At 70.3% G+C, this 55,727-nt stretch carries 52 protein-coding genes and 4 pseudogenes (1 of these 56 running past the window's edge); 32 read left to right on the top strand and 24 right to left on the bottom strand.

Annotated features, from left to right (window positions below; translation table 11 throughout):
- From ACNFOC_RS05180 to ACNFOC_RS05135, 10 genes and pseudogenes are all read left to right on the top strand, one after another.
- Nucleotides 1-786 (top strand): annotated as a pseudogene (locus ACNFOC_RS05180) (SMP-30/gluconolactonase/LRE family protein); it begins 209 nt to the left of the window's first position.
- Between the two features lie 164 nt (nt 787-950).
- The gene (gene crcB, locus ACNFOC_RS05175; RefSeq protein ID WP_416957022.1) at nt 951-1,412 is read left to right on the top strand and encodes a fluoride efflux transporter CrcB; all 462 of its coding nucleotides are present in this window, start codon (nt 951-953) and stop codon (nt 1,410-1,412) included.
- On the top strand, nt 1,409-1,789 hold the full coding sequence (locus ACNFOC_RS05170; RefSeq protein WP_416957020.1) for a putative PII-like signaling protein: 381 nt from the start codon (nt 1,409-1,411) through the stop codon (nt 1,787-1,789). Before crcB (ACNFOC_RS05175) ends, ACNFOC_RS05170 begins: the two co-directional genes overlap by 4 nt.
- A complete protein-coding gene (gene crcB, locus ACNFOC_RS05165; protein ID WP_416957018.1) occupies nt 1,786-2,160 on the top strand; it encodes a fluoride efflux transporter CrcB in 375 nt (124 codons plus the stop codon). The genes ACNFOC_RS05170 and crcB (ACNFOC_RS05165) overlap by 4 nt, the downstream gene beginning before the upstream one ends.
- An 88-nt stretch (nt 2,161-2,248) precedes the next feature.
- Entirely contained in the window at nt 2,249-3,085 is an 837-nt protein-coding gene (locus ACNFOC_RS05160; RefSeq protein WP_416957017.1) for an undecaprenyl-diphosphate phosphatase, read from the top strand.
- A 182-nt stretch (nt 3,086-3,267) separates the two neighbouring features.
- Complete coding sequence (locus ACNFOC_RS05155) at nt 3,268-3,945, top strand: FadR/GntR family transcriptional regulator (RefSeq protein ID WP_416957015.1); 678 nt, start codon at nt 3,268-3,270, stop codon at nt 3,943-3,945.
- Entirely contained in the window at nt 3,942-5,405 is a 1,464-nt protein-coding gene (locus ACNFOC_RS05150; RefSeq protein WP_416957013.1) for an amino acid permease, read from the top strand. Before ACNFOC_RS05155 ends, ACNFOC_RS05150 begins: the two co-directional genes overlap by 4 nt.
- Nucleotides 5,406-5,436: 31 nt before the next feature.
- On the top strand, nt 5,437-6,456 hold the full coding sequence (locus ACNFOC_RS05145; RefSeq protein WP_416957011.1) for an asparaginase: 1,020 nt from the start codon (nt 5,437-5,439) through the stop codon (nt 6,454-6,456).
- Between the two features lie 93 nt (nt 6,457-6,549).
- Entirely contained in the window at nt 6,550-7,959 is a 1,410-nt protein-coding gene (gene aspA / locus ACNFOC_RS05140) for an aspartate ammonia-lyase (protein WP_416957009.1), read from the top strand.
- 36 nt (nt 7,960-7,995) lie between these two features.
- Entirely contained in the window at nt 7,996-8,928 is a 933-nt protein-coding gene (locus tag ACNFOC_RS05135) for a glutaminase (protein WP_416957007.1), read from the top strand.
- 6 nt (nt 8,929-8,934) lie between these two features.
- Here ACNFOC_RS05135 and ACNFOC_RS05130 read toward each other — a convergent pair whose 3' ends face one another.
- Nucleotides 8,935-9,702 carry an alpha/beta fold hydrolase gene (locus ACNFOC_RS05130; RefSeq protein WP_416957005.1) on the bottom strand — a complete coding sequence of 256 codons (768 nt, stop codon included), beginning with the start codon at nt 9,700-9,702 and terminating at the stop codon, nt 8,935-8,937.
- A gap of 164 nt (nt 9,703-9,866) precedes the next feature.
- Between ACNFOC_RS05130 and mptB the strand changes: the two genes are divergently transcribed.
- Together mptB and ACNFOC_RS05120 are read left to right on the top strand one after the other, a co-directional pair.
- Nucleotides 9,867-11,261 carry a polyprenol phosphomannose-dependent alpha 1,6 mannosyltransferase MptB gene (gene mptB, locus ACNFOC_RS05125; RefSeq protein ID WP_416957003.1) on the top strand — a complete coding sequence of 465 codons (1,395 nt, stop codon included), beginning with the start codon at nt 9,867-9,869 and terminating at the stop codon, nt 11,259-11,261.
- Nucleotides 11,258-12,634 (top strand): glycosyltransferase 87 family protein, encoded by a 1,377-nt coding sequence (locus ACNFOC_RS05120; RefSeq protein ID WP_416957001.1) that lies wholly within the window; start codon nt 11,258-11,260, stop codon nt 12,632-12,634. The genes mptB and ACNFOC_RS05120 overlap by 4 nt, the downstream gene beginning before the upstream one ends.
- Nucleotides 12,635-12,645: 11 nt before the next feature.
- On the opposite strand, the pseudogene ACNFOC_RS05115 reads toward ACNFOC_RS05120, so the two are convergent.
- The 3 genes and pseudogenes from ACNFOC_RS05115 to ACNFOC_RS05105 all read right to left on the bottom strand — a co-directional run.
- Nucleotides 12,646-13,440 (bottom strand): annotated as a pseudogene (locus ACNFOC_RS05115) (D-alanyl-D-alanine carboxypeptidase family protein); the annotation flags it as partial.
- 179 nt (nt 13,441-13,619) lie between these two features.
- Nucleotides 13,620-14,759 carry a transcription termination factor Rho gene (rho, locus tag ACNFOC_RS05110; RefSeq protein WP_416956999.1) on the bottom strand — a complete coding sequence of 380 codons (1,140 nt, stop codon included), beginning with the start codon at nt 14,757-14,759 and terminating at the stop codon, nt 13,620-13,622.
- A 294-nt stretch (nt 14,760-15,053) separates the two neighbouring features.
- Entirely contained in the window at nt 15,054-15,881 is an 828-nt protein-coding gene (locus ACNFOC_RS05105) for a class I SAM-dependent methyltransferase (protein WP_416956997.1), read from the bottom strand.
- A 169-nt stretch (nt 15,882-16,050) separates the two neighbouring features.
- On the opposite strand from ACNFOC_RS05105, the gene ACNFOC_RS05100 reads away from it, so the two are divergent.
- The 6 genes from ACNFOC_RS05100 (at nt 16,051) to ACNFOC_RS05075 (ending at nt 21,249) form a co-directional block, all read left to right on the top strand.
- Nucleotides 16,051-16,821 (top strand): SDR family NAD(P)-dependent oxidoreductase, encoded by a 771-nt coding sequence (locus ACNFOC_RS05100; protein ID WP_416956995.1) that lies wholly within the window; start codon nt 16,051-16,053, stop codon nt 16,819-16,821.
- Nucleotides 16,822-16,827: 6 nt separating this feature from the next.
- Complete coding sequence (locus tag ACNFOC_RS05095; RefSeq protein ID WP_416956993.1) at nt 16,828-17,241, top strand: VOC family protein; 414 nt, start codon at nt 16,828-16,830, stop codon at nt 17,239-17,241.
- 11 nt (nt 17,242-17,252) lie between these two features.
- On the top strand, nt 17,253-18,785 hold the full coding sequence (locus ACNFOC_RS05090) for an MFS transporter (RefSeq protein ID WP_416956991.1): 1,533 nt from the start codon (nt 17,253-17,255) through the stop codon (nt 18,783-18,785).
- Nucleotides 18,786-18,935: 150 nt separating this feature from the next.
- Nucleotides 18,936-19,658, top strand: a complete 723-nt coding sequence (locus ACNFOC_RS05085; protein WP_416956989.1) for a YciI family protein — start codon at nt 18,936-18,938, stop codon at nt 19,656-19,658.
- Between the two features lie 98 nt (nt 19,659-19,756).
- Nucleotides 19,757-19,996, top strand: a complete 240-nt coding sequence (locus tag ACNFOC_RS05080) for a YciI family protein (RefSeq protein ID WP_416956987.1) — start codon at nt 19,757-19,759, stop codon at nt 19,994-19,996.
- Nucleotides 19,993-21,249 (top strand): RNA polymerase sigma factor, encoded by a 1,257-nt coding sequence (locus tag ACNFOC_RS05075; protein WP_416956985.1) that lies wholly within the window; start codon nt 19,993-19,995, stop codon nt 21,247-21,249. Before ACNFOC_RS05080 ends, ACNFOC_RS05075 begins: the two co-directional genes overlap by 4 nt.
- A 179-nt stretch (nt 21,250-21,428) precedes the next feature.
- On the opposite strand, the gene ACNFOC_RS05070 is transcribed toward ACNFOC_RS05075, so the two are convergent.
- Complete coding sequence (locus ACNFOC_RS05070) at nt 21,429-22,271, bottom strand: helix-turn-helix transcriptional regulator (protein WP_416957034.1); 843 nt, start codon at nt 22,269-22,271, stop codon at nt 21,429-21,431.
- A gap of 154 nt (nt 22,272-22,425) precedes the next feature.
- On the opposite strand from ACNFOC_RS05070, the gene ACNFOC_RS05065 reads away from it, so the two are divergent.
- Nucleotides 22,426-23,385 carry an NADP-dependent oxidoreductase gene (locus ACNFOC_RS05065; protein WP_416956983.1) on the top strand — a complete coding sequence of 320 codons (960 nt, stop codon included), beginning with the start codon at nt 22,426-22,428 and terminating at the stop codon, nt 23,383-23,385.
- A 10-nt stretch (nt 23,386-23,395) separates the two neighbouring features.
- On the opposite strand, the gene ACNFOC_RS05060 is transcribed toward ACNFOC_RS05065, so the two are convergent.
- Nucleotides 23,396-23,878: a MarR family winged helix-turn-helix transcriptional regulator gene (locus tag ACNFOC_RS05060; RefSeq protein WP_416956981.1), complete on the bottom strand. Its 483-nt coding sequence runs from the start codon at nt 23,876-23,878 to the stop codon at nt 23,396-23,398.
- A 175-nt stretch (nt 23,879-24,053) separates the two neighbouring features.
- Here ACNFOC_RS05060 and ACNFOC_RS05055 point away from each other — a divergent pair, with 175 nt between their 5' ends.
- Nucleotides 24,054-25,019: a zinc-binding dehydrogenase gene (locus ACNFOC_RS05055; protein WP_416956980.1), complete on the top strand. Its 966-nt coding sequence runs from the start codon at nt 24,054-24,056 to the stop codon at nt 25,017-25,019.
- Nucleotides 25,020-25,074: 55 nt separating this feature from the next.
- Complete coding sequence (locus ACNFOC_RS05050; RefSeq protein ID WP_416956978.1) at nt 25,075-26,874, top strand: FAD-dependent oxidoreductase; 1,800 nt, start codon at nt 25,075-25,077, stop codon at nt 26,872-26,874.
- Between the two features lie 49 nt (nt 26,875-26,923).
- Here ACNFOC_RS05050 and ACNFOC_RS05045 read toward each other — a convergent pair whose 3' ends face one another.
- The 8 genes from ACNFOC_RS05045 to ACNFOC_RS05010 all read right to left on the bottom strand — a co-directional run bounded on the left by ACNFOC_RS05045 (nt 26,924) and on the right by ACNFOC_RS05010 (nt 34,710).
- A complete protein-coding gene (locus ACNFOC_RS05045; protein WP_416956976.1) occupies nt 26,924-27,694 on the bottom strand; it encodes an SDR family NAD(P)-dependent oxidoreductase in 771 nt (256 codons plus the stop codon).
- A gap of 37 nt (nt 27,695-27,731) precedes the next feature.
- Nucleotides 27,732-28,724 (bottom strand): LysR family transcriptional regulator, encoded by a 993-nt coding sequence (locus ACNFOC_RS05040; protein WP_416956974.1) that lies wholly within the window; start codon nt 28,722-28,724, stop codon nt 27,732-27,734.
- 168 nt (nt 28,725-28,892) lie between these two features.
- Complete coding sequence (locus tag ACNFOC_RS05035; protein WP_416956972.1) at nt 28,893-29,849, bottom strand: fumarylacetoacetate hydrolase family protein; 957 nt, start codon at nt 29,847-29,849, stop codon at nt 28,893-28,895.
- 3 nt (nt 29,850-29,852) lie between these two features.
- Entirely contained in the window at nt 29,853-31,259 is a 1,407-nt protein-coding gene (locus tag ACNFOC_RS05030) for an FAD-binding oxidoreductase (protein ID WP_416956970.1), read from the bottom strand.
- Nucleotides 31,260-31,267: 8 nt separating this feature from the next.
- Nucleotides 31,268-32,245 (bottom strand): cyclase family protein, encoded by a 978-nt coding sequence (locus ACNFOC_RS05025; RefSeq protein WP_416956968.1) that lies wholly within the window; start codon nt 32,243-32,245, stop codon nt 31,268-31,270.
- Nucleotides 32,242-33,249 (bottom strand): amidohydrolase family protein, encoded by a 1,008-nt coding sequence (locus ACNFOC_RS05020; protein ID WP_416956966.1) that lies wholly within the window; start codon nt 33,247-33,249, stop codon nt 32,242-32,244. Before ACNFOC_RS05020 ends, ACNFOC_RS05025 begins: the two co-directional genes overlap by 4 nt.
- On the bottom strand, nt 33,246-34,370 hold the full coding sequence (locus tag ACNFOC_RS05015; RefSeq protein ID WP_416956964.1) for an FAD-dependent monooxygenase: 1,125 nt from the start codon (nt 34,368-34,370) through the stop codon (nt 33,246-33,248). Before ACNFOC_RS05015 ends, ACNFOC_RS05020 begins: the two co-directional genes overlap by 4 nt.
- Nucleotides 34,371-34,404: 34 nt before the next feature.
- Nucleotides 34,405-34,710 (bottom strand): antibiotic biosynthesis monooxygenase family protein, encoded by a 306-nt coding sequence (locus ACNFOC_RS05010; RefSeq protein WP_416956962.1) that lies wholly within the window; start codon nt 34,708-34,710, stop codon nt 34,405-34,407.
- A gap of 308 nt (nt 34,711-35,018) precedes the next feature.
- On the opposite strand from ACNFOC_RS05010, the gene ACNFOC_RS05005 reads away from it, so the two are divergent.
- The 5 genes from ACNFOC_RS05005 (at nt 35,019) to ACNFOC_RS04985 (ending at nt 41,246) form a co-directional block, all read left to right on the top strand.
- Nucleotides 35,019-35,993: a fumarylacetoacetate hydrolase family protein gene (locus ACNFOC_RS05005; protein ID WP_416956961.1), complete on the top strand. Its 975-nt coding sequence runs from the start codon at nt 35,019-35,021 to the stop codon at nt 35,991-35,993.
- Nucleotides 35,990-36,925, top strand: coding sequence for a VOC family protein (locus tag ACNFOC_RS05000; protein WP_416956959.1), 936 nt, complete (start codon nt 35,990-35,992; stop codon nt 36,923-36,925). Before ACNFOC_RS05005 ends, ACNFOC_RS05000 begins: the two co-directional genes overlap by 4 nt.
- 18 nt (nt 36,926-36,943) lie before the next feature.
- Nucleotides 36,944-38,263, top strand: coding sequence for a histidinol dehydrogenase (gene hisD, locus ACNFOC_RS04995; RefSeq protein WP_416956957.1), 1,320 nt, complete (start codon nt 36,944-36,946; stop codon nt 38,261-38,263).
- Nucleotides 38,260-39,030 (top strand): SDR family NAD(P)-dependent oxidoreductase, encoded by a 771-nt coding sequence (locus tag ACNFOC_RS04990; RefSeq protein WP_416956955.1) that lies wholly within the window; start codon nt 38,260-38,262, stop codon nt 39,028-39,030. Before hisD ends, ACNFOC_RS04990 begins: the two co-directional genes overlap by 4 nt.
- Nucleotides 39,031-39,326: 296 nt before the next feature.
- Nucleotides 39,327-41,246 (top strand): hypothetical protein, encoded by a 1,920-nt coding sequence (locus ACNFOC_RS04985; RefSeq protein WP_416956953.1) that lies wholly within the window; start codon nt 39,327-39,329, stop codon nt 41,244-41,246.
- A gap of 42 nt (nt 41,247-41,288) precedes the next feature.
- On the opposite strand, the gene ACNFOC_RS04980 is transcribed toward ACNFOC_RS04985, so the two are convergent.
- On the bottom strand, nt 41,289-41,687 hold the full coding sequence (locus ACNFOC_RS04980; protein WP_416956951.1) for a nuclear transport factor 2 family protein: 399 nt from the start codon (nt 41,685-41,687) through the stop codon (nt 41,289-41,291).
- 70 nt (nt 41,688-41,757) lie between these two features.
- Between ACNFOC_RS04980 and ACNFOC_RS04975 the strand changes: the two genes are divergently transcribed.
- Both ACNFOC_RS04975 and ACNFOC_RS04970 read left to right on the top strand, forming a co-directional pair.
- On the top strand, nt 41,758-42,321 hold the full coding sequence (locus tag ACNFOC_RS04975; protein WP_416956949.1) for a PadR family transcriptional regulator: 564 nt from the start codon (nt 41,758-41,760) through the stop codon (nt 42,319-42,321).
- A 5-nt stretch (nt 42,322-42,326) separates the two neighbouring features.
- Complete coding sequence (locus tag ACNFOC_RS04970; protein ID WP_416956947.1) at nt 42,327-43,052, top strand: class I SAM-dependent methyltransferase; 726 nt, start codon at nt 42,327-42,329, stop codon at nt 43,050-43,052.
- Between the two features lie 12 nt (nt 43,053-43,064).
- Here the strand turns inward: ACNFOC_RS04970 and ACNFOC_RS04965 are convergent, their stop codons facing one another.
- A complete protein-coding gene (locus ACNFOC_RS04965) occupies nt 43,065-43,877 on the bottom strand; it encodes an alpha/beta fold hydrolase (RefSeq protein WP_416956945.1) in 813 nt (270 codons plus the stop codon).
- A gap of 76 nt (nt 43,878-43,953) precedes the next feature.
- On the bottom strand, nt 43,954-44,787 hold the full coding sequence (locus tag ACNFOC_RS04960; RefSeq protein WP_416956943.1) for an alpha/beta hydrolase: 834 nt from the start codon (nt 44,785-44,787) through the stop codon (nt 43,954-43,956).
- Nucleotides 44,788-44,930: 143 nt separating this feature from the next.
- Between ACNFOC_RS04960 and cynS the strand changes: the two genes are divergently transcribed.
- Nucleotides 44,931-45,377, top strand: a complete 447-nt coding sequence (gene cynS, locus ACNFOC_RS04955; RefSeq protein WP_416956942.1) for a cyanase — start codon at nt 44,931-44,933, stop codon at nt 45,375-45,377.
- 39 nt (nt 45,378-45,416) lie between these two features.
- On the opposite strand, the gene ACNFOC_RS04950 is transcribed toward cynS, so the two are convergent.
- Together ACNFOC_RS04950 and ACNFOC_RS04945 are read right to left on the bottom strand one after the other, a co-directional pair.
- Nucleotides 45,417-46,562 carry an RNA polymerase sigma factor gene (locus ACNFOC_RS04950; RefSeq protein ID WP_416956940.1) on the bottom strand — a complete coding sequence of 382 codons (1,146 nt, stop codon included), beginning with the start codon at nt 46,560-46,562 and terminating at the stop codon, nt 45,417-45,419.
- Nucleotides 46,559-46,978, bottom strand: a complete 420-nt coding sequence (locus ACNFOC_RS04945; RefSeq protein ID WP_416956938.1) for a YciI family protein — start codon at nt 46,976-46,978, stop codon at nt 46,559-46,561. Before ACNFOC_RS04945 ends, ACNFOC_RS04950 begins: the two co-directional genes overlap by 4 nt.
- Nucleotides 46,979-47,238: 260 nt before the next feature.
- On the opposite strand from ACNFOC_RS04945, the gene ACNFOC_RS04940 reads away from it, so the two are divergent.
- Together ACNFOC_RS04940 and helR are read left to right on the top strand one after the other, a co-directional pair.
- Nucleotides 47,239-48,474 carry a glycosyltransferase gene (locus ACNFOC_RS04940; protein ID WP_416956937.1) on the top strand — a complete coding sequence of 412 codons (1,236 nt, stop codon included), beginning with the start codon at nt 47,239-47,241 and terminating at the stop codon, nt 48,472-48,474.
- 95 nt (nt 48,475-48,569) lie between these two features.
- Nucleotides 48,570-50,771 carry an RNA polymerase recycling motor ATPase HelR gene (helR, locus tag ACNFOC_RS04935; RefSeq protein WP_416956935.1) on the top strand — a complete coding sequence of 734 codons (2,202 nt, stop codon included), beginning with the start codon at nt 48,570-48,572 and terminating at the stop codon, nt 50,769-50,771.
- A 60-nt stretch (nt 50,772-50,831) separates the two neighbouring features.
- On the opposite strand, the gene ACNFOC_RS04930 is transcribed toward helR, so the two are convergent.
- The 4 genes from ACNFOC_RS04930 to ACNFOC_RS04915 form a co-directional block, all read right to left on the bottom strand.
- Complete coding sequence (locus ACNFOC_RS04930) at nt 50,832-51,578, bottom strand: GntR family transcriptional regulator (protein ID WP_416956933.1); 747 nt, start codon at nt 51,576-51,578, stop codon at nt 50,832-50,834.
- Nucleotides 51,579-51,732: 154 nt separating this feature from the next.
- Nucleotides 51,733-52,899 carry a serine hydrolase domain-containing protein gene (locus tag ACNFOC_RS04925; protein WP_416956931.1) on the bottom strand — a complete coding sequence of 389 codons (1,167 nt, stop codon included), beginning with the start codon at nt 52,897-52,899 and terminating at the stop codon, nt 51,733-51,735.
- Nucleotides 52,900-52,997: 98 nt separating this feature from the next.
- Nucleotides 52,998-53,408, bottom strand: a complete 411-nt coding sequence (locus tag ACNFOC_RS04920) for a nuclear transport factor 2 family protein (RefSeq protein WP_416956928.1) — start codon at nt 53,406-53,408, stop codon at nt 52,998-53,000.
- A gap of 40 nt (nt 53,409-53,448) precedes the next feature.
- The gene (locus ACNFOC_RS04915; protein WP_416956926.1) at nt 53,449-54,417 is read right to left on the bottom strand and encodes an acetylxylan esterase; all 969 of its coding nucleotides are present in this window, start codon (nt 54,415-54,417) and stop codon (nt 53,449-53,451) included.
- 31 nt (nt 54,418-54,448) lie between these two features.
- Between ACNFOC_RS04915 and ACNFOC_RS04910 the strand changes: the two are divergent.
- Nucleotides 54,449-55,540: pseudogene (locus ACNFOC_RS04910) on the top strand (amidohydrolase family protein); the annotation flags it as partial.
- Here ACNFOC_RS04910 and ACNFOC_RS04905 read toward each other — a convergent pair.
- Nucleotides 55,498-55,727, bottom strand: a pseudogene (locus tag ACNFOC_RS04905) (hypothetical protein); the annotation flags it as partial. The pseudogenes ACNFOC_RS04910 and ACNFOC_RS04905 overlap by 43 nt on opposite strands.

Here is a 55,727-nt window from a genome sequence, read left to right as displayed (position 1 = left end):
CCCGGACGACGGCCTGTTGGTGTGCGACGCGGAACGCGGACTGCTGCGGATCGACCTCGGGGACGGCTCTGTGCGCGTCCTCGCCGACTCGGTGGCGGGGGAGCCGCTGCGGTTCTGCAGCAACGTGGCCGCCCTGCCCGACGGCAGCGTGTACTTCACCGTCTCCAGCCGCCGCTATCCGCTCCACTGGGGGTCCCCCCACGCCGTTTTAGGCAGTGGGGGAGGATCGGCGACATCGTCGAACACACCGGCACAGGACGGCTGTTGCGCCTCGCACCCGACAGCGACACCCCCGAAGTCCTCCTGGACGGGCTGCAGTTCGCCAACGGCCTTGCCCCGAGCGCCGATGAGTCCTTCCTGGTGATCGCCGAGACCGGTGCCCGCCGCCTCACCCGCTACTGGCTCACCGGTCAGCGGGCGGGCCGCGGCGAACCCTTCGTCGAGGATCTCCCCGGGATGCCCGACAACATCTGGCGCGCGGGCCCCGAAGGACCGCTCTGGGTGGCCCTGGCCGGACCCCGCGTGCCCCCGCTCGACCTCGTCCACCGCGCCCCGGACGCCGTACGGCACACCGCCGCGCGGATCGCCGTACGCGCGCCCTACCGCCCCACGGGCACGATCGGGGCCCTCGCGGTCGACGACGAAGGGCATGTCGTCCACCACCTCATGGCGCGCGGCTCGTCCTTCCGCATGGTCACCGGCGTCTGCGAGGCGGCCGGTCACCTCGTGCTGGGCAGCCTGCGCGAACGCGGTGTCGCGCTGTGCGAGCCGCCCGCCCCGAAGTGACCCCGGCACGCCCCCGGCGTTACCCTGAGTCCCGGCCGCGATCACCTCTCGCGGCGCGGCGGTGGGGCCCGCCGTACCCGAACCGCGGCAGAGGTGCCGCCAACGGTCCCTACTTGTAGAGGCGTGCGCCCACAGGGCCCCCGACGAGTAGGAGTCGTAAGGCCATGACAGCCCCCGAAGCCGAGAGCCTGCGTGCCCGGACCGAGGCCCCGCGCCCGTCCGTCTGGCGCGGTCAGGGACCCGTCGTCGCGGTGGTCGCGCTCGGCGGCGCGGTCGGGGCCGTGGCCCGGTACGCGGCCTCGCTCCGGTGGCCCGCGCAGAGCGGCGGGTTTCCCTGGACGACCTTCGGGATCAACGTCGTCGGGTGTGCCGTGATCGGTGTGTTCATGGTGGTCATCACAGATGTGTGGGCCGCGCACCGGCTGGTGCGGCCGTTCTTCGGCACCGGTGTCCTCGGCGGCTTCACGACCTTCTCGACGTACGCCGTCGACATCCAGAAGCTGATCGACTCGGGCCATCCCCGCACCGCGCTGGCCTACCTCGCCGCGACCCTTGCCGCGGCCCTCGCGGCGGTGTGGCTCGCGGTGACGGCGGCCCGGCGGGTCCTGAAGTGGAGGCAGCGATGACCAGGCTGACCGGCAGTGCCCTGCGCGTGACCGTCTTCATCGGCGAGAACGACACCTGGCACCACAAGCCCGTCTACGCGGAGATCGTGCACCGCGCACACAAGGCCGGCCTTGCCGGTGCCAGCGTCTTCCGGGGCATCGAGGGCTTCGGCGCCTCCTCCCTGATCCACACCTCACGGCTGCTGTCCCTGAGCGAGGACCTGCCGGTGGCGATCGTGATCGTGGACACCGAGGAGCGTGTACGGGCGTTCCTGCCGCAGCTCGACGAACTCGTCACCGAGGGGCTCGTGATCCTCGACGACTGCGAAGTCATCCGGTATGTGGGCCGCGCGGACGAATCCGGCGAAACGGACGCGAAGGGTAAGAGGTCGTTGTGAACTGGGTGTTGGTGGTGGCGGGAGCCATGGTCGGTGCGCCGCTCCGGTATCTCACCGACCGCGCGGTGCAGACCAGGCACGACTCCGTCTTCCCCTGGGGCGCCTTCGCGGTGAACGTCACCGGCTGTCTGATTCTCGGTGTGCTGACCGGTGCGGTGTCCGCCGGTGCCGCCGGTTCGCATCTCCAACTCCTCGTCGGGACAGGGCTTTGCGGGGCCCTGACGACGTACTCGACCTTCTCGTACGAGACACTGCGGCTGACCGAGACAGGGGCGGGGCTCTACGCTGCCGCCAACGTCGTCGGCAGCGTGACCGCGGGCCTCGGTGCGGCATTTGTCGGGGTGTCGATCGCGCAGGCCCTGTGGGCGTAAGAGGTCGGGCGGCTTCCGTGCCCGAGCAGGACCGCTCCCAGCGCTATTGTCTACAGCACTGTCGACCAACTCCCAAGAACTGGATCTCATGAGCGTCATCAGCGTCGGTCAGGCCGCCGTCCTCGGAGTCGTCGAGGGGGTGACCGAGTTCCTGCCGGTCTCCTCCACGGGTCATCTGAAGATCGTCGAGGGGCTGATGAACATCCCCGTGGACGACGATTCCGTCGTCGCGTTCTCGGCCGTCATCCAGGTCGGCGCCATCGCCGCCGTGCTCCTGTACTTCTTCAAGGACATCGTGCGGATCGTCACCGCGTGGGGCCGTGGCCTGCGCAACCGCGAGGAGCGCTATCACCACGACTACAAGTTCGCCTGGTGGGTGATCTACGCGACGATCCCGATCGTGATCGTGGGCCTGGCCGCGAAGCCGCTCATCGACGGGCCGCTCGGTTCGCTGTGGGTGGTGGCCGCCTCGCTGATCGTCGGCAGTGGTGTGATGTGGGCGGCGGACCAGATGGGCCGGCACAAGCGCGGTGAGGACGACACCACGTTCAAGGACGCGATGCTGGTGGGCAGTTCGCAGATCCTGGCGCTGCTCTTCCCCGGTTTCTCGCGCTCCGGCGCCACCATGTCCACCGGTCTCATCCTCGACCTGGACCGCGTCGCCGCGACCCGGCTCTCCTTCTTCCTCGGCATCCCCGCGCTGACCGGCGCGGGTATCTACGAGCTGAAGGACGCCCTGGGGGCGGGTGTGGGGGTCGCCCCGCTGGCCGTGGGCACGATCGTGTCGTTCGTGGTGGCCTACGCCTCCATCGCCTGGCTGCTGAAGTTCGTCGCCAAGCACTCCTTCAACGCGTTCGTGATCTACCGGATCATCATCGGCCTGTTGCTGTTCGGGCTGCTCGGCACGGGTGTGCTCAACAGCTGACGGCCGCCGACATCGCGCGGACGATCATCGCAGCGGGCGTGAAGCCGGATTTTCAGGCTTCACGCCCGCTGTATTTTTCTTTTCCGATCGCTTGACAGCACTGTCCCGTCACCCGCAGGATCACGTCCGTGAACCTGTCAGACAGCCAGACAGGTGGAGTCGGGCCGCGGCGCGTCAGCGCCATGGAAGCGGTGCTTGTCCACCTCCGCGGCGCCATCGAGCGCGGCGACTACTCCATCGGCGACAAGCTCCCCTCCGAGGCGGAGCTGTGCCGCACCCTGGAGATCAGCAGGCCCGTGCTCCGCGAGGCCCTTCGCGCCCTCCAGACCATGGGGCTGACCGTCTCCAAGACCGGCAAGGGCACCTTCGTGGTGGCCAACGCCGTCGAGGACCCCACCTTCGGCGACTACGCGGCCAGCGACCTCCTGGAAGTGCGCCGTCACGTCGAGATCCCGGTCGCCGGGTACGCGGCACTGCGCCGCACCCCGGAGAACCTGGACCACCTGGCCCACCTCCTGGACCGCATGGAACGGGAGACCGACACCACCGCGTGGGTCGCGATGGACACCCTCTTCCACCTCGCGGTGGCGGAGGCCGCCCAGAACCCGGTGTTCCGCCGGGTCATCGAAGAGATCCGCGACGCGCTGGCCCGCCAGTCCGCGTTCCTCAATGAACTCGGCGGCCGGCGCGAGCAGTCCAACCGCGAGCACCGGGCAATCGTCGAGGCGCTGATCGACGGCAGCGAGCCGGACGCCGTCGAGGCCATGTCCCACCACCTCGACCGGGTCGAGACGACCCTCACCGACATCGTGCGCCCCGCGCGCACGGACACCCCCACGGAAGGCGGACCCGAGGCGTGAGCGAGCAGTCCCTGCACGGCAGCGAGCAGTCCTTGCAAGATGGCGTGCAGAAACGATCCGGCCATGTCGACGCCGGAGACGCCGGCTACAGCAAGTCCCTGAAGTCCCGGCACGTCAACATGATCGCCATCGGCGGCGCGATCGGCACCGGCCTCTTCCTCGGCGCGGGCGGCCGCCTCGCCGACGCGGGCCCCTCACTGTTCATCGCGTACGCGGTCTGCGGCCTCTTCGCCTTCCTCGTCGTGCGCGCCCTGGGCGAACTCGTCCTGTACCGGCCCTCGTCGGGCGCCTTCGTGTCGTACGCCCGCGAGTTCCTCGGCGAGAAGGGCGCGTACGTAGCGGGCTGGATGTACTTCCTGAACTGGGCCACCACCGGCATCGCCGACATCACCGCGGTCGCCGTGTACACCCACTACTGGAGCATGTTCTCCGACATCCCCCAGTGGGTGATCGCCCTCATCGCGCTCGCCGTGGTCCTCACCGTGAACCTGATCTCGGTGAAGATGTTCGGCGAGCTGGAGTTCTGGTTCGCGATCATCAAGGTCAGCGCGCTCGTCGTCTTCATGCTCATCGGCATCTTCCTGCTGGTCACCCAGCACCAGGTCGACGGCACGACCCCCGGCCCGTCCCTGATCACCGACCACGGCGGCATCTTCCCCAACGGCCTGCTGCCCATGCTCCTGATCATCCAGGGCGTCGTCTTCGCCTACGCCTCCGTCGAACTGGTCGGCGTCGCCGCCGGCGAGACCGAGAACCCCGAGAAGATCATGCCGAAGGCGATCAACTCGATCATGTGGCGCGTCGGCCTCTTCTACGTCGGCTCGGTCGTCCTGCTGTCGATGCTCCTGCCGTGGAACAAGTACAGCGCGGGCCAGAGTCCCTTCGTGACCGTGCTGTCGAACATCGGCATCCCGGCGGCCGGCGGCGTCATGAACCTCGTCGTCCTCACCGCCGCCATGTCCTCGCTCAACTCCGGCCTGTACTCCACCGGCCGCATCCTCCGCTCCATGGCGATGTCCGGCTCCGCCCCCAAGTTCACCTCGGTCATGAGCCGCAGCCAGGTCCCCTACGGCGGCATCCTGCTCACCAGCGGCATCTGCGTCCTCGGCGTCGGCCTCAACTTCGTGGTCCCCGCCGACGCCTTCGAGATCGTCCTCAACTTCGCCGCGATCGGCATCCTCTCCACCTGGGGCATGATCATGCTCTGTCACTTCCTCTTCTGGCAGAAGACCGAGAAGGGCGAACTGACCCGCCCCAGTTACCGGTTGCCGGGTTCCCCCTGGACCGAACTCGTGACGCTGGCCTTCCTCGCCTCCGTCCTGGTCCTCATGTACGCCGACGGCGGCGCCGGACGCACCACCGTGCTGTGCCTGCCGCTGATCGCCGCCGCGCTCGTCGCCGGATGGTTCGCCGTCCGCCGCCGCGTGGCGAGCACGTCCTCCACCGCACCCGACGCGTGAGACCCACGTCGTCCTGACCCGACAGGCAGTGATGTACAGCAGTTCCCTCGCGGACCCACCCCTCATCCGTGAACCCCTCCACGCACCCGTCGCCCACCTCATACGCGGCGGAATGATCGAGGGCATCCACTACGGCTCCGTCGTCGTCCTCGACGCCGACGGCCAGGTCCAGCTCCAGATCGGCGACATCGAGGCGGCGTTCTATCCGCGCTCGGCGATCAAGCCCGTGCAGGCCGTCGCCATGGTGCGGGCCGGGCTGCCGCTCGACGGCGAGCTGCTCTCGCTCGCCGCCGCCAGCCACTCCGGCGAGGAACGCCACCTCGCCGGGGCCCGGCGCATCCTCGAACTCGCCGGGCTCACCGAGGACTCTCTGCGCAACGTTCCCGACCTCCCGTTCGACCCGGTCGTGCGGGATGTCTGGGTGCGCGAAGGACGGCCACCGTCCCGGCTCGCCCAGAACTGTTCCGGGAAGCACGCGGCGATGTTGTACGTGTCGAAGCTGAACGGCTGGTCCCTGGACGACTATCTCGATCCCGCGCATCCGTTGCAGCAGGCGATCGCGGAGATCGTCGAGGATCTCACCGGGCAGCGGATCGCTCGGGTGAGTGTGGATGGGTGCGGGGCCCCTTTGTTCTCCATCTCCCTGCATGGGCTTGCGCGGGGCGTCTCGCGGATCGTGAGTGCGGCGCCGGGTACGCCTGAGGCTCGGGTTGCTGATGCGATGCGGGAGCATGCGGAGATGGCGTCCGGGGCGGGGCGGGATGTGGCTGCGTTGATGCGGGCCGTTCCTGGGCTGTTGGCCAAGGACGGGTTCGAAGCGGTTCAGGTTGCCGCGTTGCCTGATGGGCGGGCTGTTGCTGTGAAGGTGTCGGACGGGGCCAATCGGGCGCGGGTGCCTGTGGCTGCCGCCGGGCTTGTTCGGGCCGGGGTTGATGCCGGGCTGCTTGGTGAGTTTGCGGGCGAGGCGCTTCTGGGCGGAGGCGAGCCGGTGGGTTGTGTTCGGCCTGTGCGGGCTTTGGACCCGGTGTTGCCGTTTTCTGCGTGTGCCTAGATCGGTTGTGGGGATGCGCGGGTCCGTTGTGGCTGGTCGCGCAGTTCCCCGCGCCCCTAAAAAAGCAGCTGAACGCTGTTGGAAGAGGAACCCATGACTGCCGTTGCCCGTCGCGAACATGATCTGCTCGGGGATCGGGATGTACCCGGAGATGCCTACTGGGGTGTTCACACCCTGCGCGCCAGGGAGAACTTCCCCATCACCGGGACGCCGATCTCTGTGTACCCGCACTTGATCAATGCTCTTGCCGCCGTCAAGGAAGCCGCTGCTCTCGCCAATGAGGAGTTGGGGCTGCTCCCGCCGGAGAAGACGGCCGCGATTGTCGCCGCCTGCCGGGAGATCCGGGACGGGAAGCTGCACGACCAGTTCGTGGTGGACGTGGTGCAGGGTGGTGCCGGTACCTCGACCAACATGAACGCCAACGAGGTTGTCGCGAACCGGGCGTTGGAGTTGCTGGGGCACGCCAAGGGCGAGTACCAGTACCTGCACCCGAACGAGGACGTCAACCTTGGTCAGTCAACCAATGACGTGTATCCGACCGCCGTCAAGATAGCGACCGTCTTTGCCGTACATGGATTGATCGCGTCAATGTCTGTACTCCAGGACGCCTTTGCCCGTAAGGCTGTTGAGTTTCGTGACGTGCTCAAGATGGGCCGTACACAGTTGCAGGACGCGGTGCCGATGACGCTCGGTCAAGAGTTCTCGGCGTATGCGGTCATGATTGACGAGGATCGTCAACGTCTTGACGAGGCTGTCCAGTTGATCCATGAGATCAACCTGGGGGCCACGGCCATCGGCACCGGACTCAATGCGCCTGCTGGATATGCGGAGTCGGCTCGGCGGCATCTCTCTGAGATCACCGGGCTGCCGTTGGTGACGGCGGCCAACCTGGTCGAGGCCACGCAGGACTGTGGGGCGTTCGTCCAGATGTCGGGTGTGCTGAAGCGGGTCGCGGTCAAGCTCTCCAAGAGCTGCAACGACCTTCGGCTGCTGTCCTCGGGGCCGCGCGCGGGGCTCGGGGAGATCAACCTGCCGCCGGTGCAGGCCGGTTCGAGCATCATGCCCGGCAAGGTCAACCCGGTGATTCCCGAGGTCGTCAACCAGGTCGCCTTCGAGGTGATCGGCAACGACGTCACCATCACGATGGCCGCCGAGGCCGGACAGCTCCAGCTCAACGCGTTCGAGCCGATCATCCTGCACTCGCTGTCGGAGTCCATCACGCATCTGCGCGCCGCCTGCCTCACCCTCGCCGAGCGCTGCGTGGACGGCATCACCGCCAACACCGAGGCGCTGCGCGCGAGCGTGGAGAACTCCATCGGCCTGGTGACCGCGCTGAACCCGCACATCGGGTACACGGCCGCCACCGACATCGCCAAGGAGGCCCTCGCCACCGGCCGGGGCGTGGCCGAACTCGTCCTGGAGAAGGGCCTGTTGCCTGCCGAGACACTCGCGGCCCTGCTGCGGCCGGAGGTGCTGGCCGGCAGCGGTCCCGTAGCCGTCTGATCCGCCCACGCGCACCAGGACCCGCCCGGAGGCACAATGGTGATCATGTCCCCATCGATGGCTTTCCAGCCGGTCCTGGAGCGCATCGCCGGTGAGATCGAGCGGATGCCCGGCCGTGGCCGGGCCGCCGACTACATCCCGGCGCTCGCGGCCTGCGACCCGCGCCGCTTCGGCATGGCCGTCGCGGAGCTGGACGGCACGGTGTACGGCGTGGGGGACTGGCGCCGGCCGTTCTCCACGCAGTCCATCACCAAGGTCTTCACCCTCGCGCTCGACCTCGCCCGCGAGGGCGACGAACTGTGGGAGCACGTGGGCCGCGAGCCCTCCGGCAACCCCTTCAACTCCCTTGTCCAGCTGGAGTACGAGAGCGGCATCCCGCGCAACCCGTTCATCAACGCGGGCGCGCTCGTCGTCACCGACCGGCTCCAGACCCGTACCGGCGACGCGGCCGGCGAACTGCTGGCCTTCCTGCGCACCGAGAGCGGCAACCCGTCCCTCGACTTCGACAAGGAGGTCGCCGCCTCCGAGTCCGCGCACGGTGACCGCAACGCGGCCCTGGCCCACTTCATGAAGTCCTACGGCAACATCGACAACGAGGTGCCCGTCCTCCTGGACCAGTACTTCCGGCAGTGCTCCGTCATGGCGTCCTGTGCCGACCTCGCCCTGGCCGCCGGGTTCCTCGCCCGGCACGGCAGCCGCGCCGACGGCACCCGACTCCTCACCCTCACCCAGGCCAAGCAGGTCAACGCGGTGATGCTGACCTGCGGGACGTACGACGCGGCGGGCGAGTTCGCCTACCGGGTGGGCCTGCCCGGCAAGAGCGGCGTGGGCGGCGGCATCATCGCGATCGTCCCGGGCCGGTGCACGCTCGCCGTGTGGAGCCCCGGGCTCGACGAGCGCGGGAACTCGGTGGCCGGGGTCGCCGCCCTGGACCGCTTCACGACACTGACCGGGGTGTCGGTGTTCTGAACGCGGTCAGCCCAGGAACTCGGTGATCATCGGCAACAGCACCTTCCGCCGCATGAGCTCCATGTGCGTGGTGCCGGGCAGCACGGCGAGTTGTGCGTCGGGGATCAGCCGGTGCATCTCGGCGGCGTGCTCGACGTGGAAGAAGTCCGTGTCGCCGATGACGAGGAGCGTGGGCGCGGTCACCGCGCGCAGGTCGTCGGCGGTCCAGGGCAGCGGGGCGTTCGCCGCCGCCGAGGTCTTGGCGAAGAAGTCCTGGAAGTGCTCGGGGTGCGGTGCGACGGCCGCGTAGGCGTCGGCCATCTCCTGGAAGTCGGCCTGGCTGGGCAGCCGGGGCGAGCTGAAGTCGGGGGTGCGGACCTCGTCGTGGAAGCCGTCCTGGGAGTACGCGATGGCGGCCGGCACGAGCCGTCCGACCCGCTCCGGGTGCCGGACCGCGATCTCCAGCGCGACCAGTCCACCGAGGCTGAACCCGATGAAGTCGGCCTGCGGGACGCCGAGTTCGTCGAGCAGCGCCACCACGTCGGAGGCCAGGTCCGGTACCGTCAGTTCCCGGTCGGTGTCGGCGGTGTGGCCGTGGCCCTGGAGTTCGGGGGCGATCACGTACCACTCGGCGGACAGTGCGGGCAGCAGGGTCCCGAAGGTCAGACCGACGGTCTGGACACCGCCGTGCAGCAGCACCAGCGGGCGCCGGTCCTCGTGTTCGGCGCCATGGATCTCGTAGTACATCTCCAGGCCGTTCACCTTGGCGTGGGCGGAGCTGTTCGGCACGGTCATCACGTCCCTTCGGGGAAAGTCGGTCACCAGGTAGACCCGCCGCGGACAGGGAACTCATCGGTACCGAGGCCCGAACACACGGAGGTCACACGCAGTCCGCCGCGCGGAGAGCGGCAGGTCGCTTTCCCGCCATCCGGCGTTGCCACGCTTGGCGAGTGTTGGCCATGGCTTTTCCCGTCGATCTCCGCCGCTGTCAGGTACTCGGTCTGGCCGGTACCGCCGTCCTCGCGCTGGGCGGTGAGACGGCCGGAGCGCTCCCGGCCGCCGATCTCTTCTCCCCGGCCTCCGCGCAGGCGGCGCTCGGGCTGGTCGGGGTCTACTTCGGTGTCGTCCTGCTGATAGCGGCCTGGCTGCTGCTGGGCAAACTGGTCCGCAGCGCCGAACCGCCCACCCCGCGCTCCCTGTTCCTGGTCCTCGCAGTGTGGGCGTCCCCGCTACTGCTCGCGCCGCCGCTGTTCAGCCGGGACGTGTACAGCTATCTCGCGCAGGGCGCCATGGTCGACGCCCACATGGACGTCTACGCGCACGGGCCCGCCGCGCTCGGCGGGCCCCTCGCCGACGAGGTCGCCCCGCTGTGGCAGCACACGGGCGCGCCGTACGGCCCGGTGTTCCTCGCCGTCGCCTCCGGGCTGTCCGGACTGACCCGGGGCGAGCTCCCCGCCGGGCTCTTCGGGATGCGGCTTGTCGCGCTCCTCGGAGTGGGCCTGATGGCGGCCGCGCTGCCCCGGCTCGCCCGGCACAGCGGCGCCGACCCGGCCGCCGCGCTCTGGCTCGGCGCCCTCAACCCGCTCGTGCTGCTCCACCTCGTCGCGGGCGCCCACAACGACGCGATCATGCTCGGACTGCTCGGCATCGGCCTGGTCGCCGCCCTCGGCCGCTGGCCGGTCCTGGGCGCCGTACTCGTCACGCTCGCCGCCCTGGTCAAGGCACCGGCCGCGCTCGGGCTCGCCGCCGTCGTGCTCCTCCAGATCCGCTCGGGGCACCGACCGGCCAAGGCCGTCACGACGACCGTCGTCGCGTCCGCGGCCACCACGGTCGCGGCGACCGCCTTCGCGGGCACGGGCTACGGCTGGATAGGCGCCCTCGACACGCCCGTCTCGGCGCACAACTGGGCCCTCACCAGCCTCCTCGGCCGCGCCACCGGCGCCCTGCTGAAACACCTCGGCAGCGATCTCGCGCCCTTCGCCGTCCCGGCCTGGCACGCCCTCGGACTCGCGGTCACCGGCGCGGCCGTCCTCGCCATATGGCTGCGCCTGCGGCCCAGCCCGGTCTACGCCCTCGGCCTCAGCCTCGCGGTCGTGGCCGCCTTCGGCCCGGCGATCCGCCCCTGGTACGCCCTGTGGGGCCTGTTCCTCATCGCCGCCGCCGCGCCCAGCACGTCCGTACGACACCGGGTGGCCGCCGTGACCGGCGTCCTCGCCCTCGCCGTCCTGCCCAGCGGCGGCCCCGCCGACATCGGACAACTCGTGCTGGCCGTCTCCGGCGGCGTCCTCGCGATCGTCGTCCTCTGGCAGGCCCGCCAGGCCGCCGAGGCCCCGGCCCTGGGGCGTACGGCATGAGAACACCCCACACCGACCGCGGCCGGCTCCTCCTGGTACTGGCCCTCGCCACCGTCGTCGCCGTCTTCACGGCGACCGTTCCGCTGCTGCGCGACTGGTTCGACCTGCGCGTCTACTACGGCACCGTCCACACCTGGCTCCACCACGGCGGCCGGATCTACGACTACCGGGTGCCCGGGACGACGTACGGCTTCACCTACCCGCCGTTCGCCGCCGTCAGCATGGCGCCGATGGCGTACGTCGGGCTCGGCACCGCGATCGTCGCCGCGCTCGTGCTCAACCTGGGGGCTCTCGCCGTCGTACTGCGCATCCTGGCCGGGCCCGGGTGGCGGCGCTACGGCTGGTTCGGGTGGGCGCTGGTGGCGTGTGGGCTGGCGCTGTTCGAGCCGTTGCGCGACACCTTCAGCTTCGGGCAGGTGAACCTCCTGCTGCTGGCCCTCGTCCTCGGTGACGGCTGGCTGCTCTCCACCGGCCGGGGCCGCTGGGCGGGCGTCGGCATCGGCCTCGCGGCGGCGATCAAGCTCACGCCGGCGCTGTTCATCGCCCTGTTGCTGCTGGCCCGACGCTGGAAAGCCGCCGCGGTGGCGACGGCCGTGGCGCTCGGGGCGACCGGGCTCGCGGCCCTGGTGGTCCCGGACGCCTCACGCTTCTACTGGACCCGGGCCATGTGGGACACCACTCGGGTGGGCCGCCTCGACTACGTCTCCAACCAGTCCCTGCAAGGCGTCCTGGCCCGGCTCGGCGAAACGGGCCGCCCGCTGTGGGCGACGGTCGTCGTCCTCGTGCTGGCCGTGTGGGCGGTTCGGGCGCGCCGTGCGATCGTCGTGGGGGACTGGACGGCCGCGTTCGCGCTGACCGGGCTGACCGCGTGTCTGATCAGCCCGATCACCTGGGTGCACCATCTCGTGTGGCTGCTGCCGTCGTTCGCCGTGCTGGTCCGTGCGGGGCACCCACGGATCGCGGGCGCCCTCTACGGGGTGATGTGCACGAGTGTCGTGTGGCTGTGGTTCCACGACGCCTCGGGCATCGACGGCTTCCTCGGCAGCAACACGTACACCTGGATCACGCTCGGCCTGCTGCTGTGGCTGCCGACGGGTCAGGCCGGGGGAAGAGGTCGGCCCCTGAACCGCAACGCGGCCACCACCGCACCCGCGCCCAGCACGGCGGCGGCCACGATCGCCGCGGTCTCGGCCCAGCCCGGACCCTTGTCCGGTACGACCGCCGCGGCCACCGGCACCGCCGCGGGACCCGGTCTCGGCCTGGCCCGCAACGCGTCCAGCGACCCCACCGGATCGACCCGCCCCGCAGCCGCGAAACCCCAGTCGAGCAGCTCGCGCGCCTCCTCGTACACGGTGAAACCACCGCCGGCCTGAGGGTTCATCACCGTGACGACGAGCGACCGCCCGCCCCGACGTGCCGCCGCGACAAGGGTGTTGCCGGCGTGCGTGGTGTAGCCGTTCTTCACGCCGAGGATCCCCGGATACCGTTCCACGCCGTCGTTGCCGGTCAGCAGCCGGTTGGTGTTCTGGATGCCGTACGACGATCCCCTGCCCGGGAACTCGGCCTCGGCGGTGGAGCAGTACCGGGCGAAGTCCGCGTTGCGCAGTCCGGCCCGCCCGAACACCGCGAGGTCGAAGGCGGAGGACACCTGGCCGTCGGTGTCGTAGCCGTCCGGTGAGATGACCTGGGTGTCGAGGGCGCCCAGGGCCCGTGCCTTGGCCTGCATCCGCGTGGCCGTGGTTTGCCAGCCGCCGTTGAGGGCGGCCAGGACGTGCACGGCGTCGTTCCCGGAGTTGAGGAAGACCCCGCGCCACAGGTCGGCCACGCGGTACGTGTGGCCCTCCTCGACCCCGACCAGGCTGCTGCCCTCGCCGATGCCGGCCAGGTCCTGCTCGGTGACGCGGTGCCGGGTCCCTCCGGGGAGTACGGGGAGGACGGTCAGGGCGAACAGGGTTTTCAGGGTGCTGGCGGGTGGGAGTTTGCGGTGGGCGTCGTGGGCGGCGAGGACTTCGCCGGTGCGGGTGTCTGCGACTAGCCAGGAGAGGGCGGAGATGTCCGGGAGTTGGGGGGCGCCGGGGTGAGGGTGGACCTGGGTGCTGGGATCCGACCCGGTGTTGGCTGTCGCCGTGACGGGGGTGAACGCGAGGACGGCCGTCAGGCAGAGGGCGCAGGTCGACATGGCGATCCGGGGTGAGAATCCGATTGTCATACCGCAAACGTAGGAACGGAGACGTCGTAGAGGGTGTTGGCCGGGCCGAGCGGGGTTCGTCAGTACCCGGATGCGCTAGTGATTCGTCTGCGGGCCCGGTGGGGGCTGGTCGCGCAGTTCCCCGCGCCCCTTAAGGCATGGCCGTCCCGTCAGTTAGACGGCAGCGTCGGCTGGATGTGCCGTAGGAACGTCGCGTTGTCCGGGGTTTCGCGCATCCGCTCCAACAGGGTCTCCAAGCTGCCCTGGGCGTCCCTGTTCTGGAGGACGCGACGCAGGCCCCGTACGGCTGTCAACTCGGTCTGGGTGAGGAGGAGTTCCTCTCGGCGGGTGCCGGACGGGGTGATCTCGATGGCCGGGAAGACCCGGCGGGAGGCCAGTTCGCGGCTGAGGCGGAGTTCCATGTTGCCGGTGCTCTTGAGTTCCTCGAAGTAGAAGTCGTCAGCACGGGAACCGGTCTCCACCAGCGCGGTGGCGAGGATGGTGAGCGAGCCGCCCTCTTCGGCCAGGCGGGCGGCGCCGAAGAACTTCTTCGGGCCGATCAGGGCGGTCGCGTCGACACCGCCGCTGAGGGTACGGCCACCGGACGCGGCCGCGTTGTTGTGCGCCCGGCACAGCCGGGTCAGCGAGTCGAGGAGGATCACTACGTCCTCGCCCGCCTCGACGAGCCGCTTGGCCCGCTCGATCACCAGCTCGGCCAGCGCGATGTGCTGCTTGGGGGCCTTGTCGAAGGTGGAGGCGTACACCTCGCCGCGCACGGAGCGCCGCATGTCGGTGACCTCCTCGGGCCGTTCGTCGAGCAGCACGACCATGAGGCGGGCCTCGGGGTGGTTGCCGGCGACGGCCGCCGCGATCTGCTGGAGCAGTACGGTCTTGCCGGTCTTGGGCGGGGCCACGATCAGCCCGCGCTGGCCCTTGCCGACGGGGGCGATCAGGTCGGCGACGCGTCCGGTCAGGCCGGCCGCCGGGTGTTCGAGGTGCAGCCGCTCACGCGGGTGCAGCGGGGTGAGGTCACGGAAGTGGCGTCGGCCGCGCAGTTCGCCGGGCGTGTGCCCGTTGACGAACGCGACCTCGGTCAGGGCGCGTTGCCCGCCGCGGACGCCTTCCACGAGGTCGCCCTTGCGCAGGCCGTGACGGCGGATCAGCGCGGGGGAGACCTGGAGGTCGGTGGGCGAGGGCTGGCAGTCCAGCGCCCGCAGGTGCCCCTTCCCGTTGCCGTCGATGTCGAGGACACCGGTGCCGGTCTGGGTGCGGGGCTGTTCCTGTACTGGGGGTTCGAGTGTGGTGGTCATGATGGGGGGTCCTTTCAAGGACGGATGCATGTGATGTGTCATGCGGAAGGAAGGGGGAGAAGCCGCAGACGGAGGGCGAACTGGCGCTCCTCGGGGCGGCGGGGAACATCACCTCGGGTACGGCGGAAAGTCGCCGGTCACGAAGTGGTGTGAAGAAGCCGGTGTGCCGGTCGGACATCGACGGGCTCTTCGGCGGAGGAGAAGTGGATCTGGCACCGGCGCCCAGAATGGGGCGTACACAAGTGCTGACCGCACCGTAGCACACCCGGTGCGAGTCCGGCAGTGAGCTACGGCTCAGCGGCTCGCCAGCAGGCCGTAGAGGAGGGGGATCCGGGGCTCGGGCAGGCGCCACCAGCCGGTCGGGGTGCGTACCATCTCCTGCCAGCGCGGCCAGGGCAGTTCGTCGCTCTCGCGAAGGCGCCGGATGTTCAGTCCCGCCGTCGTCAACGCGTTGATGACCTCGTCTATTCCGTGCATCCACTCGTAGCTGGCGGTCGCGCCCGCCACGGCCGGGCCGTCGGTGTACGTGAACGTCGCGTCCCGGTGCACCGGGCCCCCGCCGCCCAGGTAGTCGTGGCGGAGGAGGAGTTCGGGTCCGTCGCCCGGAGCCGGCTTCGGGCCGAGTGAGTTGAGCAGGGGGTGGAACTCGACGATGTACAACAGGCCGCCGGGGCGCAGGAGTTGGGTGATCACGTCCGCCCAGCGCGGCAGGTCGGGCAGGTAGCACAGGGCGCCCTTGCCGGTGTACACGACGTCGAACTGCCGTTGACCCAGGGCCTTCACGGCGTCGTACACGTTCGCCTGTACGTAGTCGACGTCGAGGCCCGCCTTCGCCGCGATGCCGTGCGCGGCCGTCACGGACGCCTCGGAGAAGTCGAGGCCCGTCGCACGTGCCCCGCGGCGTGCGAACGCGAGCGTCTCCGTGCCGAGATGGCACTGGAGATGCAGCACGTCACGGCCGGCCAGGTCGCCGAGGTCGTCCCACTCGAACGCGGCGAACCAGCGGTCCGGGTCCGGGTCGCCGTCGAGGCCGTAGAAACGGCTGGCGAGGTGGACCGGGGTGCGGGCGTCCCAGTTCGCCTGGTTGGCGCGCATCAGCCGTGCGGGGTCGTCGGTGCTCATGGACGGCATCCTTCCAGGGAAGGTGCGAGGAGTTCTCGGCTCCGCGCCTCATACCAGCCATACGAACCCCCGATGGCCCTTCGCTGACCCATTTCTTGTTCTCGCCAATGGCCGTACCTACGCTGCCACCACCGCACCACGGCGGCACGGGACAAGGGACTTGGCAATCATGGGTCGACTGGCCGGGAAAATCGCTTTCATCAGTGGAACGGGGGCGGGAATAGGGCGGGCCGCGGCGCTGGTATTCGCGGCGGAGGGTGCTGAAGTCTTCGGTTGTGACATCGACGCGGACAGTGCGGCCGAGACCGTGGAACTCGTCGAAAAGGCCGGCGGAATCATGCGGTCCCTCGCACCCGTGGATCTGTCCACCGAGGGCGGCGCCCGGGAGTGGATCGAGGCCGGGATCGCGGCCTTCGGCGGGATCGACATCCTCTACAACAACGCCTCCGCGCTGCGGAACGGCCCGTTCGGGACGATGCCCGCCGAGGACTGGTACTTCACCATCAAGAACGAGCTGGACATCCCCTACTTCTGTACCCAGGCCGCCTGGCCGCACCTGATCGCGCGGGGTGGCGGGGCCGTTCTCAACGTGGCGTCCGTGGCCGCCGTACGCGGTGCCCAGTTCATGCCGATGGTGCCCCACGGGGCCGCCAAGGGCGGGGTGTTGGCGATGAGCCTGCACCTGTGCGCGGCCGGCGCCCCGCACCGCATCCGGGTCAACACCATCGCCCCGGGCATGACCCGCACCTCCGCGACCGCACCCTTCCTCGACGATCCGGACGGTCCCAAGGCCCAGTTGGAGGCGCGCATCCCGGTCGGGCGGGTGGGCCGGCCCGAGGACATCGCACGGGCCGCCGCCTTCCTCTGCTCCGACGAGGCGGCCTTCGTCAACGGCGCCAACCTCATGGTCGACGGCGGCGACAGCGCGATGGCGGGCTGAGCCGCCGTGACCACCCGACTCGACCACGTGGGCGTCAACGTACGCGATCTGGCCGCCCAAACCGCTTGGTACCAGGGCGCGTTCGGCCTCAAGACCGTCTTCGAGTTCCATCTCGAAGGGCCCGGTCTGCACGGTGTCGTCCTGGAGCATCCGCAGGGCTGGCGCATCGAGTTGCTCGCCAGACCCGGTTCCGCCCCCGGCCTTCGCGCGCCGGACCCGCTGACCGCCGCCCTCACCGAGGGGTACGGGCACTTCGCGGTCACCACCCCCGAACTCGACCCCGTCCACGGCGCGTTGGTGGCCCATGGCGCGGGCGAGGTCATGGCACCCGGGCCGTCCCCCGAGCCCGGAGTGCGCATGGCCTGGGTCAGTGACCCCGAGGGAAATCTCATCGAACTCATAGAGAAAAACGCAGAGTGAGGGCACGCACGATGACGGATTCGACCTCCTTGAAAAGACTGGACCCCGGAACGCTCATAGCGTGCTGTCTCGCGGTCGCGGCGGCACAGTTGTGCATTACCGTTCCCTCGCCCATCAACGGAGAAATTCAGGCCGCATTCGGTGCGTCGGGTTCCCAGGTCGCCTGGGTCACCTCCGCCTTCATTCTTCCCACCGCGATTCTGGAACTGAATTTCGGCGTGGTGGGCGATCTCTTCGGACGCAAGCGGCTGTTGGTGCTCGGCGGGCTCGTCCTGGCGCTCGGTGAACTCCTCAACTCCACCTCGCAGAACATCACCATGATGTGGACCGGGCAGGCCCTGGCCGGCATCGGTGCGGCAGCCCTGTTCCCCAGCTCCCTCGCGGTCATCGCGGCGGCCACACCCGACGGCAAGGACCGCGCCAAGGCGGTCTCCACCTGGGCGTTGTCGATCTCGCTGGCCTCCGCGCTCGGCCCGCTGTCCTCCGGGATCCTCGCCACGGTCGCCGACTTCCGCTGGGCGTTCGTCCCGCCCGTCGTCCTCGGTCTCGTCGTCGCGGTCACCTCCTGGAAGCTCGTCACCGACTCCAAGGCGCCCGAGGGCCGCGCGCTGGACTGGCCCGGACAGATCACCATCGCCGTCGGCCTCACCGCCCTGCTCTGGGGCATCATCGAGGGCGGCGACCGCGGCTGGGGCAGCGCGGCGATCGTCGGCTCGCTGGCCCTGGCGGCCGTCGCACTCACCGGGTTCGTCGTCGCGGAGACCCGCGCGGCCTCGCCGATGTTCAACCTCGACCTGCTGAAGATCCCGTCGTTCGCGGCGGCGGCCGTCGTCGCGCTGGCCGGCATGTTCGGCTTCATCGGCACCGCGTACTGCGTCTCGATCCGGCTCGGCGCGGTGATGCACCTGAGCGCGCTGCGGGCCGGAATGCCGTTCGTGATCCTCCAGTTGATCCCGCTGCTGCTGGCGCCGGTGCTCAGCCGGATGCTCACCAGGATCGACGCCCGCTGGCTCCTGATGGGCGGCTTGCTGCCCATGGCCGCCGGACAGTTCTGGATCGCCGCGCTGCCCATCACCACCACCTCCCTCGCGGCCTTCATCGGCCCGGTGCTGCTGCTCGGCATCGGCTTCATCTGCGTGGTGTCCTCGCTGACCTCCGCCGCCGTGAACGCCGTACCGATCAACATGACCGGCATGGCCAGCGGTGCGACCAGCCTGGTCCGTGAGTTCGGGCAGGGCCTCGGCCCAGCTGTGATCTCCACCATCGCGATGAGCCTCGCGTCCTCCGCGCTCGTCGGCAAGCTCAGCGGGGCCGACGCCGGCATGGAGAAGGCGGCCGGTCCGCTCGCCGTCGTCAACGCGGGCAGCGCGCAGGCCAAGGCCGCCGCGCAGACCGCCCTCGGCCACGGCATGGCCATCGGCGTGGTGATCTGCGGCTGCGCCTCACTGCTGGGCGCGGTGGTCACCCTGCTGCTGGTCCGCAAGAACACCGAGCGCGCGGTTGTGGGGGCGGGGGAGCCGTCGGTGCAGGCCGCCACCGCATGACAGGTAGTAGGTAGTGACGGAGAGGTCAGGGTCGATGCCCCGGCCTCTCCGTGGTTTATGGATCCGTGTTTTTTCTCGGAGGGGTGTCGATCCGGCTCGGTCGCTTTCGTCGGTGGGGTGTAGGAAGCTCATCGAGGACCGGGAGGACCCATGAAATACATGCTGCTTGTGTGCGGCGACGACGCCGCCGACGCCTCCGGGATGGCACCCGTGGAACCCTGGGTGGAGGAGCTCGGCGACCGCGAGGTACGGCTGCACGGGCACCGGATCGCGCAGCCCGCCGAGGCCGTCACCGTGCGGGTGCGCGGCGGGGAAGTGCTGCGCACCGACGGGCCGTTCGCGGAGACCAAGGAGTACGTGGCCGGATTCGACATCCTGGAGTGCGACACCCTGGAGGAGGCCGTCGAGGCCGCCGCGAAGCACCCGGTCGCCACCATCGGGGCCATGGAGGTGCGTCCCTTCTGGCCCATGGAGGACGAGGAGGACGCCGAGTCGGCGATTCGCCGGCTCGATGCCGAACTGACGGAGGCCGTCCGGGAACGGGACCTCGACCGCGCGCTGGCCTGCTACGCACCGCATGCGGAGGTCTTCCACCTCGCCGACGGCCACGAGAGGCAGGGCCTCGACGCCCACAGCAAGGCACTGCGGGACCTGTTCGCGTCGGTCACCGGGCCGGTGACCCGTGAGGTGCGGGACTTGCGCATCCAGGTGGACGAGAGCATCGGCTTCGCCCACTCCCTCGTGCGGCTGACCGGCACCCGCACCGACGGCACCCCGCTCGACGAAACGCTGCGCGTGACCACCGGCTACCGCGACGTCGGACTGAAGCGGCTGATCACGCACGAGCACGCCGTATCCCTGAAGGGGGCGTGATGAAGTAGGCCCTGCTGTTCTGCTCCACGGTCGGGGACGAGGAGCAGAGCCCGGCGGAGCATGCCGACGACCCGCGTTTCGCCGCCTACTTCGAGGAGGTGCGGGCGGGCCGGGTCACCGGAGGCGCACGGCTGCGGCCCTCCACGGACGCCACCACCGTGCGTGTCCGGGGCGATGAAGTGCTGCTCAGCGACGGCCCGTTCGCGGAGACCAAGGAATACCTCGCCGGCATCGCCTTCATCGACGTCGCGGATCTCGACGAGGCGATCGCCCTGGCCGCGAAGCACCCGGCCGCCTCCGACGGCGGCTCGGTCGAGGTGCGGCCGGTCTGGGAGTGAACGTGCCGGACGTCGAGGCGGCGGTCGCCGCCGCCTTCCGCGAGGAGTGGGGCCAGGTCGTCGCCACCCTGATCCGGGTGACCGGCGACTGGGACCTCGCGGAGGAGTGCGCGCAGGACGCCTTCGCCCAGGCACTCGACCGGTGGCGGCGCGACGGAATCCCGCGCCGCCCCGGCGCCTGGCTGACCACCACCGCCCGCAACCGCGCCCTCGACGTCCTGCGCCGGGAGGCGGTCGGGGCGGCGAAACTGCGGGAGGTCGCGGTGCTGGGGCGGGACGAGGGACCGTACGACCCGGAGTACGACGGCGACGACAGCGGCGTCGACGACGACCGGCTGCGGCTGGTCTTCACCTGCTGTCACCCCGCGCTGCCCATCGAGGCCCGGGTCGCACTGACCCTGCGCACGCTCGCGGGCCTGACCACCCCCGAGATCGCCCGCGCCTTTCTCGTCCCCGAGGCGACCATGGCGCAACGGCTCGTGCGCGCCAAGAAGAAGATCCGCAACGCCGGTATCCCGTACCGGGTGCCGCCCGCGCATCTGCTGCCTGAGCGGACGACGGGCGTACTGGGGGTGGTCTATCTCCTCTTCAACGAGGGCTACGCGGCCACGTCCGGCGCCGAGTTGGTCCGGACGAACCTCTGCGCGGAGGCGATCCGCCTGGCCCGCGTGCTGGCCCGCCTGATGCCGGACGAGCCCGAAGTCCTCGGCCTGCTGGCCCTGTTGCTGCTGCACGACGCCCGCCGTGGCACACGGGTGGACGCGGCGGGCGAGTTGGTGACCTTGGAGGACCAGGACCGTACGGCGTGGGACCGGGCCGAAGTCGACGAGGGCGCCGCCCTGTTGGAGACCGCGCTGCGCCGGGGCCGCCCCGGGCCGTATCAGATCCAGGCCGCCATCGCCGCCTGCCACACGACCGCGCCCACGGCCGAGGAGACCGACTGGGCAGATGTAGCGGGCCTGTACGGCGAGTTGGAGCGCTTCGTGCCCTCCGTCGTGGTGCGCCTGAACCGGGCGGTGGCCGTGGGCATGGCCGAACACCCGGACGCGGGGCTGGAGTTGGTGGCCGAGCTGGAGCGGTCGGGCGAACTGGCCGACTATCACCTGCTGCCCGCCACCCGCGCCGATCTGCTGCGCCGCAGCGGCCGCACGGAGGAAGCGGCTGTCGCGTACGAACGGGCGCTGGAGTTGGTGGAGAACGACGCGGAGCGAAGGTTTCTGGAGCGGCGGCTCGCGGAGTGTCGATCCGCGTAGGAGCCGTTCGTCGGTGGGGTGAAAGCAGCCCACGACACCGGAGGTTTTGATGACCGCCCTCGCACTCCTGCGCCGCGTACGGCAGACCCTGGCCCGACTGGCGGCCGATGAGCCGGAACCCGGCACCCCGAACGTCTGGCTCGCGGGCCTCCGTCTGCGCGGCTGACCGAGGCCCCTCCTCAGCGGACGTCGAGCAGGCCGGCGAGGAGTTGGAGTCGCTCGGCGTCGAGGCTGCCCTCGGCGGCGGTGCAGACCATGAGCGCGGGGCCCGGGTTGCCCGGTATCGGGTAGGCGTCCCAGTCCAGGTTGAGTTCGCCGACCCGGGGGTGGTCGAGGCGCATCTGGCCGCGGGTCGGTTCGGTCACGTCGTGGAGGGCCCACAGGGCCGCGAACTCGTCGCTGCGGACGGCGAGTTCACCGACCAGCTCGACGGCGCGCGGGTTCCCCGGATCGGCGGCGACCTGCGTCCGCAGCATCCCGATCAGCTCCGCGACGGTGGCCGCCCGGTTCGGGCAGGTCCGGTCGGCCTGGGGGTGCAGGAACAGTGCCAGCAGGTTCCGCTCCTTCTGGGGCTGCCGGGTGAAGTCCCCGAGCAGGGCGCCACCGAGCGGGTTCCAGGCCAGCACGTCCAGGAAACGGCCGACGACCAGAGCGGGCGCGGTCATGCCGTGCAGCAGCCGTCGCGTGGTGTCCGGTACCTTCTCCGGCTCGTACGAACGCGGCAGTTGGACCGGCGTGCGTGCGGCGGCGGCGAGGCTGTGCAGGTGGCGGGTCTCCTCGGCGGAGAAGTCGAGGGCCCGCGCGAGAGCGTCCAGCACCTGTTCGGAGGGGCGTACGTCGCGGCCCTGCTCCATGCGCTGGTAGTAGTCCGAACTCACCCCCGCCAGCAGGGCCAACTCCTCGCGCCGCAGGCCCGCGACGCGCCGGCGTGGGCCGGGCTCCAGGCCAACGTCCTCTGGCCGCAGCCGAGTTCGGCGGGTGCGCAGGAACTCCGCGAGTTCGCGTCGGGGATCGTCGCTCATGCCGGGGGAGGTGTCGTTCACCGCGCCAGTATGCCGTCGGCACGGCCCGCGAGGGTGGGTCTGCCAGACCCAGGAAAAGGAGAACGACCGTGATCTCGCGTGCGGGGTCCAGCATCGGATCAACCACACAGCGGGCCACGGAAGGAACAGCGACATGAAGGCCGTTCAGATCACGAGTTTCGGTACTGCGGACGTTCTGCGGGTCAATGAAGTGGATCGTCCCGCTCCCGGCTCGGGTGAGGTGCTGGTGTCGGTCGAGGCGTCCAGCGTGAACGGGCACGACGTGATCGTCAGGGCGGGGGAGTTGAAGATGGTGTCGGGGCGCCGGTTCCCGATCGGCGTGGGGCTGGACTTCGCCGGCGTCGTCGCCGCAACCGGTGCCGGTGTCGACGGCTACCGGGTCGGGGACCGGGTGTGGGGCATGGTGCATCCCCGGCAGCGGCACTCCGTCGCGGGGGCGGCCGAGTACGTCGTGGTCTCCGCGGAGCGCATCTCACACGCCCCGGCGGACCTCTCCTCTGTCGAGGCGGCCTCCCTGGTCGTGGCGGGTTCCACCGCGCTGATCGCGCTGCGCGACAGTGTGCGCCTGGTGAGCGGCGAGAAGGTCCTGGTCCGGGGTGCGGCCGGCGGAGTCGGCACGGCCGCCGTGCAGCTGGCGCACGCGATGGGCGGCCATGTGACCGCGCTGGCCCGCGACCGCCACGCCAAGATCCTCACCGACCTCGGAGCCGACGAGGTCCTCGACTACGGCTCCACCACCTCGGACCAGATCGGGCCGTTCGACGTCATCGTCGACACCGTCGGCACGGAACTGCACTGCTACCGCGGCCGGTTGGCCAAGGGCGGCCGGATGGTCACCGTCGGACTCTCCCCGTCCGCCATCGCCGCGATCGCCGCGTCGAGCGTGCACGGCTCCCGCCGCATCCGCACCTTCAGCGCCAACCCCGAGACCCCCGTGCTGCGCGACGTGGCCGGCCATGTCAGCTCGGGCGCGCTGCGCCCGGTGATCGACAGCGTGTACCCGCTCGCGGACATCGCCGCGGCGCACCAGGCGTTCGAGCGCGGCGGCGTCGTGGGCAAGCACGTGGTGACGGTGCCGCGCGGCACCGTCTGACGGAGTCCGGTCAGCGGGGCGTGGTGCTCAGGTCGATGCCGCGTGACTGGGCGTCGGCGGTCACGAGGCGCGTTGCCAGGCGGGACAGGCGCTTGCGGTCCGCCTCGGTCAGGGGTGCGGCACAGTCCTTGATCCGCTCCGCGAAGCGCGCGCCGACCTGTGCGACGACATCGCGGCCGGCGTCGGTGATCGACACCTGGAACGAGCGGCGGTCGACGGTACTGGGCGTGCGGGTGACCAGCCCCCGGCGCTGGGCGCGGTCCACCAGTCCCGTGATCGAGGACTTGTCGAGGCCCAGGTGACGGCCTAGCTCGTTCATCGTCGGCTCCCGGTCCCGCAGGATCCCGAGCAGCCGTGTCTGGGTGATCGACAGGTCGTGCTCCCCGGCGAGCTCGGCCAGGGCGTTCTGCACGAGGAACGACAGCTGGGCGAGGGCGTCGACCAGGCCGAGGTCCTCGGTCGCCGGGGGAGCGGTGTCGTGCGGTGAGGTCATGTCACGGATTCTACTTGCAAAGGTACGCGGCACCTACTAATTTGATTGGTGTCACGTACTAAAACCTTCGTGGCACCAACCTTCGTGGCGCCTACTAAGCCTGTCGTGTCCCGTACCCGCTTGTGCTCCGTACCCCGCCCTCTCGTCCCGTGTGCCGAATCCCAGGAGAGCAGCCATGGACATCCACGCCGCCGTCGTCAGCTCGTTCGACAACCCGCCCCGCTACGATCCCTTCGACCTGCCAGCGCCGACCGACGAGGACCAGGAGATCGTCGACGTCCTCGCCGTGGGCCTGCACCCCCGGGTGCGCACCGGCGCGTCGGGCAGCCACTACACCAGCACCGGGAAGCTGCCGTTGGTGCCCGGAGTCGACGGGGTCGGCCGGCGTGCGGACGGGCGCCTGGTGTACTTCGTCGCCGACGATGAACTCGTCGGCCCGATGGCCACCCGGACCGTCATCGACAGCCGGCACAGCATCCCGCTCCCCGACGGCGCCGACGTCGTGAAGATCGCCGCCGCGATGAACCCCGCCATGTCGTCCTGGGTCGCACTGCGCCGCCGCGTTCCGATAGAGGCCGGGCAGTCGGTGCTGATCCTCGGCGCCACCGGCAATGCCGGACAGATGGCCGTCCAGGTCGCCAAGCGGCTCGGTGCCGGGCGGGTCGTCGGCGCCGGACGTGACCAGGCCCGGCTGGCGGCGCTGCCCGGAATCGGCGCGGACGCGACCGTCGCGCTCACCGAGGATGCCGATGCCACCGCGACGGCGCTGGCCAAGGAGGCCGCCGAAGTCGACCTGGTCATCGACTACTTGTGGGGCAAGCCGGCCGGCGACGCGATCATGGCGGTGCTGCGGGCCCGCGCCGACCGCGGCCGCGCCCTGAACTGGATCCAGATCGGCGCCATGGCGGGCCCGACCATCGAACTCCCGTCAGTGGCACTGCGTTCGGCGAACTTCCGGCTCCAGGGCAACGGCCAGGGCGCGGTGTCCACCAGGACGTATCTGGAGGAACTCCCTTCCCTGGTCGAGGAGATCGAGAGCGGCGGCATCGCGGTCACCGCCAAGGCGGTACCCCTCGCCGACGTCGAGAGCGCCTGGAGCGCGCCCGAGGTCCCGGGCGTACGCACCGTCCTGGTGCCCTGAACTCGCCCTGACCGTCACGCAGTTCGTACCGGAATCTCCCAAGGAGCCTGGAGCCATGTCCCCCACCACAGCCACCGACGTCGTCATCTGCGGCACCGGCGCGGCCGGTCTGACCCTCGCCCTCGACCTCGCCCGCAGGAACATCGCCTTCCTGCTGATCGACAAGGCACCGCAGCCGTTCGTCGGCTCCCGCGGCAAGGGCATCCAGCCGCGCAGCCAGGAGGTGTTCGAGGACCTCGGCGTGATCGACCGGATCGTCGCCTCCGGCGGTGAGTATCCCGTCCAGCGCATCTACACCGCGGACGGGCCCATCGACCAGGTCGGCGTGGAGATGTCGGAGCCGACGCCGGAGGAGCCGTACCAAATACCGTTGCTCGTCCCGCAGTTCCTCACCGAGCGCCGGCTGCGTGAACGGCTCGCGGAACTCGGTCGCGCCCCGCGCTACGGCCACGAACTCGTCGGCTTCGACCAGGACGCAGGCGGCGTGACCGCGCGCATCGCCACCTCGGATGGTGAACAGGCCGTACGGGCAAGGTACTTGATCGGTGCCGACGGCGGATCCAGCTTCGTCCGTAAGACGCTCGGTATCGGTTTTCCCGGCAAGACCCTCGGCGTCCGGGCGATCGTGGCCGACGTGTACGTCGACGGCGTCTCGTCGGACGCCTGGCACCGCTGGGGCGAGGACACCGCCGGGCAGGTCTCGATGTGCCCGCTCTACGGCACCGACATGTTCCAACTCCAGGCCCCCGTCCCCTTCGACGTCGACCTGGACCTCTCGGCCGAGGGACTCACCGCCTTCTTCCGCGAACGCACCGGCCGCGACGACGTCGTGATCCGCTCCGTGTCCTGGGCGTCCGCGTTCCAGATGAACGCCCGGCTGGCCGACACCTATCGGCGGGGGCGCGTGTTCCTCACAGGGGACGCCGCGCACTGCCACCCGCCGACCGGCGGGCAGGGCCTCAACACCAGTGTCCAGGACGCCTACAACCTCGGCTGGAAGCTCGCCGCCGTACTCGACGGCGCACCGGAATCCCTCCTGGAGACGTACGAGCAGGAACGCCGGCCCATCGCCGAAGCCGTCCTCGGCCTGTCCGAGAAGCTGCTCGAAGCGGCCAAGAACCGTGACATCCGCCGGGGCCGCGAGGTCAGCCAGCTCGACCTCGGCTACCTGAACTCCCCCCTGTCGCTGCGCACTTCCGGGCGCGACAAGGGTGTACTGGCCGGCGACCGCGCGCCCGACTCGCCCGTCACCGGCACGGGCGGCCTCCCCACCCGCCTGTTCAGCCTGTTCCAAGGACCCCACTGGACCCTCCTCGGCCACGACGTGGACGAGGCCTCGGCCCCAACACCCCGCCCCGGCCTGCACATCCACACCATCGGCACCCGGGGCGACATCCTCGACAGCGGAGACCGCGTCCAGAAGGCCTACGGACTGTCCTCCGAGCAGTGGGTGCTCGTCCGCCCGGACGGATACGTCGCCGCCGTGGTCGACACCGCCGAACTCCCCGCCGTAGAAGCCTATTTGGACACCGTCGGCGTCCGCCCCCTCGCGGCGACGCGACCCACCACCACGGAAGCGAGCACCGGCATGCCCACAGAGACCTCGTCCGACAGCACCGGCGCTCCCCGCACCCGACGCGAGCACCGACAGGCCCGAAGCGCCGCCGAGCAGCGGCTCGCCACTGCCCAACGGGAACTCCACCAGCTCTCGCGCCAGGTCCAGCGCGACCTGCGCAGCGTCCGACGGCACGGCGAGACCACCGCCATCGTCGCCCGCTCGAACTTCGCCGAACTCGCGGTCAAGAGCATCAACCGGCTGACCGCCAACTTCCGTACCGACCGCACCGATCAGTAGGGCTTCGCTCCTCACCCACGACGGCCGGTGTCGCCCAGGACGCCGGCCGTCACGACGCGTCGAGGGCGTTCGTGATCGCCTTCACCCCGCCGTGCGCCGCGTACCCGCCGTCCACGGTGATCTCCGCGCCGTTGACGTACGACGCCTCGTCGGACAGCAGATAGACGACCAGCGGCGCCACCTCGTCGACCGTGCCCGCGCGGCCCTGCGGGGTCAGCGACAGGTGGGCCTGGACGAACACCGGGTTCGCCGAGGCCATCAACGGGGTCTCGATGTAGCCGGGATGGATCACGTTCGTACGGATGCCGCGTGGGGCCAGTTCCAGCGCGGCCACCTTCGAAAGCCCGCGCAGCGCCCACTTGCTGGCCGTGTACGCGACCGCGTGATGCGCGGTGAGGCCCGCGACCGAGCCGACGTTCACGATGGACGAACCGGCCGGCATCAGCGGGGTGAGGGCCTGAATGCCGAGCAACGCGCCCGTGGTGTTGACGGCGAACGCCCGGTTCCAGTCGGCGAGTTCGACCGAACCGAGACGGGCGCGCATGGCGATGCCCGCGTTGTTGACGAGACCGTGCACCTCGGTGAGCGTCGCCGCCAGCCCTGCCCAGTCCTCCGGCGACGACACGTCCAGGTGCCGGTAGCGCACGTCGAGGCCGTCGCCCCGGAGTGACGCGGCGAGCTTCTCGCCCGCCTCGTCCAGGACGTCGGTCGCGATCACCGTCGCACCCTCCCGGGCCGCGGCCGCCACCTCGGCGGCTCCCTGGCCCTGCGCGGCCCCGGTGACGACGACGGTACGACCGGCCAGACGCGTGCGGCTCACGGTTCCTCCAGGGGGTGCGGGCTGTCTCCCGTCCACGCTAGGAAGCCGGGGTCAGCTCCGGAAACGCACGATCGGCATGGGTGGCATCCGCGTCGGCGATCTCGTCGGCGATCTCGCGCACCACCGGGTCGTTCAGCGACGCGCCCACCCTGCGGACCGTCTCCCGCAGCCAGCGGTGCGCCGGGTCCGCGTGCCGGTTGTGGTGCCAGTACATGGCCTCCACCAGCGGTACGTCCGGGAAGGGCGTCGGTACGACGACACAGCGCGCGAATCCCTCGTAGCGCCGGGCGAGCCGCTCGGGGACCACCGCGACCAGGTCGGTGCCGCCCACCAGGAACGGCAGCACGTTGAAACCGGGCGTGCTCACCTGCACCCGGGGTGTGATGCCGAGGGTCTCCAACTGCCGGTCGGCGGGGGTGAGTTTGCCGACGGCGCAGGCCGCGTGCGGCATCTCGGCGAGGTCGCGCAGCGAGAGCCGCCCGTCGACCAGACGAGGGTTGTCCGGGTCGACGAGGCACACGAACCGGTCGTGCATCACGGCCTCGCTGACACCGGGCAGCTGGTAGCCGAGCGGCACGATCATCAGGTCGTGGCAGCGCAGATGGGTCTCGGTCTCCAACTGCCCGATGACGATCGGGTGGAAGTCGATACGGATGCCCGGCGCCTCCTGCGCGAGGGCCCGCAGCAGGGGTTCCACGAACACCGTCATGACGTAGTCGGACATCACGACCGAGAACCGCTGCCGGCTGCGCGACGGGTCGAAGTGCCTGGTCAGCGACAGCGCCTCCTCCGCCTTGTGCAGGGAGGACTGGACGACCGGCAGCAGCCGCTCCGCGAGCGGGGTCAGCTCGTACTCGCGGCCCACCCGCACCAGCAGCTCGTCGTTGAAGTGCCGCCGCAGCCGGGCCAGGGAGCCGCTCATCGCGGACTGGCTGGTGGACAGCCGCACCCCCGCGTGAGTGACGTTCTTTTCCTCCAGGAGGGCTTCCAGAGCCACCAGAAGATTCAGGTCGATTGCTCCCAGACCCATGCGTGTGTCCTTCCGGCCGCGTCGTTGAAGCTCGGTGAAACCGGAGCGTAACGACCGGATTCCCGCCGAGGAAGGGGCCGGGAGAGAAGTCACAGGGATCCGATAGCAACCATCGGATCCCTGGATGTGTGCAGGTCGGAAGGTATTCAGGCACAAGTGCGGCAAGGTCTACGGCCGCGGTGTCCGGCCGCGCTTGCGGGCGCGCGGCAGGTATACGTCCCTGCGGCCGGGCACGACGCGGTTGGAGAGGGTGCCGAGGCGCTCCACGGAGAGTGTCACCTCGTCGCCGGGCCGGAGCGGCGGCGGGGTGCGCTCGCCGACCCGGCCCCAGAACTCCGCCAGCGCGCCCCACCCGCAGGTGCCCGAGCCGAGGATGTCCCCGGGGCGCACCCAGGCGTCCCGGGAGGCGTAGGCGATCATCTCCTCGAAGGTCCAGGAGACGTTGGCGAGGGTGTCGCGGCCGATCAGCTCGCCGTTGAGGGTGACCGTCATCTCCAGGTCCAGGAAGCCGTCCGGGTCGCGCCGGTCCTCGACCTCGTCGGCGGTGACCAGACAGGGGCCCAGCGTGTTCGCGAAGTCCTTGCCCTTGGAGAAACCGAGCCCGAGGTTCTTCTCCGGCTTCTGCAGATCGCGCGCCGACCAGTCGTTGAAGACCAGATAGCCGACGATGTGCTCGCGCGCCTGCTCCGGCGTGAGATCACGCCCGCTGCGGCCGATGACCACCCCGACCTCCAACTCGAAGTCGAGCACCGAACAGCCCGCCGGGACCGGCACGTTGTCGTGCGCGCCGTACGCGGCATGGGGGTTGGTGAAGTAGAAGTTGGGCGCCCGGTACCACTCCTCGGGCACGTGCTCCAGCCCGTCCAGGGACTTCGAGACCCCCTCGATGTGCGCCTCGAAACCGACGAAGTCCCGGATGGACGGCGGCTTGAGGGGAGGCAGCAGCCGGACCTGATCCACCGTCAAATCGCTTGGTGCGCGCAGCGCTTCGGTGCCCGCCGCGTGCAGCACGTCCTGCTCCAGCAGGGTCAGTACCGTGATGCCCTCGGGCAGCGGATGTACGGTCCCGTCGCGCAGGACCCCGGCGCGCTCCACGCCCTCGTACTCGTATGTCGCGAAACGCATCGCTCACTGCTCCCAGTGGTTGGTGTTGGTGACGGCCCCCGTGCTGAGGTGGCCGGCGAAGAGCCCCTTGGGGTCGTACGCGGCCCGGATCTCCCGCAACCGCCGCCACTGCTCGTCGCCCATGAACCTCAACTGCCGCACGGTGAAGTCGGAGTCTCCGAGGTACTGGCCGGCGGTCACCGGCTCCATGTCCGCCATCGCCCCGTCCAGCCAGGCGAGCAACTCCGCGTCCCGTGCCGGGTCGTCGTGGATGACGTACGTGGCGCAGTAGATCTCCGACTGCAACGAGAAGGCCATGTCGGGGAGTTGGCGCAGCGGGGCCATGGAGAACCAGATGGTGAAGGTCTGTCGGGTGGGCTGCTCGGTGAACGCCTTGCGGATCGCCGGGACGACCTCGTCGGCGGGGCCGGTCAGCCAGGCGTTGTCGACCAGGTAGCGGTGGCCCTCGGGGTTGGCGCTGCGCTGCCCCGCCAACTGCTCGGCGAGGGTGGTCTGTTGGGCCTCCACGCGGAACAGGGCCCGGTCCGCGTACGGGTTGGCGTGCAGCGGCGCCAGGGCCTCGGCGGCCTGTTCGGCGGTGTCGGTCATCGACACGCCTGTGACCAGCAGCACCGGTTCGTCCAGGTCGGGCGGTGTCTGGGTGAGCGCGACGATCTCGACCAGGTCCGAGACCGTGTGGTGCATGCCGTGCAGCCAGGTCATGACCTCGTCGAACAGGGCGAGCGGGTACGCGTGCACGGTGTGGCCCAGGTACGTCGGCAGTGGGCGCGTACGCAGATGGAAGCGGGTGACGATGCCGAAGAAACCGGGGCCCGCGCCGCGCGCCGCCCAGAACAGATCGGCGTGGTGGGTCTCGTCGGCGCGCACCAACTCGCCCTCGGCGGTGACGACATCGATGGCCACGATGTTCTCCGCCGCCCAACCCCAGCCGCGCGCGTTCCAGCCCTGCCCGCCCTGGAGCAGGAAGCCGCCGATACCGACGGAGGGGCAGTGCCCGCCGTTGAAGAAACGGCCGAACTCGCCGAGATACGGGTTGAGTTCGTCGCCGCCCTTCACACTGGGCGTCGCGGTCACGATCCCCGTCCCCGGGTCGTACGCCATCTCGCGGAAGCCCCCGAGGTCGATGAGCAGGGCGTCCTGGCGCACCGACCAGGCGGCCCAACTGTGCCCGCCGGAACGGACGGTGACCTGCCAGCCCCGCTCCAGGGCGAGCCGTACCCCTTCGACGACGTCCTGCTCCGACTCGGCCGTGAGGACGGCGGCCGGTGAACGGTCGGTCGGGCGGCGGGCGTTGAAGACCCGCCCGAAGCACGCCGTCTCGAAGTCCTCGTCGTCGGGGAGGTGGAGGGTGCCGGAGAAGCGGTTCCGGTGTGGGGGCTCGGGGGTCGTCCCCCGATTGAATGCGGTCACGGGCGGGCTCACTTGATCGCGATCGGGTTGACGGGGGCACCCACCGCACCGGTCACCGGCAGCGGCGCGGCGACCAGCAGGAACTCGAAGACGCCGTCGGCCGCGCAGTCCTCGGCCAGTGCCTCCAGGTCCCACATCTCGCCCAGCGGGAGACCCATGTTGGGGATCGCTATCTGGTGCAGCGGGGACATCGCGGGCTGCGGGAACTCGTAGGGCCGTACCTCAAGTCCCCAGGTGTCGGAGGCGATCGCCGCGATCTCCGTGCGGTGCAGCCAGCCGAGGGTGGTGAAGGAGAGGCCGGGCGCGTCACCGGCGGCGTAACCGCCCCACGCGCCGAGCCGCCGTACACGGCCGAGTTGCCCGGTGCGGATCAGGACGAGGTCTCCGCGCCGTACGGAACTGGTCGCGCCCTGCGTCTCGATCGTGGCCCGCAGGTGCTCCTCCAAGATGGGGAATCCGTCCGGGAGTTCGCCGTTCTCGTCGCCGACCGCGCGGCCCACGTCTAGGAGGACCCCACGGCTGGTGAAGGCCTCCTTCATGTGCTCGATGCCGGTGACCGAGTCGCCGTCACCGTTGACGATGGTGCACGGACGGCCGTTCCACGCCTGCTTGTTGTCGTAGATGTGGCCCAGCCCGTCCCACTGCGTGGAGGCCTGCAAGGGCATCACGACGTGGTCGTCGGCGCCGCCGAAGCCGTGCGGGAAGCCCTGGGTGCCGGCCGCCGCGTCGGAGCCGGTGTCCTTCATGTAGTGGACCGGGTTGATACGGCCGCGGAAGCCGCGCTGCGGGCCCGACTCGTTGAACTCCTGGGCCAGCGAGAAGGACCGCCCGCGCCGCACCAGGCCCACCGCGTGGGCGCGGATCGCGTCGTCGATGAAGTTCAGCGTGCCGAGCACGTCCTCCTCACCCCAGCGGCCCCAATTGCGGTAGGCGGAACGGGCCTTGGCGAGTTCTTCCTCGATCGGACCGAGGGCACCTGCGGTCATCGCGTACGTCCTTTCAGCAGCAGGTCGAGGGCGTTGCCCCCGGCGACGGCGGCCCGGTCGGCCGGGGTGAGCCCGGCCGCGTCGAGGCGGGCCACCGGGTCGTCCACACCCATGTCGAAGGGGTGGTCGGTGCCGAGGACGACCCGGTCCGCGCCCACCGCCTCGACGAGATGGCGCAGCGCGTGCGGGGTGTACACCAGCGCGTCGAACCACATCCGCCGCAGATAGGCGCTCGGCGGATCGGCGCAGCCGCGCGCGTCCTCCCGTACCTGCCAGGCGTGGTCCGAACGGCCGATGTACGTGGGCAGGTAGCCGCCGCCGTGCGCCGCCACCAGCTTGAGGCGCGGGAAGCGGTCGAGGACGCCGGTGAAGATGAGCTGCGAGAGCGCGACCGTCGTCTCCACCGGCTGACCGACGGTGTTTCCCAGGTAGTTGGTGGCCAGGCGTTCGCCGAGGGAGCAGCCCCAGGGGTGCACGAAGACGATCGCGTCCAGCTCCTCGGCCCGCTGCCACACCGCGTCGTGCGCGGGGTCGGCGAGTTCGCGGCCGTCGACCGTCGTGGAGACGCTGATGCCGTACAGGCCATGGTCGTTGACCGCCTGATCGAGCAACGCGACCGCGAGGTCCGGGTGTTGGAGCGGGATGGTGCCCAGGCCGTACAGGCGGTCGGGTGCGACGGCGCAGTGCGCGGCCACGGCCGCGTTGACCGTGCGGGCGAGGTGGATCGCCAGGTCCGGGTCCGCCCAGTAGTGGTGCATCGGCATCGGGCCGACCACCTGGACGTCGACGCCCATCGCGTCGAGGTCCGCCAGGCGTGTGGTGACGTCCGTCAACTTGGGTGCCAGGCGCTGGAGTTGGGCGCGGTTGGCGGTCAGAGACGCGGGGGAGTGGGCGCGCTGCTCGGCCGCGAGTTCGGCGGCGAGACCCGGGGTGCCCGCGACCAGGGCGTCGGCGGCGGGGACGGCGAGGTGGCCGTGGAAGTCGACCACGGGCGAGCTGTTCACGCCGCCGCCGTCAGGCTGTCCAGGGTCTCCGACATGATCCGTGCCGGGTCGGCGCCGGGGGTGTCCGGGTGGATCTCCCAGTCGGCGAGCTGGAGGGAGTTCTCCAGGACCATCCGGACGCGAGGCAGTCGCCGGGCCATGAACTGGTCCAGCGTCTTCTCGGTCGGCTCGTCCCCGGTCACCAACTCCGCGAGCAGTACCGCGTCTTCCATGCACATCGCGGCCCCCTGCGCGATCAGCGGCGGACAGGCGTGCGCGGCGTCGCCGATGACCATGGCCCGACCACGGTGCCAGGGCTCGTCGACGAGGATCGCCTCGATCCAGCGGTAGTCGACCGCCGTGTCGTCGGGCAGCGAGGCGAGGATCCTGCCCCAGGTGCCGCCGTACCCGGCGCCGCGTTCGCGCAGCAGGTCGAGCGGGGCGCGGGGGCCGACCAGGGTGGTGTCGAGGTTCTCGTCGAGGAGGTAGGCGTAGCACTGGTCGGGGGAGATCGGGCTGTAGCCGGCCTTGAAGCGGGGGCCGCCGTAGTACACCTCGGCGCAGTCCATCTCGGCCGGGCGGTCGGCGACGACCCGGAAGATCGACATGCCGACGGGGCGGGGCTTGGCGTCGATGCCGATCAGGGCGCGCATCGCCGAGTTGATGCCGTCGGCGCCCACGACGAGGTCGTAGCGGCCGGCCGAACCGTCCGTGAAGGCCACGTCCACATGGTCCGGCGACCGGTCGAGTCGGTCCACGCTCAGCCCGAGGCGGACCCGCACTCCGTGCGCGTGCACCGCGTCGCACAGCGCGTCCTGAAGGTCCGAACGCAACGCCCCCGCTGTGGACGGCAGTTCGGGCCCACCGGTGTGCGGGGTGCGCAACTCGGTGAGCAGCCCGCCGTCGGCGCGGCGCAGCCGCATGATGTCGAACGGCACCGCCCGGGACAGCACCCGGTCCAGGACACCCACGGACCGCAGCGCCTTGAGCGCGTTGCCCTGAATGGTGATGCCATGGCCCACACCGAACCACTGCGGAGAGATCTCGACGAGCTCCACCTCGGCGCCACGCTGGGCGAGCGCGAGACACAGCACGCTTCCGGTGATGCCGCCGCCGACGACGAGCACCTTTTGTACGGGCATGGGGGTTCCTTGCGAACGTAGACGACGAGTGACGTCAGACCGAGAAGCGGGCGCCGAGTTCGTGGAAGTGCTCGACGGCCGGCGGCCCGGCGAAGAACGGCCCGACCAGGGCCCGCCAGCGGCCGAAGGCCTCGGACTCCCGGAAGCCGACCGTGTGGGCCTCGACCGACTCCCAGCCGACCAGCAGCAGAAAGGTCCGAGGCCGCTCCGCACCGCGCAGCAGCTCGGCCCAGCGGAACCCGTCGGCCTCGGCGAGCACCTCACGGGCCTTGCCGAACACCTCCGCGAACTCCCGCTCACGACCCGCCTCGACGGTCAGCTCGGCATGCTCGACTATCACGCTCTTCTCCTCGGGCTTCTCCTCGGGAAAGTGGGTGCTCCGAGCCTGCGTGGGCGGTCGATGCACGGTCAACGGATCGAGGCATCGGCAAGGGGGACGTCATGCATCCCGTACGGCGATGGACCAGCGGTTCAGCGTCCGGCGGGCCGCCGACGGAGTAGCGGTCCCGGGCCCGGCGGGCCGGTGATGGAGCAGCGGCCCCGGGGCCGGCGGGCCGGTGATGGCAGGCATCGCGGATCGCCATTTCCGCCGCGCCCCGAGGCTGCCTAGCGTCGAGGGCGAGCCCCCACCCGTACGAGGAGAGCGCCGTGCCCGATCAACTGCCCACCCATGCCGGACCGTTCGCGCTCGGCACGTTCGCTTCCGGTGAGGAGGGTGGGGAGGACTTCCCCGGCCTGGTCACCGGCGACCGCGTGCGCGACCTCTCCGACCTCGTGCCGTCCGTCCGCGCGCTCGTCGAGGAGTGGAGCACCTGGCTGCCCCGGCTCGAAGACCTGGCCCTGTCCACCGGGGGGACCTGGCACGGGCTGGCCGACCTGCGGGTCCTGACCCCGTTCGAGCCCGGCCTGATCCTTCAGAGTGGCGCCAATTACCGCAAGCATGTTGTCGATCTGGTCGCCGCCGAGAAGGAGAGTGTGCACGGCGCCACTCCCGAAGAAGCCCGTGCGGACGCCGAGTTGATGATGGACGAGCGTGCCCGTAACGGGGTGCCGTACGTGTTCCTCGGTTCCCCGCGCGCGATCTGCGGTCCCTACGACGACATCGTGCTCCCGGAACTCGGCGAACAGCACGACTGGGAACTCGAACTCGCCCTGGTCATCGGCAAGTCGGGCAAGAACATTCCGGTCGAGGAGGCGATGGAGTACGTCGCCGGGTACACCATCAGCAACGACCTCACGACTCGCGATCGTCTCTACCGGCCCGATCTGAAGGCCATCGGTACCGACTGGTTCACCGCGAAGAACGCCGACACGTTTCTGCCGACCGGGCCCTTCCTGGTGCCGGCGGCCTTCGTCGGTGACCCCGGTGATCTGCGGATCACCCTGCGCCACAACGGAGTTGTCCGGCAGGACGAGTCCACCAAGGACATGATCTTCGATATTCCCCGGCTCATCGCGTACGTCTCCACGACCACCACCCTGCGCCCCGGCGACCTGCTGCTGACCGGTTCGCCGGCGGGTAACGGCGCGCACTGGGGCGTCTTCCTGAAACCCGGTGACGTCGTGGAGTCGGAGATCACCGGGCTGGGCCACCAGCGCAACACCGTCAGGAGCCACGCATGAGCTTCCAGCCCATCACCCATCTGCGCCATGTCGACCTGGCCGTACCGGACTTCGCCCGCCAGCGCGCCTTCTACGGCACGACGTGGGGTCTGAGCGAGGTTGCCAACGACAGTGGTGTCGTCTTCTTCGCCGCCGAGGGCAGTCCCGAGCAGTACATCGTCCGTATCCGCGCGGACGAGCGGAAGCGGATGGACCTCGTCGCCTTCGGGGCCGTGTCGCCGGCCGCCGTGGACGAGCTGCACGGGCGGTTGGGGCGGGCCGGGGTCCAACTCCTCGGTGAGCCCGGCGGGTTGGACACTCCGGGCGGGGGCTACGGCTTCCGGTTCTTCGACCCGGACGGGCGGGTTGTCGAGGTCTCGGCGGATGTCGAGACCCGCGCTCACCGGAAGATCGAGGAGCGGGAGGCGATACCGGTCCGGCTCTCGCACTGTGTGGTCAACTCCCAGGACCCGGAAGGGCTGCGGGACTTCTACGTCCGGCACCTCGGGTTCCGCCTCACCGACACGCTGTACTCGACGCACATGGGTGACCTCATGTACTTCCTGCGGTGCAGCCCGCTCCACCACTCCTTCGCGATCGCCCGAGGCCCCCATGTGTCCCTGCACCACGCCTCGTTCGAGATGCGCGGGGTCGAGGAGTACATGCGCGGCACCGGGCGTGCGCTGCGCGCCGGGACCCGGCTCACCTGGGGACCCGGCCGGCATCTCGCGGGCGACAACACCTTCTCGTACTTCCACGACCCGCACGGCAACACCGTCGAGTACACGACCGAACTCGCGGTCCTCGAAGAGGACTTGTGGCATCCGGGCCGTCATGACGTCGACGACCCCATCACCCAGGACCAGTGGGGCACCGCCGACCCGATGAGCGAGTCGGTCGCCAAGGAGCAGTTCAACGACCCCGACGTGCTCTTCGAAGCACCGCCGGTCTGAACAGAACACCCAACCCGCATGAGAGAGGCCGCAGTTGTGGCAACGATCCTGAAGCACGCCGTGCCCACGTCAGAGGTGACCGCCTCACTCGACCAGGTGCGGGAGACCGTGACCGGCGTCATCGCGGACATCCGTGCGCGCGGCGACGAGGCGGTGCGCGCCTACTCCGAGAAGTTCGACAAGTGGAGCCCCGACTCCTTCCGGCTGACGGACGAGGAGGTCGAGAAGATCGTCGCGTCGGTGCCGCAACAGGTCATCGACGACATCCGTTTCGTCCAGGACCAGGTGCGCACCTTCGCACGCCACCAGCTCGACTCCTTGCGGGAGTTCGAGGTGGAGACCCTGCCGGGAGTGAGGCTCGGGCAGAAGCACGTTCCGGTACAGGCGGCGGGCGCGTACATCCCCGGCGGGCGTTACCCGCTCACCGCTTCCGCCCACATGACCATCGTCACCGCCAAGGTCGCCGCCGTACCCCGGGTCGTCGCCTGTACGCCGCCCATCCACGGCGAGATCCCGGCCGCCACCGTCGCCGCCATGCATCTCGCGGGCGCCGACGAGATCTGGCTGCTCGGCGGAGTGCAGGCGGTGGCCGCCATGTCCGTCGGCACCGACACGATGCGGCCCGTCAACCTGATCGCCGGGCCCGGCAACGCCTATGTCGCCGAGGCCAAGCGGCAGTTGTTCGGCGAGATCGGCATCGACCTGTTCGCCGGGCCGACCGAGATCCTCGTCCTCGCCGACGAGCGGGCCGACCCGTTCGTGTGCGCCGTCGACCTGCTCTCCCAGGCCGAGCACGGCCCGGATTCCCCGGCCGTTCTCATCACCACCTCTCGCGAGGTCGCCGAGAAGACGATCGCCGAGGTTGAGCGCCTCCTGCCCGGCATGCCCACCCGCGACTTCGCCGGGCCCGCCTGGCGCGACCACGGCCAGGTCCATGTCGTCGACACCCTCGACGAGCTGTACGCCCTCGCCGACGAGTTCGCCTTCGAGCACGTCGAGGTGCTCACCGCAGAACCACGCCTCGCGCTGGAGCGGATGACCCAGTACGGCGCCCTGTTCCTGGGCGAGGGTACGTGTGTGTCGTTCGGCGACAAGGTCATCGGCACGAACCATGTGCTGCCCACACGTGGTGCCGCGCGCTATACCGGCGGCCTGTGGGTGGGGAAGTACCTCAAGACGGTGACCTATCAGGAGGTCACCGACGCCGACTCCCAGGCGCTGCTCGGCCGACTGTGCGGACGGGCCGCCCGCGTCGAGCTTTTCGAGGGCCACGCACGCTCCGGCGACGTACGCGCGGCGAAGGCCGCGGGCGACGAACTGCCCTGGAACACCCCGTGACCCTGGAAGGCCGCACGGCACTGATCACGGGCGGCGGCGGACCGCTGGGGCGTGCCTTCGCGCTGGCCCTCGCGGACGCCGGGGCCCGGGTGATCCTGGTCGGGCGCAACGAGACAGCGCTCGCGGAGGCGGTCGCACGTGTGGTCAAGGACGACGGACAGGCTCGTACGGCCTCCTGCGATGTCTCCGACCCGTCGGCTGTCAGCGCCCTTGCCGCCGAACTCGCCGACGAGAACGTGTCGTTGCTCGTCAACAACGCCGGAGTCGCCGGCCCCGTACGGCCCCTCGTCGACATCGAGCCGGACGAGTGGGACGACGTGTTCGCCGCCAACGTCCGGGGCGTCTACCTGATGTGCCGGGCCTTCCTGCCGCCGATGCTCGCGGCGGGGCGCGGTGACATCGTCAACGTGGCCTCGGTCAGCGGCAAGCGGCCACTCCTCAACCGCACCCCGTACACCGCCTCCAAGATGGCGCTGCTCGGCCTGACCCGGACCCTCGCCGGGGAGGTCGGCCCGCGGGGGATCGCGGTCAACTCCCTTTCCCCGGGGCCGGTTCGGGGCCCGCGCATGGACCGCAACTTCAAGCTCACCGCCGAACTGACCGGCTGCACGGTCGCCGAGGCCGAACGCGACTTCGCCTCCCGGGCCGCCCTCGGCCGGCTCGTCGAGGAACACGAGGTCGCCCAGGCACTCGTGGCGATGCTCGCGATGCCCGGCCTGTGCGGGGCCGACATCGACCTGTCGGCCGGGATGATCGCCCCGTCGTAGCTGGACGGGGTGCGGAAGACGGCGAGGTGGACGGCCGGCGAGCCGCCCGCCTCTCCGTCGTGTCCAAGCTCGTCCACGCGCTATGACGACTCTGTGTGACCGCCATGAAATGGTCGGCGTGATCCGAGGCATCGGACTCCCATATGTGTGTGCCGCCTGCCTATTCCCTGGTTCTTGTGGCTGCTTCACTCCCTCGTGCGCACCTTCGGTGCCTCCGCCGGGCCGTCCGCACCCCGCGTTCGACGGCCGGCCGGTCACACTGCGCAACGGCGCATCGATCCCTGGGAAGGCAAGCAATGACGCTGATCACCCGACGCTCGGTCCTGATCGCCGGTACCGCCACGGCCGGAGCCGTACTGATGCCGGCGGTCTCCGCCACCGCCGCGCCGACGGCCACCAAGGCCACGAAGGCTTCGGGCAAGCGGATCTCGGTCGCATCCGGCGAGACGTACACGGTCTCCGCGACCACCCGCGTGAGCGAGTTGTCCATCGCCGACGGCGGCACGATCGCCGCCCCGGACGGCTCCAGCCTCTCCCTGACCGTCGACGGAGTGGAGACCGGTCAACTGCTCACCGCCACCGGCGGAACGGCCACCCTGATCCAGGCCGGCACCTATCGGGGCGACGTCGTCCTGACCGTCGCCGCGGCCAACGAGGTGACGTACGAGACGCTCACCTTCCCCTTCCGGCAGGCGGTCTACGTCGACGGCCACGGAGTGGTCAAGGACAAGTCCGTCCTCGCGGCCGTCCTCGGCGGCAAGCTGACGGACGCCTACGCGAAGAACGTGTCGATCACCTCGACCGGCGAGTGCTTCGACGGCGTGTACGTCCAGGACGCCACCTACACCCTCGACCAGCCCTCCATCTCCCTTACGGGCAACGGCCGTTGCGACTTCGCGGGCTACGGCGCCGCGGTTGTCGGCGACGGTTCCTCGACCACGCTGGTCGTGGACGGCGCCCGGATCGACAACCAGGGAGTCGTCCGCACCGCCGTCATCGCCAACGACGGCGCCAACGTCATCGTCAAGGACTCCGTACTCCGCGCCCGCAACGGCGTCCTGCCCGCCGACTACCAAGCCACCGTGGAGACGCCGTACATGGAGTCCGTGCCCTGGATGCTCGGCCTCGACGGCAACGTCCGCGCCACCAACCTGATCGGCAAGAACAGCAAGGCCACCTACCTCAACTCCACCGTCTTCTCCGAGACTTGGGGCGCCCTGTCGGTCGAGGGCGGCAGCGGGCTCAAACTGACCGCGATCAACAGCCACTTCGGGAACACGGGGGAGTACGGCTACGGCACCTACGCCATCGGTGACGCGACCGTGCGGGTGCTCGGCTCCCGGCTCGACGTCGGCAGCTACGCGACCATCATCGCGGGCCCCGCTGCGGTCGTGCACTACGGCGACAGCACCAGGGCCGCCGTCGCCGCGCTCAACACCGAGCTGGAACTCGGGCTGTCCAAGGCCGAGTTGGCGTCGGTACCGGTGCGCAACACCGTCGTGGACTCCGGGCACTTCGGCTACATGTTCTTCGGCGCCGGCCAACTCACCCTCGACGGCGGCACGGTGATCAACTCCGACCGGGCCACCTTCCTCAACAAGGGCCAGCAGACGACGATCAGCGTCGACGGCTCGCAGGGCGCCCGGCTCAACCCGCGCGACGGGATCATCCTCCAGATGATCGAGCTGGACGACCCGGGCCCGGTCAACGTCAACGGCAAGATGATGAACATCGGCGTCTACGCCGAGCCCACCGGCGACCCGGCGAAGGACGCGACCTTCGACCCGACCGCCGTCCACACCACTGATGGTGCCGCCACCTTCAACTCCATAGCCTTGAAGGGCGACTTCTACAACGGCATGCGCACGGGCAAGAACATGGTCCTCACCTTCGAGGACGCCAGTGTCGAGGGCGTCATCTCCGCGTCGACGGCCAAGCACCGCGTCTCCAGCATCGACGCGTCGACCTTCTACGAGCTGGGCATCGTCACCAACACCGCTCAGGCCGCCGTCAACAACGGCGCGATCGTGCAGCTCGACAGCGGCTCCACCTGGACGGTCACCGGCACCTCGTACCTGACCCGGCTCGCCCTCGCCGCCGACGCGACCGTCAAGGCGCCCCGCGGCAAGAAGGTCATGCTGACGGTCGACGGGACGGCCACGGCCATCACGCCGGGCCAGACCTACACGGGCGCCCTGACACTGACCGTCGCGTGAGCGATGGCGGAGGCGCGCCGCTCAGGGCTCAGGGCCCGGCCTTCACGCGAGCCGCGCCTCCGCCTCCTTCGCGATCCGCTCGAACTGCGCACCCATGGCCGCCTGGAGAGCCTGGGCGCCGGACAACGGCCGTACCATGACCGTCAGTTCGTCGATCAGGCCTTCCTCGTTGACGTGGATGAAGTCGCAGCCGGTCAGCTCGCGGTCGCCGATCCGCGCGGCGAACACCAGCGCGCTGTCGCTGCCGTCCGGGTCGCCGATCTCCCGGACGTACCGGAAGTCCTCGAAGACCCGCGCCACCCCGTGCAGGATCGCCGCGGTGATCGCCTTGCCGGGGTACGGCTTGAACACGACCGGGCTGGTGAAGACCACGTCCTTCGCCAGCAGCGCCTCGACGGCGTCCATGTCCTGCGCCTCGACCGCCTCACGGAACGCGCGCATCGGCTCACCTCATAGTCAATTAGTTGAGTAGGTGTGGATGAGACTAATCAACGACTGTTAGCGTGTCCACATGTCCCTCAAGTACGCGGTCCTCGCGGCCCTCCTGGAAGGCGAGGCCTCGGGCTACGAGCTGGCGAAGGTGTTCGACGTGTCGCTGGCCAACTTCTGGCCCGCGACACCGCAGCAGCTCTACCGCGAACTGGAGCGCCTCGCGCAGGACGGACTGATCGAGGCACGGGTCGTACAGCAGGAACGCAGGCCCAACAAAAGGATGTTCACGCTCACCGAGGCCGGCCGGCGCGACCTCGACACCTTCGCCGCGGAGCCGCCCCGGCGTCCCACCGTCATCCGTGACGAACTCCTCATCAAGATCCAGGCCATGGACGGCACCGACCCCGCCGTGACCCGGGAGCTGATCGAGGAGCGCAGGTCGTGGGCGCGCGGCAAGCTCGACCGCTACGAGCGCGTACGGGACCGTCTCCTCGGCGGTCTGACCGAGGAGGAGTACCTGCGCGACGCCGACCGCATCGGGCCCTATCTCACGCTGATGGCCGGGATCACCTTCGAGGAGGAGAACCTGCGCTGGTGCGAGCGCGTTCTCGCGATCCTGAAGCAGCGGATTGCCCTAGGCTGACCCGGATGTTCAGCCCCGAAGGCCCCAGTCTGCGCGAACTCGCCGTCCAGGCCCTGTCGTCCGTCGAGCACGGCTACGACCTCCTCGCGCCCAAGTTCGACCACACCCCGTTCCGCACACCGGCCCCGCTGCTCGACGCGGTCGCCACGACGCTGCGCCGCGTCGGCCCCTTCGACGACGGACTCGACCTGTGCTGCGGCACCGGCGCGGGCGTCGACGTGCTGACCAAGGTGTGCCAAGTGAGCGTCACCGGCGTCGACTTCAGCTCGGGCATGCTCGACGTCGCACGGGGCCGCACCCGATCCGCGGGTCCCCGTGTCTCATGGGTGCGCGGCGACGCCCGCGCCCTTCCCTTCGCGCCCGCCTTCGACCTGGTGGTGAGCTTCGGGGCGTTCGGCCACTTCCTGCCCCGCGAACTGCCGGGACTGTTCGCCCAGGTCCACTCCGTACTGCGCCCCGGCGGATGCTTCGCCTTCCCCGTCGTCGCACCGCCGCGCCCCACATCCCCCGCGTACTGGATGCTGTCCGGCTTCGACGCGGTGATGAAGGTGCGCAACGCCGTCTGGCGACCGCCCTTCGTCATGTACTACCGGGACTTCCAACTCGGTTTTGTACGACCGGAGTTGGAGCGGATCGGATTCGACGTCGACCTCTACCCCCTGCCTGAGTTCGGGCAGCGCAGCGACGGCAGCCCCCGCGTCCGCATGGTCGCGGCGCGACGGCTGCCGTAGCCGCAGCGGGTCTCAACCGGTCGCTGTCGCCGCCGACTTGATGACCTTCGTGACCAGGTCGGGGTGGGAGATCATCACGACGTGCGAGGAGTCCACGACGGTCGTGTGCGAACCGGCGCGCTTGGCCTCGAAGCGCTCCAGGTCGGGCGCGATCGCCCGGTCCTGCGCCGCCACGACCGCCCACGAGGGGATGTCGCGCCAGGCCGCCGCCGTGGCGACGTCCGTGAACGCCGCCGCGCTGATGGGGCGTTGAGAGGCCCCCAGCAGTGCGGACGTGGCGGCCGGGAGGTCGGCGGTGAACACCGCGTGGAACTTCGCCGTCTGGATGGCCAGGTCGGTACCGCCAAAGCCGTCGGGCAGCGGCTGCAACGCGTCGCCCAGTTGCGAACCGGGGAAACGCGCGCCGAGTTCGCCCAGTTGCTCGCCCTTGTCGGGTACGAACGCCGCGACGTACACGAGCGCCTTCACACTCGCGTCGCCCGCGGCCGCCTGGGTGATCACCGCGCCGCCGTAGGAGTGTCCTACGACGACCTTCGGGCCGTCGATCGTCTTGAGGAGCGCGGAGAGGTAGGCGGCGTCCGAGGTCAGTCCGCGCAGCGGATTGGCGGGCGCCACGACCAAGTAACCCGCCTTCTGTAGCCGGGAGGCCACCGCCGACCAACTGGACGCGTCGGCGAACGCCCCGTGCACCAGCACCACGGTGGGCTTCGGCGCGGAGTGCGCACCCCCGGTGGCGGAGGCCGCCGAGGCAGGGAGCGCTGTGGCCGCGAGGGTGCCGGCGGCCACAACTGCCCCCAGAAGTAAGGGTCTACGGGAGATCGTCATCGGTCAGCTCCGGTCGAGGTCGAGGAGATCGGCGTCGTAGGCGTACTCATCGGTGCTCGGTAGGCCGTAAGGGAGTTCAGGCATAGCGGCGCACGAACGACAGGGCCGTGTCCGCGACCTCCTGCCAGCCGTGGTCGATGGTCAGCGCGTGGCCCCGGTCCTTGATCTCGGTGATCTCGGTGACGTTCTTGTTGTGCTGCTGCTTCTTGTAAGAGGCGTTGGCGATCGACCAGGGCACGGTGTGGTCCTTCTCGCCCGAGATGATCAGGAGCGGGCCGCGGTCGGGGTTCTCCGTGTCGACCTTCGCCTCGGTCCACGGGTTGAGGTTCGCCGTGGCCGCCTGGAACAGCGGGGCGCCCGGCGCGGGCACCGCGAACGTCTCGTACAACTCCCGTGCCTCCTCCTCACCGACGGCGTTGGCGAAGCCGTAGCGGAACTGGTCGTAGGTCAGAGGGACCGCGCGACTGCGGTTGGCGGGGTTGCTGAGGACCGGTGCGGAGGAGCGCAGCGCGGAGATCGGCAGCGGCAGCACGCCCCGGAACGGTGCCGGGTCGATCGCCACGGAGACGGCGGACAGTCCGCGCCCCGCGAGGATCTGCGTGAGCAGTCCGCCGAAGGAGTGGCCGATGATCGCCGGCTTGCGGGTCAGGGTGCCGATCAACTGCGTGAGATGGTCGGCGACTTGGCCGACCGTCTTGCCCGCCATGACCTCCGGGTGCTCGTTGGCCTCCTTGACCGTCTCCGGGTCGTCGGGCCAGGACAGGGAGACCGGCGCGTACCCGGCCTGCTCGAAGTGCGCCGCCCAGCGGTCCCAACTGCTCGGCAACAGCCACAGACCGTGGACGAAGACGACCGGCGTGCGTTCGAGGGCGTTCGCCCGCTCGATCTGCTGTACGTCGATGTGGGTCATGTCCCGAAGTATGAGTCCACGGAGTTCCAGGAGTCCGTCGTATGGCGGCACTTGGTGAAGGATGACGCCATTGTCGCGGCCCGGGCGATCTCCTAGGCTGAACCGCGTGGGGGCGAGAGTGCTGTCCGGGAACGGAGTTGTACATGCTCAGCAAGGGTGAAGCCGGCGAAGCGGTCCGTCAGGCCAAGGTGAAGACCGGTGTCACATGGGCCCAGTTGGCGGAGGCCGTTGGCCGGCCGCTCGCGTGGACCACGGCGGCCCTCCTGGGCCAGCACCCCATGTCCAAGGACGAGGCGGCGACGGCCGCCGCCCTTCTCGAACTCGGCGAGGACGCCGCCCTCGCCTTCCAACTCCAGCCCACCCGGGGCGCGTTGGAGGCGGCCGTACCCGTGGACCCCACGATCTACCGGCTCTACGAGGTCATTCAGGTCTACGGCCCCACCATCAAGGAGCTGATCCACGAGCAGTGCGGCGACGGCATCATGAGCGCCATCAACTTCCGCCTCGACGTCAGCCGCGTGCCCGACCCCGCCGGTGACCGGGTCGTCATCACCCTCGACGGGAAGTACCTGCAGTACCAGTGGGAGTGAGCGTGTCCACAACTCGCCGCTCCGCCTTGGTGGTTGGCGTCAGCGACTCCGGGCGGAGTTGAGCCGGGCGGCCTGGCGCGTCAGATGGTCGCGCTCGGCGAGGTTGGGCGCCTTCAGCGCCGCCTCCGCGTACAACCGTGCCGCCTTCTTGAGATCGCCGTCGCGTTCGTGGAGGTAGGCCGCCACCGCGGTGTGGCGCGGCAGGGAGTCGTCCAGGGGTGCGAGCGCGGCCAGGCCGGCGCGCGGACCGTCGGCCTCGCCCACGGCGACCGCGCGGTTGAGGCGGACCACCGGGCTGTCGGTCAGTCCTGCGAGTTCGTCGTACCACTCGACGATCTGCACCCAGTCGGTCTCCTCGGCGGTGGGCGCGTCCGCGTGGAGCGCCGCGATCGCGGCCTGTGCCTGGAACTCGCCCAACCGGTCGCGGGCCAGGGCGACTTGGAGGATCGTGACGCCCTCGGCGATCGCCGAGGTGTCCCATCGCGCCCGGTCCTGCTCGGCGAGCGGGATCAGGCTGCCGTCCGGCGCGGTCCGGGCGGCGCGCCGGGCATGGTGCAGCAGCATGAGGGCGAGCAGACCCGCGACCTCGGGGTGGTCGATCGCGGCGGCGAGTTGCCGGGTGAGCCGGATCGCCTCGGCGGCGAGGTCGACATCCCCGGAGTAGCCCTCGTTGAACACCAGGTAGAGGACGCGCAGCACGGTCGCCACATCGCCGGGCTGGTCGAACCGAACGTCGGAGACGGTGCGCTTGGCCCGGCTGATGCGCTGCGCCATCGTCGCCTCGGGCACCAGATAGGCCTGCGCGATCTGCCGGGTGGTGAGCCCGCCGACGGCGCGCAGCGTGAGCGCGACCGCCGACGACGCCGTCAACGACGGGTGGGCGCACAGGAAGTAGAGCTGGAGCGTGTCGTCCGCCGCGGGCGCGGGGCCGGGCGCCGGCTCCTCGTCGACCAGATCCTCACGTCTACGGCGGGCGGTCTCCGCCCGCGTCGCGTCGAGGAACCGCCGCCAGGCCACCGTGACGAGCCAGCCCTTCGGATCGCGCGGCGGGTCGTCCGGCCAGACCCGGACCGCCTCGACCAGCGCGTCCTGTACGGCGTCCTCGGCCGCCGCGAAGTCTGCTCCGCGGCGGACGAGGATGCCGAGCACGTTCGGCGTGAGGCTCCTCAGCAGGACCTCGTTCACTTGAATGTGCAGTCCGTGACGGTCGAGTGCACGCCCAGGAACGGACGCAGCTCCAGCCACTCGTGGATCGGCTTGCCACCCGCCCCGGGGGCGGCCGACAGCTCACCGGCCAGCTCCACCGCGCGCTCGTAGGTGTCGACGTCGATCTCCATCCAGCCGGCGATGACGTCCTTGGTCTCGGCGAACGGGCCGTCGGTGACCGGCGGGCGGCCCTCGCCGTCGTAGCGGACGAAGGTCCCCTCGGGGGAGAGCGCCTGGCCGTCGACGAACTCGCCCGTCTTCTCCAGCCGGGCGGCGAAGTCGTTCATGTACTGGACGTGGGCCGAGATCTCCTCGGGCGTCCACTGGTCCATGGGGACGTCGTTCACGGCGGCGGGGGCGCCGCGGTAGTGCTTCAGGAGCAGGTACTTGGCCATCGTCGTTCTCCTCGGTGGTGGTGCGACCCATTGTGGTCGCGTTCACCTCGGGGACGGAGCCGGGCGCGGGTTCTCGACATCGGCGGGCAGATTTCTCGCCACGAGTTTCGCGCGGTCTGCGGGGGAGGGCGGAAAAGGAGGTGTATCCACTCCTCTTCCCTTCTTAACGTATAGCGCACCAGGGGGCTTGCGGCAAGGCCCCCGTCGTGCCGCAGAATGTCCGGCCTGAGGGCATGACCTGCGGAAACGGGAGTCGCGGAATGCGTGTGTTGTTGACGACGTGGGGATCGCGCGGGGATGTCGAACCGCTCGCGGGACTCGCGTCGCGCCTGCTGGAACTCGGCGCGGAGGTGCGGGTGTGCGCGCCGCCGGACGAGGAGTTCGTGGAGCTGCTGGCCCGGGCCGGTGTGCCGCTGGTGCCGCTCGGTCCGTCGGTGCGGTCCGTGGTGAACGGGTCGAAGCCGCCGTCGGCGGAGCGGGCGTTCCAGCTTGCGCCCGAACTGGTCGCCGCCCGCTATGAGACGCTCACGGCGGCCGCCGAGGACTGTGATGTGCTGCTGGCCACCGGTCTCATGCCGGCCGGTGCCCGCTCGGTGGCCGAGAAACTCGGCATCCCCTATGTGCTCGCCTGCTTCCACACGGCCGGACTGCCGTCGTCGAAGTACCCTCCGCTCTCGCGGCCGGGCCACGCGTCCTCGCCGGAGGAGACCGACATCAAGACGCTGTGGGAGGAGGACGCCCGGCGCGTGAACGCCCTGTACGGCGAGGCGGAGAACCGGCACCGGGCGGAGCTGGGCCTGCCACCGGTCGAGAACGTGCGGGACCACGTCTTCACCGAGCGGCCGTGGCTGGCGGCGGACCCGGTGCTGTTCCCGTGGCAGGAACAGACGGATCTGGACGTCATGGTGACCGGCCCGTGGATCCTGCCCGACGAGCGCCCGCTGCCGGCCGACGTGGAGACGTTCCTGGAGGCGGGTGAGGAGCCGGTGTATGTCGGCTTCGGCAGCATGGCCCTGCGCACCTCGCCGGATCTCGCCCGGGTCGCCATCGACGCGGTCCGCGCACAGGGCCGCCGGGTCCTCCTCGCCCGCGGCTGGGCGGACCTGGCCGCCGTCGACGACGGGGACGACTGCTTCGTCGTAGGAGAGGTCAACCAGCAGGCACTCTTCCGGCGGGTCGCCGCCGTCGTGCACCACGGCGGCGCGGGCACCACGACGACCGCCGCGCTCGCCGGTGCGCCGCAGCTGGTCGTGCCGCAGATCGCCGACCAGCCATACTGGGCGGCAGGGGTGGCCGAGCTGGGCATCGGCGTCGCACACGACGGGTCGACGCCGACCTACGACTCCCTGTCGGCCGCGCTCACCACCGCCTTGGCGCCCGAGGTCCGGAAACGGGCGCGGACCGTGGCCGGCACGATCCGCACGGACGGGACGACAGTGGCCGCGAAGATGCTCCACGACATGGTCAGCGGGGAAGGCCGGTCCACGCACGCGTGAACCGGCCGAACCGAGCACACGAGAAACCGCACGCACCGGTCCCCACGCCCAGCCGCACGCCGGGCCGTGAGCGACCCCAGATCGGAATTGATGCCGTGAACCCCCTGACCACCAGCGCCTTCGACCTTCCCGACCGGCTCTCCGCCAAGGCCGACCCGGCGCTGATCGCCGCCGACGAGCAGCACTTCGCGGCGATCGCGGAAAGCCTCGAGCAGTCGATCGCGGACCTGACCGAGCAGCTCGACACCGAGCGCAGGGCGCCCGGCGGCATCGGCCGGGCGGCGATGGACCGGGACACGGAGATCCACCGGCTCACCACACGGCTGCGCACCCTACGTCGCTTCGGCCTGGACCTGTGTCTTGGCCACATGGTGGAAACCGACACCTCCGAGCCCGTGTACATCGGGCGGCTCGGTCTCACCGACAGCACGGGACGCCGGCTGCTGCTCGACTGGCGCTCGCCCGCGGCGGAGCCGTTCTTCGGCGCGACCCACGCCAACCCGATGGGTCTGGCGAGCCGTCGCAGGTACCGCTGGACGCGCGGCCGGATCAGCGACTACTGGGACGAGGTGTTCACGGCGGACGGCTTCGTCGGGCACGCCGCGCTCGACGACCAGTCCGCGTTCATCGCCAGCCTCGGCGGCAACCGCTCGGGCCGGATGCGCGATGTGCTCGGCACCATCCAGGCCGACCAGGACGCCATCATCCGCGCGGGTTCGCGCGGCGCGCTCGTCGTCGACGGCGGGCCGGGCACCGGCAAGACCGTCGTCGCCCTGCACCGCTCCGCCTACCTCCTCTACTCCGACCCGCGCCTCGGGCACCGCAGGGGCGGCGTGCTGTTCGTGGGTCCGCACCGGCCCTATCTGGACTACGTCGCGGACGTCCTCCCCAGCCTCGGGGAGGAGGGCGTGCAGACCTGCATCCTGCGGGACCTCGTCGCCGAGGGCGCGGCAGCGGTCGTGGAGGCTGACCCGGAGGTGGCCCGGCTGAAATCCTCCGTGGAGTTGGTGCGGGCGATCGAGCCCGCCGTCCGGTTCTACGAGGAGCCGCCCACCAAGGGCATGAACGTCACCACCCACTGGTCCGACATCCGGCTGAGCGCCGAGGACTGGGCCGTCGCCTTCGAGGCGGCCGAACCCGGCACCCCGCACAACGAGGGACGCGAGCAGGTCTGGCAGGAACTGCTCACGATCCTGGTGGACAAGCACGACGACACCGCCTCGGCACCGGACCAGGAGGGCGGGCAGGTCTCGCCCGAACAGCTCCGGCGCTCACTGCGGCAGAACAGGGAACTGCTCACCGCCTTCAACCGTGCGTGGCCGCTGCTCGAAGCGGCCGACCTCGTCGGCGACCTGTGGACCGTACCGGCCTACCTGCGCAAGTGCGCCCCCTCGCTGAGCCGCGACGAGGTCCAGCGGTTGCAGCGCGCGGACGCCCAGGCCTGGACGGTGTCCGACCTGCCGCTGCTCGACGCGGCTCGGCAACGGCTCGGTGACCCCGAGTCGGCGCGCCGCAAGCGCCGGCAGGAGGCCGCCGTCGCCGCCGAACACTCCCGTCGGACCGACGTCATCGACAGCCTGTTGCAGAACGTCGAGATCGACGAGAGCGAAGGCGCGATGGGCATGCTCCACGGAAAGGATCTACGGGACGCGCTGATCGACGAGGCCGCACAGGTGTCCGCCATCGAACCCGACCTGCTCGCCGGGCCGTTCGCGCACATCGTCGTGGACGAGGCCCAGGAACTCACCGACGCGGAATGGCAGATGCTCCTGCTGCGCTGCCCGTCCCGCAGCTTCACCATCGTCGGCGACCGCGCCCAGGCCCGGCACGGGTTCACCGAGTCCTGGCAGGAACGCCTGAAGCGGATCGGGCTCGACCGGATCAACCTCGCGTCCCTGACCGTGAATTACCGCACCCCGGAAGAGATCATGACGGAGGCCGAGCCGGTCATCCGAGCCGTGCTCCCGGACGCCAATGTGCCGACCTCGATCCGCAGCAGTGGCATCCCTGTCGTCCACGGACCCACCTCCGATCTGGAGTCGGCCCTCGACACCTGGCTCGCCGAGCACGCGGACGGGATCGGCTGTGTCATCGGGACAGGCGACATGGACGCGGGCATCTTCCGGGCGAGGCCCCGGATCCGGGCGCTGACTCCCGAGCTGTCCAAGGGACTTGAGTTCGACCTGGTCGTCCTCGTCGACCCGGAGAAGTTCGGCGAGGGCATCGAAGGGGCCGTCGATCACTATGTGGCGATGACCCGGGCGACCCAGCAGCTCGTCGTGCTCACGAGCGCCTGACACGCGTCGGCGCGCGGCGAGTTGGGACCCGTCGCGCGCCACCGTGTCGAGTCCGCAGGCTCAGCCGGCCGCGGCGGGCAGCGTGAACTCGTAGACCAGGGCGTCCTGTTGGGCCTCCACCACCAGGTCGGTGATCTCCAGCGGGCGCGCGTACTGGTCGTGCACGCGGCGGGTCACGCGCACCGAGGGCGCGGTGGCGACCTGGGTGATGGTGTCCCGGTGGTGCAGGGTCAGGCCGGCCCGGCGCATCCAGTCGTAGGCGCGCCGGAGTTGGGCGGAGGCGGAGCCGTCGGCGCGGTCGCGGTAGCGGGCCAGTTCCTCGACCTCGGCCAGCGCCACCGCCGAGAAGGACGTGACCGCCGTACGCAGTCCGCTGCCGTCGGCCGCCGCGGACGCGTAGCGGTGCACGAGGGTCGGCCGGTGCGGGGCGATGCCCAGGGCCTCGGCGTGGTCGGGCGGGGGAGTCTCCCAGTTCACGGTGGCCCGGTCGAAGCCGGTCGGGTCCGTGCCGCGGGCGCCGACCGGGAAGCTGAGGGAGGAAGGGGTCTCGACGGGCTGCCCGGCCAGGGTGGCGTGGCTGCCGCGCCGGTCGGTGGCGACCAGGCCGTCCCTGCGCAGCACCTCCAGCGCCTGTCTTATGGTCTCCCTGCTGACCTGGAAGTGCTCGGCCAACTGCCGTTCGCCGGGCAGGCGTTCACCGGGCGGGATGGTGCCGTCGTGGAGTTCGCCGAGCAGTTGGGCGGCGACCCTCCCGTAGAGGGGCTGGTCGTCGGCGGTCGGGTGGTCGTGGGGGGTGGTGCGGGCCATGCCGCGCCTCCTGTTGGTGACAAGACTGAGGGCAGAACTGGTGACGAAACGTAGCCGTGCGGGCTCGTTGCGCGACCAGATCTAGCATTGGTCTAAACCACCAGGGAAGAGCGGCAGGGCAGTTAGGCCGAAACCGACCCGCGCCGGTCACCCCTCACAGGGCGTCCTGCACGGCGTCGATCAGGGCCATCTTCCGTGGGTCGTCGGCGATATGAGGCCCCATCCGGTTCATCACATACCCCATCGACAGCCCCGCCTCCGGGTCGGCCAGACCGAAGGAGCCACCGAAGCCGTCGTGTCCGAAAGCCTTCGGGTTACGACCGTACGATCCGTTCGGGCCGCTCAGCCACAGGCCGAGCCCGACCTCCGTCTCGTGTGCGAAGCCCGCCCCGAGCACCAGGTCGCGGCAGCTGCCCTGCCCCTCGCGCACCCGCTCGACCGCCTCGGGGGAGAGGACGCGGTGGCCGCCGTGGGTTCCGCGCCCGGCGAAGACGCCGTAGAGCGCCGCTACGGCGCGTGCCGTGCCGTGGCCGTTCGCGGCCGGGATCTCCGCGGCGCGCCACTCGGGGGTGTTGGCCTCGGCCGCGCCCGCGGCCGGGTTGGTCAGCGCGGCGATGGCGGCGGGCGTCAACTGGCTGAAGATCGCGGCCTGTTCACTCGCCGACGCGGCGGGCGGATGCACCAGCTCGGCCGCCCGGCCCGCCTCCTTCTCCGGCAGCCCGATGGTGAAGTCGATCCCGAGCGGGCCGGTGACCTCACGCTCCAGGAAGGCGCTCGGGAGCAACCCTGAGACGCGGCGCACCACTTCGCCGACGAGGAAGCCGTAGGTGATCGCGTGATACCCGGACCGGGTGCCCGGCTCCCACCAGGGCTCCGTGGCCGCGAGGCGTCCGGTGGTCAACTCCCAGTCGTAGAGCTGCGCGAGGGAGTGCGGCTCGCGCAGGCCGGCCAGTCCGGCGCGGTGGGAGAGCAGGTGTCGTACGAGGACGTTCTCCTTGCCCGCGGCGGCGAACTCCGGCCAGTACGTGGCTACCGGGGCGTCGAGGTCGAGCAGACCCCGGTCGGCGAGGATGTGGGCGCACAGGGCCACCGGGCCCTTCGTCGTCGACCACACGTTGACCAGCGTGTCCTTCTCCCAGGGGCGCGTCCGTGCCGCGTCGGCCCAGCCGCCCCAGAGATCGACGACGGTCTCGCCGCCGACCGTGACGGTCAGTGCGGCACCCAGTTCGTCCCGGTCCCGGAAGTTCTCCTCGAACGCCGTGCGCACCGCCGAGAAGCGGGGGTCGCAGTGGCCGTCGACGGCTGGCTGGTGCTCGGACATGGGGCCTCCGTGGTGTGCCGGACGTCCGGGCCGCGACGCTGCGGCCCGGACCCCCTGAACATACCGACTGGTCGGACTGACCGGAAGGCGCCGTACGCTCAGTTCAGGAACAAGGTGCCGGTCGGCTCCCGGTGACCCGCCTCCGTGTGCCAGTAGTCGCGGGTCTCCACCGCCAGCCCCTTGCTGTCGAAGCGCACGAAGACACAGCCGGCCAGCGTGGACGGCTCGCCGTCCTCCTCGGCCAGCACCCTGAACTCGGCCACGGCGACGCCGTGTTGGCCGACGACGGGCGCAGAGAACCGCACATCGCCCACCCGCTCCGCCGCGAACGACCAGCGCAGATACGCGGCCAACTCGGCCCGCCCCCGGTGCGGTTCACGGAACGGCATCGAGCGGTGGACGCAGTCCTCGGCGTACAACTCCAGCAGCGCGTCCACGTCGTGCTCCGACCAGGCCCGCGCCCAGACACGCACGAACCGTTCGGCGGCTTCACTCGTGGCCCTGTCCATGTGGGCACCTCCCGACATGTGGGCACCTCCCGACGGGGACTCAGACGTACGACCGCAGCCAGTCCAGCTTGGTCGCTTCCTGGTAAGGGCCGCCGCCCTCATGGTCGTTGAAGTCGTACACCTCGATCTTCTTGTCCTCGTGCGCCCAGGCGTTGAACGTGGCGAACACCGTGGAGGGCGGGCAGGTCTGGTCCTCCAGGGCCGTCGAGAAGAGGGCGGGAGCGCGGCCCCGGGACGCGAAGTGGACGCCGTCGAAGTACGAGAGCGTGCGCAGGACGTCGTCGGTGCGACCGCGATGGGTCTTGAGGTAGTTGCCGATCTCCCGGTACGGGTCGCGGTCCGTGAGTGTCGCGGCGCGCGGGTAGTCGCACAGGAACGGCACGTCCGGCGCGATCCCCGCCAGGTCGCCGACCAGTCCGCCGACGGCGATGCTGATGCCGCCGCCCTGGCTCGCGCCGAGGGCCACCGTGCGCGCGGGATCGACCAACGGGTGCGAGCGCGCCGCCTCGACGGCTCGCACGCCGTCCGTGAACACCCGCCGGTAGTAGTAGTTCTCAGGGGCGTCGATGCCCCGGGTCATGAAGCCGGGATATGCGGGCGCGCCGCCCACCGGGTCCGGGGTGCCACCGCCGCCGCCCCACGCGCTGCCCTGTCCGCGGGTGTCCATGACGAAGTGCGCGCGGCCCGTCGAGGCCCACAGCAGGTTCTCGTGCGGGAGGCCCCGCCCGCCGCCGTAACCGATGAACTCCACGATCAGAGGCAGGGGTTGGGCCGCGTCGGCCGGCAGCCGCAGCCAGCCCTTCACCGGGTGACCGCCGAACCCGGCGAACGTCACGTCGTACACCTTCACCGTGGACAGTCCCGTGTCGACCGGTTCGAAGCGCGCGTCCAGATCGTGCTCGCGGGCCTCCTGAAGGGTCTTGGACCAGAAGGCGTCGAAGTCCTCGGGCTCGACGGAATCGCTGCGGTACGCGCGGAGTTCGTCGAGCGGAAGGTCGAACAGGGCCATCGATGACCGCCTTTGTGAAGTGTGGGTGCGGATGATCACACCGTACGTGTGGCATCGGAGGACTCGCCAGGCCCGTGCGGTGCCCCGCGCCTACCATGTCGGCATGTCGTCTGCCGTGGATCTGCTGGTCAAGGACGCCGAACTGCTCGTCGTGGACGGCGAGCGGGAGATCCCGGGCGGCTGGGTCGCCGTCACGGATGGTCGGGTCACCGCCGTCGGCGCGCGAGGGTCCGAACCCGACGCCGCTACGACCGTCTCGGCGACCGGGCGGCTCGTCACCCCCGGCCTGATCAACACGCACCACCACATCTACCAGAACCTCACCCGCTCCTACGCCCCCGCCGTCAACGGCACCCTCTTCGACTGGCTGACCACGCTCTACCCGCTGTGGGCCCGCCTCGACGAGGAGGCCGCCTACGTGTCCGCGTACGTCGGTATGGCGGAACTCCTCATGGGCGGCTGCACCACATCCTCCGACCACCTCTATGTGCATCCGCGCCCCTATCTGGTCGACGCCGAGATCCGTGCCGCCCGTGACATCGGCTTCCGCTTCCACGCGACCCGCGGCTCGATGACCCGGTCCGTCGAGGATGGGGGACTGCCGCCGAGGAGCGTCACGCAGAGCACCGACGAGGTCCTCGCCGACAGCGAGCGGCTGATCAAGGCCCACCACGACCCGGAACCCGGCGCGCTGATCCGGGTCGCGCTCGCACCCTGCTCACCGTTCTCGGTCACCAAGGACGTGATGACGGCCACCGCGGAACTCGCCGAGCGGTACGACGTACGCCTGCACACGCACCTCGCCGAGGACCGCGACGAGGACACCTACTGCCTGGAGACCTACGGCTGCCGGCCCGTCGAGTACTTCGAGGACACCGGGTGGATGAGCGACCGCACCTGGGTCGCGCACTGCATCTACCCCAGCGACGACGAACTGCGCCGCCTCGCCGCCGCGGGCGTCGGCGTGGCGCACTGCCCCAGCTCCAACATGCTCATCGGGGGCGGCACGGCGCGGGTGAAGGAGATGCGTGAGCTGGGTCTGCCGGTGGGTATCGGCTGTGACGGCTCGGCGTCCACCGATCACGCCTCGTTGTGGATGGAGACGCGAGGTGCGCTGCTGCTCGGCCGGTATCGGGGCGGGCCGGGGGCGATGACCGCGCGGGACGCCCTCGACATCGCGACCGCGTGGATGTCGGTGAGGACGGCTCCGGTACCGGTGCGAGGGTCGAAGACGGCGTAGGTGGGGATCCCGATCAGGGGATAGTCGCGCATCTTGCCGACCCAGTCGTTGTCCGGATTGGAGCGGGAGA

Origin of the sequence: Streptomyces colwelliae (assembly GCF_048158785.1) — a bacterium.
Classification (GTDB): domain Bacteria; phylum Actinomycetota; class Actinomycetes; order Streptomycetales; family Streptomycetaceae; genus Streptomyces.
This window is presented reverse-complemented; position numbering and strand designations above follow the sequence as displayed.

Coding starts and splice junctions, on each gene's coding strand:
- ACNFOC_RS05055 (WP_416956980.1), top strand. CDS start 24,054: ATGGACATCCACGCCGCCGTCGTCAGCTCGTTCGACAACCCGCCCCGC.
- ACNFOC_RS04915 (WP_416956926.1), bottom strand. CDS start 54,417: ATGGCCCTGTTCGACCTTCCGCTCGACGAACTCCGCGCGTACCGCAGC.
- ACNFOC_RS05145 (WP_416957011.1), top strand. CDS start 5,437: ATGTACAGCAGTTCCCTCGCGGACCCACCCCTCATCCGTGAACCCCTC.
- ACNFOC_RS05050 (WP_416956978.1), top strand. CDS start 25,075: ATGTCCCCCACCACAGCCACCGACGTCGTCATCTGCGGCACCGGCGCG.
- ACNFOC_RS04920 (WP_416956928.1), bottom strand. CDS start 53,408: ATGGACAGGGCCACGAGTGAAGCCGCCGAACGGTTCGTGCGTGTCTGG.
- ACNFOC_RS04940 (WP_416956937.1), top strand. CDS start 47,239: ATGCGTGTGTTGTTGACGACGTGGGGATCGCGCGGGGATGTCGAACCG.
- ACNFOC_RS04980 (WP_416956951.1), bottom strand. CDS start 41,687: ATGCGCGCGTTCCGTGAGGCGGTCGAGGCGCAGGACATGGACGCCGTC.
- ACNFOC_RS04945 (WP_416956938.1), bottom strand. CDS start 46,978: ATGGCCAAGTACCTGCTCCTGAAGCACTACCGCGGCGCCCCCGCCGCC.
- ACNFOC_RS05090 (WP_416956991.1), top strand. CDS start 17,253: ATGACGGATTCGACCTCCTTGAAAAGACTGGACCCCGGAACGCTCATA.
- ACNFOC_RS05105 (WP_416956997.1), bottom strand. CDS start 15,881: ATGAGCACCGACGACCCCGCACGGCTGATGCGCGCCAACCAGGCGAAC.
- ACNFOC_RS05035 (WP_416956972.1), bottom strand. CDS start 29,849: ATGCGTTTCGCGACATACGAGTACGAGGGCGTGGAGCGCGCCGGGGTC.
- ACNFOC_RS04960 (WP_416956943.1), bottom strand. CDS start 44,787: ATGACCCACATCGACGTACAGCAGATCGAGCGGGCGAACGCCCTCGAA.
- ACNFOC_RS05120 (WP_416957001.1), top strand. CDS start 11,258: ATGAGAACACCCCACACCGACCGCGGCCGGCTCCTCCTGGTACTGGCC.
- ACNFOC_RS04925 (WP_416956931.1), bottom strand. CDS start 52,899: ATGTCCGAGCACCAGCCAGCCGTCGACGGCCACTGCGACCCCCGCTTC.
- ACNFOC_RS05015 (WP_416956964.1), bottom strand. CDS start 34,370: ATGCCCGTACAAAAGGTGCTCGTCGTCGGCGGCGGCATCACCGGAAGC.
- mptB (WP_416957003.1), top strand. CDS start 9,867: ATGGCTTTTCCCGTCGATCTCCGCCGCTGTCAGGTACTCGGTCTGGCC.
- ACNFOC_RS05130 (WP_416957005.1), bottom strand. CDS start 9,702: ATGACCGTGCCGAACAGCTCCGCCCACGCCAAGGTGAACGGCCTGGAG.
- ACNFOC_RS05000 (WP_416956959.1), top strand. CDS start 35,990: ATGAGCTTCCAGCCCATCACCCATCTGCGCCATGTCGACCTGGCCGTA.
- aspA (WP_416957009.1), top strand. CDS start 6,550: ATGACTGCCGTTGCCCGTCGCGAACATGATCTGCTCGGGGATCGGGAT.
- ACNFOC_RS05085 (WP_416956989.1), top strand. CDS start 18,936: ATGAAATACATGCTGCTTGTGTGCGGCGACGACGCCGCCGACGCCTCC.
- ACNFOC_RS05160 (WP_416957017.1), top strand. CDS start 2,249: ATGAGCGTCATCAGCGTCGGTCAGGCCGCCGTCCTCGGAGTCGTCGAG.
- ACNFOC_RS05065 (WP_416956983.1), top strand. CDS start 22,426: ATGAAGGCCGTTCAGATCACGAGTTTCGGTACTGCGGACGTTCTGCGG.
- crcB (WP_416957022.1), top strand. CDS start 951: ATGACAGCCCCCGAAGCCGAGAGCCTGCGTGCCCGGACCGAGGCCCCG.
- ACNFOC_RS04965 (WP_416956945.1), bottom strand. CDS start 43,877: ATGACGATCTCCCGTAGACCCTTACTTCTGGGGGCAGTTGTGGCCGCC.
- ACNFOC_RS04985 (WP_416956953.1), top strand. CDS start 39,327: ATGACGCTGATCACCCGACGCTCGGTCCTGATCGCCGGTACCGCCACG.
- ACNFOC_RS04930 (WP_416956933.1), bottom strand. CDS start 51,578: ATGGCCCGCACCACCCCCCACGACCACCCGACCGCCGACGACCAGCCC.
- ACNFOC_RS05170 (WP_416957020.1), top strand. CDS start 1,409: ATGACCAGGCTGACCGGCAGTGCCCTGCGCGTGACCGTCTTCATCGGC.
- ACNFOC_RS05040 (WP_416956974.1), bottom strand. CDS start 28,724: ATGGGTCTGGGAGCAATCGACCTGAATCTTCTGGTGGCTCTGGAAGCC.
- ACNFOC_RS05025 (WP_416956968.1), bottom strand. CDS start 32,245: ATGACCGCAGGTGCCCTCGGTCCGATCGAGGAAGAACTCGCCAAGGCC.
- ACNFOC_RS05135 (WP_416957007.1), top strand. CDS start 7,996: ATGGTGATCATGTCCCCATCGATGGCTTTCCAGCCGGTCCTGGAGCGC.
- ACNFOC_RS04970 (WP_416956947.1), top strand. CDS start 42,327: ATGTTCAGCCCCGAAGGCCCCAGTCTGCGCGAACTCGCCGTCCAGGCC.
- ACNFOC_RS05070 (WP_416957034.1), bottom strand. CDS start 22,271: ATGAGCGACGATCCCCGACGCGAACTCGCGGAGTTCCTGCGCACCCGC.
- hisD (WP_416956957.1), top strand. CDS start 36,944: ATGAGAGAGGCCGCAGTTGTGGCAACGATCCTGAAGCACGCCGTGCCC.
- rho (WP_416956999.1), bottom strand. CDS start 14,759: ATGACCACCACACTCGAACCCCCAGTACAGGAACAGCCCCGCACCCAG.
- cynS (WP_416956942.1), top strand. CDS start 44,931: ATGCTCAGCAAGGGTGAAGCCGGCGAAGCGGTCCGTCAGGCCAAGGTG.
- ACNFOC_RS04975 (WP_416956949.1), top strand. CDS start 41,758: ATGTCCCTCAAGTACGCGGTCCTCGCGGCCCTCCTGGAAGGCGAGGCC.
- ACNFOC_RS05060 (WP_416956981.1), bottom strand. CDS start 23,878: ATGACCTCACCGCACGACACCGCTCCCCCGGCGACCGAGGACCTCGGC.
- ACNFOC_RS05100 (WP_416956995.1), top strand. CDS start 16,051: ATGGGTCGACTGGCCGGGAAAATCGCTTTCATCAGTGGAACGGGGGCG.
- ACNFOC_RS05155 (WP_416957015.1), top strand. CDS start 3,268: ATGGAAGCGGTGCTTGTCCACCTCCGCGGCGCCATCGAGCGCGGCGAC.